At 31.0% G+C, this 57,671-nt stretch carries 58 protein-coding genes (2 of these 58 running past the window's edge); 39 read left to right on the top strand and 19 right to left on the bottom strand.

What is annotated here, in order from left to right; all coding sequences use genetic code 11:
- The 16 genes in view from ffh to AC5SLO_RS05850 are tightly spaced (at most 26 nt apart) and all read left to right on the top strand, a layout consistent with a single transcriptional unit that may run on beyond the window.
- A protein-coding gene (ffh, locus tag AC5SLO_RS05925; RefSeq protein ID WP_494573048.1) for a signal recognition particle protein crosses the window boundary here: on the top strand, positions 1-951 show its 3' portion. 408 nt of this gene lie to the left of the window's left edge; 951 of the gene's 1,359 nt are visible here — the last part of the coding sequence; its start codon lies beyond the left edge, outside the window; it ends in the stop codon at positions 949-951.
- A gap of 13 nt (positions 952-964) precedes the next feature.
- Positions 965-1,501 carry a 30S ribosomal protein S16 gene (gene rpsP / locus AC5SLO_RS05920; protein ID WP_494573047.1) on the top strand — a complete coding sequence of 179 codons (537 nt, stop codon included), beginning with the start codon at positions 965-967 and terminating at the stop codon, positions 1,499-1,501.
- An 8-nt stretch (positions 1,502-1,509) separates the two neighbouring features.
- Positions 1,510-2,196 (top strand): tRNA (guanosine(37)-N1)-methyltransferase TrmD, encoded by a 687-nt coding sequence (trmD, locus tag AC5SLO_RS05915; RefSeq protein WP_494573046.1) that lies wholly within the window; start codon positions 1,510-1,512, stop codon positions 2,194-2,196.
- Between the two features lie 16 nt (positions 2,197-2,212).
- On the top strand, positions 2,213-2,716 hold the full coding sequence (gene rplS / locus AC5SLO_RS05910; protein WP_494573045.1) for a 50S ribosomal protein L19: 504 nt from the start codon (positions 2,213-2,215) through the stop codon (positions 2,714-2,716).
- Between the two features lie 10 nt (positions 2,717-2,726).
- A complete protein-coding gene (leuC, locus tag AC5SLO_RS05905) occupies positions 2,727-4,130 on the top strand; it encodes a 3-isopropylmalate dehydratase large subunit (protein ID WP_494573044.1) in 1,404 nt (467 codons plus the stop codon).
- Between the two features lie 2 nt (positions 4,131-4,132).
- Positions 4,133-4,738: a 3-isopropylmalate dehydratase small subunit gene (leuD, locus tag AC5SLO_RS05900; RefSeq protein WP_490039840.1), complete on the top strand. Its 606-nt coding sequence runs from the start codon at positions 4,133-4,135 to the stop codon at positions 4,736-4,738.
- Positions 4,731-5,837 carry a 3-isopropylmalate dehydrogenase gene (gene leuB, locus AC5SLO_RS05895; protein WP_490039839.1) on the top strand — a complete coding sequence of 369 codons (1,107 nt, stop codon included), beginning with the start codon at positions 4,731-4,733 and terminating at the stop codon, positions 5,835-5,837. Before leuD ends, leuB begins: the two co-directional genes overlap by 8 nt.
- Before the next feature lie 26 nt (positions 5,838-5,863).
- Positions 5,864-7,627, top strand: a complete 1,764-nt coding sequence (locus tag AC5SLO_RS05890) for an acyl-CoA dehydrogenase family protein (RefSeq protein WP_494573043.1) — start codon at positions 5,864-5,866, stop codon at positions 7,625-7,627.
- A 1-nt stretch (position 7,628) separates the two neighbouring features.
- Entirely contained in the window at positions 7,629-9,245 is a 1,617-nt protein-coding gene (locus AC5SLO_RS05885) for an acyl-CoA synthetase (RefSeq protein WP_494573042.1), read from the top strand.
- A gap of 8 nt (positions 9,246-9,253) precedes the next feature.
- Entirely contained in the window at positions 9,254-10,030 is a 777-nt protein-coding gene (locus AC5SLO_RS05880) for an alpha/beta fold hydrolase (RefSeq protein ID WP_494573041.1), read from the top strand.
- The gene (locus AC5SLO_RS05875; RefSeq protein ID WP_494573040.1) at positions 10,027-11,136 is read left to right on the top strand and encodes a dimethylsulfoniopropionate demethylase; all 1,110 of its coding nucleotides are present in this window, start codon (positions 10,027-10,029) and stop codon (positions 11,134-11,136) included. The genes AC5SLO_RS05880 and AC5SLO_RS05875 overlap by 4 nt, the downstream gene beginning before the upstream one ends.
- Before the next feature lie 19 nt (positions 11,137-11,155).
- Positions 11,156-12,163: an aspartate-semialdehyde dehydrogenase gene (locus AC5SLO_RS05870; protein ID WP_494573039.1), complete on the top strand. Its 1,008-nt coding sequence runs from the start codon at positions 11,156-11,158 to the stop codon at positions 12,161-12,163.
- Positions 12,153-12,527: a succinate dehydrogenase, cytochrome b556 subunit gene (sdhC, locus tag AC5SLO_RS05865; RefSeq protein ID WP_494573038.1), complete on the top strand. Its 375-nt coding sequence runs from the start codon at positions 12,153-12,155 to the stop codon at positions 12,525-12,527. The genes AC5SLO_RS05870 and sdhC overlap by 11 nt, the downstream gene beginning before the upstream one ends.
- 5 nt (positions 12,528-12,532) lie before the next feature.
- Complete coding sequence (gene sdhD / locus AC5SLO_RS05860; RefSeq protein WP_494573037.1) at positions 12,533-12,862, top strand: succinate dehydrogenase, hydrophobic membrane anchor protein; 330 nt, start codon at positions 12,533-12,535, stop codon at positions 12,860-12,862.
- Positions 12,859-14,634 (top strand): succinate dehydrogenase flavoprotein subunit, encoded by a 1,776-nt coding sequence (gene sdhA, locus AC5SLO_RS05855; protein ID WP_494573036.1) that lies wholly within the window; start codon positions 12,859-12,861, stop codon positions 14,632-14,634. The genes sdhD and sdhA overlap by 4 nt, the downstream gene beginning before the upstream one ends.
- Positions 14,634-15,413: a succinate dehydrogenase iron-sulfur subunit gene (locus AC5SLO_RS05850; RefSeq protein WP_494573035.1), complete on the top strand. Its 780-nt coding sequence runs from the start codon at positions 14,634-14,636 to the stop codon at positions 15,411-15,413. Before sdhA ends, AC5SLO_RS05850 begins: the two co-directional genes overlap by 1 nt.
- Here the strand turns inward: AC5SLO_RS05850 and AC5SLO_RS05845 are convergent.
- A complete protein-coding gene (locus tag AC5SLO_RS05845) occupies positions 15,403-16,164 on the bottom strand; it encodes an IclR family transcriptional regulator (protein ID WP_494573034.1) in 762 nt (253 codons plus the stop codon). The genes AC5SLO_RS05850 and AC5SLO_RS05845 overlap by 11 nt on opposite strands.
- Positions 16,165-16,190: 26 nt before the next feature.
- Positions 16,191-17,684, bottom strand: coding sequence for a CoA-acylating methylmalonate-semialdehyde dehydrogenase (locus AC5SLO_RS05840; RefSeq protein WP_494573033.1), 1,494 nt, complete (start codon positions 17,682-17,684; stop codon positions 16,191-16,193).
- A 171-nt stretch (positions 17,685-17,855) separates the two neighbouring features.
- On the opposite strand from AC5SLO_RS05840, the gene AC5SLO_RS05835 reads away from it, so the two are divergent.
- From AC5SLO_RS05835 to atpC, 17 genes are all read left to right on the top strand, one after another.
- Entirely contained in the window at positions 17,856-19,037 is a 1,182-nt protein-coding gene (locus AC5SLO_RS05835; protein ID WP_494573032.1) for an iron-containing alcohol dehydrogenase, read from the top strand.
- A 1-nt stretch (position 19,038) separates the two neighbouring features.
- Positions 19,039-20,175, top strand: a complete 1,137-nt coding sequence (locus AC5SLO_RS05830; RefSeq protein WP_494573031.1) for a TRAP transporter substrate-binding protein — start codon at positions 19,039-19,041, stop codon at positions 20,173-20,175.
- 83 nt (positions 20,176-20,258) lie between these two features.
- Positions 20,259-20,828, top strand: coding sequence for a TRAP transporter small permease subunit (locus AC5SLO_RS05825; protein WP_494573030.1), 570 nt, complete (start codon positions 20,259-20,261; stop codon positions 20,826-20,828).
- On the top strand, positions 20,829-22,190 hold the full coding sequence (locus AC5SLO_RS05820) for a TRAP transporter large permease (RefSeq protein ID WP_494573029.1): 1,362 nt from the start codon (positions 20,829-20,831) through the stop codon (positions 22,188-22,190).
- Between the two features lie 18 nt (positions 22,191-22,208).
- Complete coding sequence (locus tag AC5SLO_RS05815) at positions 22,209-22,643, top strand: hypothetical protein (protein WP_494573028.1); 435 nt, start codon at positions 22,209-22,211, stop codon at positions 22,641-22,643.
- 58 nt (positions 22,644-22,701) lie between these two features.
- Positions 22,702-23,667: a malate dehydrogenase gene (gene mdh / locus AC5SLO_RS05810; RefSeq protein ID WP_494573027.1), complete on the top strand. Its 966-nt coding sequence runs from the start codon at positions 22,702-22,704 to the stop codon at positions 23,665-23,667.
- Positions 23,667-24,827: an ADP-forming succinate--CoA ligase subunit beta gene (gene sucC, locus AC5SLO_RS05805; protein WP_494573026.1), complete on the top strand. Its 1,161-nt coding sequence runs from the start codon at positions 23,667-23,669 to the stop codon at positions 24,825-24,827. The genes mdh and sucC overlap by 1 nt, the downstream gene beginning before the upstream one ends.
- Before the next feature lies 1 nt (position 24,828).
- Positions 24,829-25,704, top strand: coding sequence for a succinate--CoA ligase subunit alpha (sucD, locus tag AC5SLO_RS05800; protein WP_494573025.1), 876 nt, complete (start codon positions 24,829-24,831; stop codon positions 25,702-25,704).
- Positions 25,705-25,738: 34 nt separating this feature from the next.
- Positions 25,739-28,645 carry a 2-oxoglutarate dehydrogenase E1 component gene (locus tag AC5SLO_RS05795; protein WP_494573024.1) on the top strand — a complete coding sequence of 969 codons (2,907 nt, stop codon included), beginning with the start codon at positions 25,739-25,741 and terminating at the stop codon, positions 28,643-28,645.
- 2 nt (positions 28,646-28,647) lie between these two features.
- The gene (gene odhB / locus AC5SLO_RS05790; RefSeq protein WP_494573023.1) at positions 28,648-29,925 is read left to right on the top strand and encodes a 2-oxoglutarate dehydrogenase complex dihydrolipoyllysine-residue succinyltransferase; all 1,278 of its coding nucleotides are present in this window, start codon (positions 28,648-28,650) and stop codon (positions 29,923-29,925) included.
- Complete coding sequence (lpdA, locus tag AC5SLO_RS05785) at positions 29,926-31,326, top strand: dihydrolipoyl dehydrogenase (protein ID WP_494573022.1); 1,401 nt, start codon at positions 29,926-29,928, stop codon at positions 31,324-31,326. It begins immediately after the preceding gene.
- A gap of 22 nt (positions 31,327-31,348) precedes the next feature.
- Entirely contained in the window at positions 31,349-33,304 is a 1,956-nt protein-coding gene (priA, locus tag AC5SLO_RS05780; protein ID WP_494573021.1) for a replication restart helicase PriA, read from the top strand.
- A 110-nt stretch (positions 33,305-33,414) separates the two neighbouring features.
- Positions 33,415-33,972: an ATP synthase F1 subunit delta gene (atpH, locus tag AC5SLO_RS05775; RefSeq protein ID WP_494573020.1), complete on the top strand. Its 558-nt coding sequence runs from the start codon at positions 33,415-33,417 to the stop codon at positions 33,970-33,972.
- The gene (gene atpA, locus AC5SLO_RS05770) at positions 33,973-35,508 is read left to right on the top strand and encodes a F0F1 ATP synthase subunit alpha (RefSeq protein ID WP_494573019.1); all 1,536 of its coding nucleotides are present in this window, start codon (positions 33,973-33,975) and stop codon (positions 35,506-35,508) included.
- A gap of 3 nt (positions 35,509-35,511) precedes the next feature.
- The gene (locus AC5SLO_RS05765; protein WP_494573018.1) at positions 35,512-36,387 is read left to right on the top strand and encodes a F0F1 ATP synthase subunit gamma; all 876 of its coding nucleotides are present in this window, start codon (positions 35,512-35,514) and stop codon (positions 36,385-36,387) included.
- A 2-nt stretch (positions 36,388-36,389) separates the two neighbouring features.
- A complete protein-coding gene (gene atpD, locus AC5SLO_RS05760; RefSeq protein ID WP_271516186.1) occupies positions 36,390-37,808 on the top strand; it encodes a F0F1 ATP synthase subunit beta in 1,419 nt (472 codons plus the stop codon).
- Positions 37,808-38,200: an ATP synthase F1 subunit epsilon gene (gene atpC, locus AC5SLO_RS05755; RefSeq protein ID WP_271516187.1), complete on the top strand. Its 393-nt coding sequence runs from the start codon at positions 37,808-37,810 to the stop codon at positions 38,198-38,200. Before atpD ends, atpC begins: the two co-directional genes overlap by 1 nt.
- On the opposite strand, the gene AC5SLO_RS05750 is transcribed toward atpC, so the two are convergent.
- The 12 genes from AC5SLO_RS05750 to metX form a co-directional block, all read right to left on the bottom strand.
- Positions 38,190-38,669, bottom strand: a complete 480-nt coding sequence (locus AC5SLO_RS05750; RefSeq protein WP_494573017.1) for an RNA pyrophosphohydrolase — start codon at positions 38,667-38,669, stop codon at positions 38,190-38,192. The genes atpC and AC5SLO_RS05750 overlap by 11 nt on opposite strands.
- A complete protein-coding gene (locus tag AC5SLO_RS05745; protein ID WP_494573016.1) occupies positions 38,670-39,809 on the bottom strand; it encodes a S41 family peptidase in 1,140 nt (379 codons plus the stop codon).
- Positions 39,806-40,156: a ribosome silencing factor gene (gene rsfS / locus AC5SLO_RS05740; protein WP_494573015.1), complete on the bottom strand. Its 351-nt coding sequence runs from the start codon at positions 40,154-40,156 to the stop codon at positions 39,806-39,808. Before rsfS ends, AC5SLO_RS05745 begins: the two co-directional genes overlap by 4 nt.
- Before the next feature lie 17 nt (positions 40,157-40,173).
- Positions 40,174-40,707 carry a nicotinate (nicotinamide) nucleotide adenylyltransferase gene (nadD, locus tag AC5SLO_RS05735; protein WP_494573014.1) on the bottom strand — a complete coding sequence of 178 codons (534 nt, stop codon included), beginning with the start codon at positions 40,705-40,707 and terminating at the stop codon, positions 40,174-40,176.
- Positions 40,688-41,926: a glutamate-5-semialdehyde dehydrogenase gene (locus AC5SLO_RS05730; protein WP_494573013.1), complete on the bottom strand. Its 1,239-nt coding sequence runs from the start codon at positions 41,924-41,926 to the stop codon at positions 40,688-40,690. The genes nadD and AC5SLO_RS05730 overlap by 20 nt, the downstream gene beginning before the upstream one ends.
- Before the next feature lie 13 nt (positions 41,927-41,939).
- Complete coding sequence (gene proB, locus AC5SLO_RS05725) at positions 41,940-43,046, bottom strand: glutamate 5-kinase (protein ID WP_494573012.1); 1,107 nt, start codon at positions 43,044-43,046, stop codon at positions 41,940-41,942.
- Entirely contained in the window at positions 43,036-44,019 is a 984-nt protein-coding gene (gene cgtA / locus AC5SLO_RS05720; RefSeq protein WP_494573011.1) for an Obg family GTPase CgtA, read from the bottom strand. The genes proB and cgtA overlap by 11 nt, the downstream gene beginning before the upstream one ends.
- Before the next feature lie 29 nt (positions 44,020-44,048).
- Positions 44,049-44,303: a 50S ribosomal protein L27 gene (rpmA, locus tag AC5SLO_RS05715; protein WP_006997689.1), complete on the bottom strand. Its 255-nt coding sequence runs from the start codon at positions 44,301-44,303 to the stop codon at positions 44,049-44,051.
- 12 nt (positions 44,304-44,315) lie between these two features.
- Positions 44,316-44,720, bottom strand: coding sequence for a 50S ribosomal protein L21 (gene rplU / locus AC5SLO_RS05710; RefSeq protein ID WP_494573010.1), 405 nt, complete (start codon positions 44,718-44,720; stop codon positions 44,316-44,318).
- Between the two features lie 64 nt (positions 44,721-44,784).
- Positions 44,785-45,504 carry a hydroxyacylglutathione hydrolase gene (gene gloB / locus AC5SLO_RS05705; protein WP_494573009.1) on the bottom strand — a complete coding sequence of 240 codons (720 nt, stop codon included), beginning with the start codon at positions 45,502-45,504 and terminating at the stop codon, positions 44,785-44,787.
- Complete coding sequence (metW, locus tag AC5SLO_RS05700; RefSeq protein WP_271516200.1) at positions 45,505-46,101, bottom strand: methionine biosynthesis protein MetW; 597 nt, start codon at positions 46,099-46,101, stop codon at positions 45,505-45,507.
- A 2-nt stretch (positions 46,102-46,103) separates the two neighbouring features.
- Positions 46,104-47,222 carry a homoserine O-acetyltransferase MetX gene (gene metX / locus AC5SLO_RS05695; RefSeq protein ID WP_494573008.1) on the bottom strand — a complete coding sequence of 373 codons (1,119 nt, stop codon included), beginning with the start codon at positions 47,220-47,222 and terminating at the stop codon, positions 46,104-46,106.
- A 190-nt stretch (positions 47,223-47,412) separates the two neighbouring features.
- Between metX and hisC the strand changes: the two genes are divergently transcribed.
- Positions 47,413-48,495: a histidinol-phosphate transaminase gene (gene hisC, locus AC5SLO_RS05690; RefSeq protein WP_494573007.1), complete on the top strand. Its 1,083-nt coding sequence runs from the start codon at positions 47,413-47,415 to the stop codon at positions 48,493-48,495.
- Between the two features lie 2 nt (positions 48,496-48,497).
- Positions 48,498-49,394, top strand: coding sequence for a prephenate dehydrogenase (locus AC5SLO_RS05685; RefSeq protein ID WP_494573006.1), 897 nt, complete (start codon positions 48,498-48,500; stop codon positions 49,392-49,394).
- On the opposite strand, the gene AC5SLO_RS05680 is transcribed toward AC5SLO_RS05685, so the two are convergent.
- Genes AC5SLO_RS05680 through AC5SLO_RS05670 form a run of 3 tightly spaced genes read right to left on the bottom strand, consistent with a single transcriptional unit; the run spans position 49,391 to position 52,966 of the window.
- A complete protein-coding gene (locus AC5SLO_RS05680; protein ID WP_494573005.1) occupies positions 49,391-50,152 on the bottom strand; it encodes a C40 family peptidase in 762 nt (253 codons plus the stop codon). The two genes, AC5SLO_RS05685 and AC5SLO_RS05680, sit on opposite strands and share 4 nt — an antisense overlap.
- The gene (locus AC5SLO_RS05675) at positions 50,142-51,518 is read right to left on the bottom strand and encodes an AmpG family muropeptide MFS transporter (RefSeq protein WP_494573004.1); all 1,377 of its coding nucleotides are present in this window, start codon (positions 51,516-51,518) and stop codon (positions 50,142-50,144) included. The genes AC5SLO_RS05680 and AC5SLO_RS05675 overlap by 11 nt, the downstream gene beginning before the upstream one ends.
- Before the next feature lie 2 nt (positions 51,519-51,520).
- Positions 51,521-52,966: a TrkH family potassium uptake protein gene (locus tag AC5SLO_RS05670; protein ID WP_494573003.1), complete on the bottom strand. Its 1,446-nt coding sequence runs from the start codon at positions 52,964-52,966 to the stop codon at positions 51,521-51,523.
- A 90-nt stretch (positions 52,967-53,056) separates the two neighbouring features.
- On the opposite strand from AC5SLO_RS05670, the gene AC5SLO_RS05665 reads away from it, so the two are divergent.
- Genes AC5SLO_RS05665 through AC5SLO_RS05650 form a run of 4 tightly spaced genes read left to right on the top strand, consistent with a single transcriptional unit; the run spans position 53,057 to position 56,602 of the window.
- On the top strand, positions 53,057-54,619 hold the full coding sequence (locus AC5SLO_RS05665; protein WP_494573002.1) for a lysine--tRNA ligase: 1,563 nt from the start codon (positions 53,057-53,059) through the stop codon (positions 54,617-54,619).
- A complete protein-coding gene (locus tag AC5SLO_RS05660) occupies positions 54,619-55,671 on the top strand; it encodes a quinone-dependent dihydroorotate dehydrogenase (protein WP_494573001.1) in 1,053 nt (350 codons plus the stop codon). The genes AC5SLO_RS05665 and AC5SLO_RS05660 overlap by 1 nt, the downstream gene beginning before the upstream one ends.
- 53 nt (positions 55,672-55,724) lie before the next feature.
- A complete protein-coding gene (gene rpmB / locus AC5SLO_RS05655; RefSeq protein WP_494573000.1) occupies positions 55,725-56,048 on the top strand; it encodes a 50S ribosomal protein L28 in 324 nt (107 codons plus the stop codon).
- Complete coding sequence (locus AC5SLO_RS05650; protein ID WP_494572999.1) at positions 56,048-56,602, top strand: queuosine precursor transporter; 555 nt, start codon at positions 56,048-56,050, stop codon at positions 56,600-56,602. Before rpmB ends, AC5SLO_RS05650 begins: the two co-directional genes overlap by 1 nt.
- Here the strand turns inward: AC5SLO_RS05650 and speB are convergent.
- Together speB and AC5SLO_RS05640 are read right to left on the bottom strand one after the other, a co-directional pair.
- Positions 56,599-57,474 carry an agmatinase gene (speB, locus tag AC5SLO_RS05645; protein ID WP_494572998.1) on the bottom strand — a complete coding sequence of 292 codons (876 nt, stop codon included), beginning with the start codon at positions 57,472-57,474 and terminating at the stop codon, positions 56,599-56,601. The two genes, AC5SLO_RS05650 and speB, sit on opposite strands and share 4 nt — an antisense overlap.
- A gap of 2 nt (positions 57,475-57,476) precedes the next feature.
- On the bottom strand, positions 57,477-57,671 hold the 3' end of the coding sequence (locus AC5SLO_RS05640) for a 1,9-bis(guanidino)-5-aza-nonane synthase (RefSeq protein WP_494572997.1). Its footprint extends 849 nt past the window's final position; the window shows 195 of its 1,044 coding nt (coding positions 850-1,044); its start codon lies beyond the right edge, outside the window — the gene reads right to left on this strand; the stop codon is at positions 57,477-57,479.

Genomic DNA, 57,671 nt, shown 5'->3' with positions numbered 1-57,671 from the left:
CTTGATGTCTACAGACCAGCAGCACAAGAACAACTTAAATCCTTAGGCGAACAAAACAATATTTTAACTTTACCAATTATTGAAGGACAATTGCCAGCAGATATTTGTAGAAGAGCAGTAAGTGCTGCTAATTTAAATGGGGCAGAAATTATATTATTTGATACAGCAGGAAGGACTCAAATTGATCTTCAGATGATGAGTGAGATTAAACAAATAGAGAGTATAATTAATCCAACAGAAACTTTTTTGGTCGCAGATTCCTTAACAGGGCAAGTAGCAGCAGAGGTTGCTAAAGAGTTTAAAAATACCGTGAATTTAACCGGTATTGTTTTAACTAGAGCTGATGGTGATGCAAGAGGTGGAGCTGCACTTAGTATGAAGTATGTCTCTCAAGTTCCAATTAAATTTTTAGGGGTAGGTGAAAAAACAGAAAATTTAGAAGTTTTTCATCCAGATAGAATAGCAAATAGAATATTAGGTATGGGTGATATTGTTTCTCTAGTTGAGAAAGCAGCTGAAGATCTTGGTGAAGAGAACATAAAAAAAGCAGAAGAAAATTTAAAAAAAGGTCAATTTTCGATGGAGGACTATTTAACTCAGCTAAGACAAATGAAAAAAATGGGTGGAATAGAGGGGATAATGTCATTTATGCCAGGTGTTTCTAAGATGAAGGCACAAATGGATACTGCAGGAATTGATGAAAAAATTATTTCTCAAAATGAAGCAATAATTTTATCTATGACGAAAAAAGAAAGAGGAAATCCTAAAATCATTGATGGTTCTAGGAAAAAAAGAATTGCTAATGGCTCTGGAACAGATGCGGCCACTATCAATAAATTGCTTAAGCAATTTAAAATGATGTCTGAAATGATGAAAAAGATGTCAAAAGGAAACCTGAAGGGTATGTCCGATAAAGGAATACCTCCAGAGCTACTAAATCAACTTAAATAATAAAGGAGAAGAAATGTTAAAAATAAGACTATCAAGAGGTGGAACAAAAAAAAGACCAGTTTACAAAGTAGTTGTAGCTGATAGCCGACGTGCAAGAGATGGAAGATTTATTGAGAAGGTAGGATTTTTTAATCCTCTTTTACCAAAAGATAAAAAAGAAAGAGTTGGACTAGAAGCTGAAAGAATTAAATATTGGTTAGGTGAAGGTGCACAACCAACTACTAGAGTTGCGAGAATATTAGGTGAAAATAATTTAATCACAATGCCAGTAAATGGGAGCAATCCTCTTAAAGCGGTTCCAAAAAAAGAAAGAAAAAAAGAAGGTGATGAAGCTCCTAAAGCAGAAGCTCCAAAAGCAGAAGCTCCTAAAGCAGAAGCTCCTAAAGAAGAAGCTCCAAAAGCAGAAGCTCCTAAAGCAGAAGCTCCTAAAGAAGAAGCTCCAAAAGCAGAAGCTCCTAAAGCAGAAGCTCTTAAAGAAGAAGCTCCAAAAGCAGAAGCTCCAAAAGCAGAAGCTCCTAAAGCAGAAGCTCCAAAAGAAGAGGCAAAATAGTTTGACCTATGTGGCAAGCTCAAATTTTTACACTTTACCCAGATATTTTTCCCGGTCCTTTAAGCAAGGGGCTTTATGGGAAAGCTTTAGCAAATAAAATCTGGGATTTAAAAGTTGTAAACATAAGAGATGCAGCAGAAGATAAACACAAAACAGTAGATGACACTCCATTTGGAGGTGGTTCTGGAATGTTGCTAAAGGCTGATGTATTAGCAAAATCTATTGATCAAAATAAAAAGGAAGGAGAAAGAATTTTTTATTTATCTCCTAAAGGAAAAAAACTTGATCAAAAATTAGCTTTAGAATTATCAAGAGAAAAATCTGTAAGTTTAATTTGTGGGCACTTTGAGGGTGTTGATGAAAGAATATTGTCGACTAGAAATATTGAAGAACTTAGCATTGGTGATTTTATTTTGTCAGGAGGAGAAACAGCTTCATTTGTTGTTTTAGATAGTATTCTAAGATTATTACCTGGCGTTTTGGGAAATGAACAATCAAAAAGTGATGAGAGCTTTGAGAATGGACTTTTAGAGTATCCCCAGTACACAAAACCTCAAATTTGGGAGGAAAAAAGCGTTCCAGATGTGCTATTATCAGGAGATCATAACAAAATTAAAGACTGGCGTTTATCACAATCAGAGGCTATAACACGCGTCCGAAGACCAGATTTATGGGAAAAGTATAAGAAAAACTAATTAAAAATATAGCATTATGAAAACGATTGAAGAAATAAACCAATTTAACGTTAAAAAGATATTAGCAGAAAAAAAGATACCAGAATTTTTTCCTGGCGATGTTATTAAAGTTGGTGTGAGAATTACTGAAGGAAAAAAAGATAGAATTCAGTATTTTGAAGGTGTTTGTATTGCTAGAAAAAATAGAGATCTTAATTCTTCATTTACAGTTAGAAAAATTTCATTTGGTGAAGGTGTTGAAAGAACGTTTCCTTTATATGGATCCGTTATTGACTCAATTACTGTAATAAGACATGGAAAAGTTAGAAGAGCTAAATTATATTACTTAAGAGATAGAACAGGTAAATCAGCTAGAATCGCAGAAAAAATTAGAAAAAAAATAGGTATAGAAGTTGATGTTAAGCCTGAAACAGTAACAGAAGAAACTTTAGCACCAGTAGAAGCTGTAGAAGCTGAGACTGAAAAACAACCAGAAGCTCAAGTTGAAACAAAAATAGAAAAAACTGAAGAAAAAAAATAATTTTTTTTCAATGCCTTTAACTCTTTACGATAAAATTTGGAATGATCATTTAGTTGATCAGCAGGAAGATGGAACAGCACTACTTTTCGTTGATAGGCATTTAGTCCATGAAGTTACAAGCCCCCAAGCATTTGAAGGATTAAGAAATGCAAATAGAAAAGTAAGACAACCAAGTCTTACGCTAGCTGTTGCAGATCATAATGTTCCAACTACTGATAGATCTAAGGGTATTGCTGATGCAGAGTCAAAAATTCAAGTAGATACTTTGGAAAACAATTGTAAAGAGTTTGGAATTCAATATTTAGGAATGAATGATAAACGACAAGGTATAGTTCATATTATTGGACCAGAGCAAGGATTTACACAACCAGGAACAGTAATTGTTTGTGGAGATAGTCATACAGCAACCCATGGGGCATTTGGAGCCCTAGCTTTTGGTATAGGCACATCTGAAGTTGAACATGTTTTGGCAACTCAAACCTTAGTGCAGAAAAAAGCAAAAAATTTCAGAATAAATGTAAATGGAAAGCTTCCAATTGGTGTGACTTCAAAAGATGTAATTTTACAAATTATAGGTGTTATTGGTACAGCAGGTGGAACAGGATCTGTTATAGAATATTCAGGCAGCCTAATTTCATCCTTAAGTGTTGAGCAAAGAATGACAGTTTGCAATATGACAATTGAAGGTGGAGCAAGAGCTGGATTAATAGCCCCAGACGAAAAAATTTTTGAATATTTAAAAGGTAAGCCAATGTCCCCAAAAAATACAGATTGGGATAAAGCTATGAAATATTGGATGAGTTTAAAAACAGATGATGGCGCTAAATTTGATAAAGAAATAAACTTGGTTGCAGAAGATATTCTTCCCATGATTACTTGGGGAACATCTCCGCAAGATGTCATCACCATTGATGGCAAAGTTCCAAATCCACAAAATGAAAAAGATGAGGATAAAAAAAATTCTATAGAAAGATCTTTGAAATATATGGGTTTAAAGGCCGATACATTAGCTACAGATATAAAAATTGATAAAGTTTTTATTGGAAGTTGTACAAATGGTAGAATAGAGGATTTAAGAGAGGCTGCAAAAATATTAAAGGATAAAAAAAAAGCAGCACATGTTCATGCAATGGTTGTTCCAGGATCTGGGTTAGTTAAAGAACAAGCAGAACAAGAAGGGCTTGATAAAATCTTTATAGAGTCAGGATTTGAATGGAGAGAGCCAGGTTGCTCTATGTGTTTAGCTATGAATGCTGATAAATTAAAACCAGAGGAAAGATGCGCATCAACATCAAATAGAAACTTTGAAGGTCGACAAGGAAGAGGTGGGCGTACGCATTTAGTAAGCCCTGGAATGGCAGCTGCTGCAGCCATTTCTGGAAATCTTGATGATGTTAGAAAATATCAAAATTAGAAATGAAAAAATTTAATACACTTAAAAGCATTCCAGCTTATTTACCAATAGTTAATATTGATACAGATATGATTATTCCTAAACAGTTCTTAAAAACAATTAAGAGAACTGGACTTGGTAAAAATTTATTCTTCGAAATGAGGTACGATGATAACGGTAATAGTTTAAAAGATTTTGTTTTAAATCAAGAGCCTTACATTCAATCAAAAATATTAATTGCAGGTAAAAATTTTGGCTGTGGGTCATCAAGAGAACATGCGCCCTGGGCATTATTAGATTTTGGAATAACATGTGTGATAAGCTCAAGCTATGCAGATATTTTTTATAATAATTGTTTTAAAAATGGAATTTTGCCAATTACTTTGGAAGAAAATAAAATTAAAGAATTATCTGAATATTCAAAAAGAAAAGAGGAAATAGCAATTGATTTAATGGAAGAGAAAATAATTTTTGGAAATAATGAAATAAAGTTTGATATTGATCCTTTTAAAAAAAAATGCCTATTAGAGGGATTAGATGATATTGCTCTTTCATTAGCAAAAAAAGATAAAATCATGACATTTGAGGAAAATTTAAAAAATACTAAGCCATGGATATTTAATGATTAAAGTAAAAAAAAGAAAAATTTTACTTTTACCTGGGGATGGCATTGGTCCTGAAGTAATTCAGGAAGTGAAAAAAATTATTCAATGGTTAAATTCAAATAAATCTTTGGACTTTGAGATTGATCAAGATTTAGCTGGAGGATGTTCTTACGATAAACATGGAACTCCAATTACAGATGAAGTTTTTTATAAAGCTTTAGAAAGTGAAGTTGTAATGTTAGGAGCTGTTGGTGGTCCAAAGTGGGATAATTTAGATTTTTCTAAAAAACCTGAAAGAGCATTATTGAAATTAAGAAAAGAATTAAAATTATTTGCAAATTTGAGACCAGCAATTTGTTTTGAGCAATTAGTTGATGCATCAACTTTAAAGCCAGAAATTGTATCCGGATTAGATATAATGATTGTAAGAGAATTAACAGGTGGAATTTATTTTGGAGAACCAAGAGGAATTAAACCTATAGAAAATGGAGAAAGAAAAGGCATAAATACTCACACTTATACTACCAGCGAGATAGTTAGAGTGGCTAAAGTTGCCTTCGATTTAGCAAGAAAAAGATCCAACAAAGTTACTTCGTGTGAAAAATCTAACGTGATGGAAGCTGGGCAATTGTGGAAAGAAGAAGTTCAAGAATTACATGACAAAGAATATAAGGATGTAGAACTAAGTCATATGCTTGCAGACAACTGCGCTATGCAGTTATTAAGAAATCCAAAACAATTTGATGTGATTGTTACGGATAATTTGTTTGGAGACATGTTATCTGATCAAGCCTCAATGTTAACTGGTTCGTTAGGTTTACTGCCATCAGCATCATTAGGAGCTAAAAATAAAGAAGGAGAAATGAGAGCAATGTACGAACCCATTCATGGATCGGCACCTGATATAGCCGGCAAAGGAATTGCTAATCCAATCGCTAGTATTTTAAGTTTTGCAATGGCTTTAAAATATTCTTTGGATTTAGATAAAGAGGCGGAGGCTTTAGAGAAAGCGGTTCAAGATGTACTAAATGATGGCTTAAGAACTAAAGATATTCTATCAGAAGGCACAAAAGAGGTTTCAACTTCTCAAATGGGTGATGCGATAATTTCAAAATTGCAATAATCTATTAATTATTCTAAACTATTTTTATGCCAACCTATTCTGCTCCAGTAGAAGATATGATGTTTCTTTTTGAGAAATTGAGAGACAACAAAAATTACAATGAATTAGAAAAATATAAAGAAGTCAGCTCTGAACTAGTTAAGGATATATTAGAGGAGGCAGCAAAAATAAATCAAAATTTAATTTTACCACTTGCAAAAATAGGAGATGAAAATCCTGCAGTTTTAGAAAATGGAGTAGTAAGAACACCCCCAGGATATAAAGAAGCTTACCAAAAATATATTGAAGATGGTTGGACTTCTTTATCTTGTGATCCAAAATATGGTGGCCAAGGAATGCCAAAAACTGTAAGTGCATTTTTTGATGAAATGCTCTCTTCTGCAAGCCTATCATTTAAATTATATAGTGAATTAAGTATTGGAGCATACAACTGTATTAATCATCATGCTTCAGATGAAATAAAAAATACGTATTTACCCAAGATAGTGGAAGGTAAATGGAGTGGCACAATGTGCTTAACAGAACCTGTATGTGGAACTGATTTAGGACTTTTAAAAACAAAAGCAGAAAAACAAAGTGACGGAACTTATAAAATTACTGGTCAGAAAATATTTATTACTTCGGGAGACCAAGATTTGACAGAAAATATTATTCATTTAGTAATTGCTAGAGCAACAGATTCTCCTGCTGGGACTAAGGGTATTAGCTTATTTTTAGTTCCTAAATTTAAAGTAAATGAGGATGGGACTGTTGGCCAACGAAATGGAATATCAACAGGATCCATTGAAAGCAAGATGGGTATTAAAGGTTCTGCTACATGTGTGTTAAATTTTGATCAAGCTACAGGTTTTATGATTGGTAAAAAAGACAAAGGTCTAAATGCAATGTTTACAATGATGAATCTTGAAAGAATAGTTGTTGGTATTCAAGGATTAGGAATTTCTGAAATTGCTTATCAAAATTCTCTTGCTTACGCAAAAGAAAGAAAACAAGGTAAAACTAATAATACTAAATCTACTAATGGTGCAGATTTTATAATTGAGCATGCTGATATAAGAAGATCATTATTAAATATGAAATCAATAATAGAGGGTGAGAGAGCCTTATGTTTTTGGTTATCGCAACAAACTGAAGTTAGCCTGAATCATCCAGATGAAAAAATTCGCCAAGAGGCCTCTGATTTTGTTTCGCTAATGACTCCAGTGGTAAAGTCATTATTTACAGATCTAGGCATGGAAATTACAAATGAGGCAATGCAAATTCATGGAGGTTATGGTTATACTAAAGACCAAGGGATAGAACAATTATTTAGAGACAACAGAATAACACCAATATATGAGGGAACAAATTCTGTGCAAGCTGCAGACTTAGTTTTTAGAAAATTATCCAATAAAAATGGAAGTATAATTAATAAATTTTTAGATCTAATAAAATCTGAAACAGATATAGATAACGAAAAAATTAAGCGATTTACTAAGGATTTTGCTCACTATTTAAGCATCTTAACTAAGTTTAGTGAATGGATAAATGAAAAAACAAAATCAGATAAAGACGATGTGAGTGCGGCAGCAAATGATTATTTAAAGACACTTGGGTTTGTGTCTGTTGCTTATGCTTGGATAAAGGTTTTAGATATAAGTTTTAAAAATTACGATGAGAACAAAAACTTTTATGATGATAAAATAAATACGGCAAAATTTTACTTTGATAAAGTTTTACCAAGAGCAGAGCAACATTATAAATCAGCCATATCTGGAAGCTCAAATATAATGAATTTTAAATTTAATTAAAATGAGTCATTACGATACTAATTTAGACAAAAATGCAGCAAACTATGTTCCATTAACACCGATATCTTTTTTGGAAAGAGCAAAAGATATTTACCCAAATTATGAAGCAATTGTTTATGAAGATCGAAAATATACTTGGGCTGAAGTTTATAAAAGAACCACTAAATTTGCTAGTGCACTCGAAAAAATTGGTGTTAGTAAAGGTGATACTGTTTCGTTTTTAGCTTTTAACACACCAGAAATTTTTGAGGCTCATTATTCAGTTCCTATGATGGGTGCTGTGTTAAACACAATAAATATTAGGCTGGATGCTAATACTATCTCTTATATTTTAAAACATAGTGATGCAAAAGTATTAGTAGTAGATAGACAACTTCACATAGAAGTAAAAAAAGCATTAAGTAAATTGGATAAAAAAATAACTATTATCGACATACACGATAAGTTTGCAGATCAGTCAAAGTTAGAAAAAATTGGTGAACTAGAATATGAAAGCTTCTTAGAAACAGGTGATGATGGTTTTATTTGGAAAAGACCAGAAGATGAGTGGCAAGCTATATCATTAAGCTACACCTCTGGAACAACAGGAAATCCTAAAGGAGTTGTCTATCATCATAGAGGATCATATTTAATGGCAACAGGAAGTGCAGTTGCATGGAATATGCCTAACAGATTAAATTTTTTAACAATTGTTCCAATGTTTCATTGTAATGGCTGGTGCTATCCTTGGACAGTTCCAATGTTAAATGGAAGGACTATTTGTTTAAGAAATATAGATGTTAAAAAGATTTTTGAGTTAATTGATAAATACAATGTTACTCATTTTGGAGGTGCGCCAATCGTATTAAATATGATTACGGGTGCTCCAGAAAGTGATCGAAAAAAATTAAAACACAAAGTTCATGTGCTTACCGCAGGAGCTCCACCACCAAGTATAATTTTCAAAAAAATGAAAGAACTTGGTTTTGAAGTAATGCATGTTTATGGTTTAACAGAAACTTATGGTCATGTTACCCAATGCGCTTGGAATAATGATTGGAATGAATTTGATGAAGACAAACAAAATGAAATTAAAGCAAGACAAGGTGTAAGGTATCCTAATCTTGAAGGTGCAACTATTATGGACCCTGAAACTATGCAAGAAGTTCCAAGAGATGGAAAAACAATTGGTGAGATTATGCTTAGAGGTAACGTGGTCATGAAAGGTTATTTTAAGGACAAAGCAGCAACAGATAAAGCTATGGCTGGTGGCTGGTTTCATTCTGGAGATTTAGCGGTAATGCACCCAGACGGTTATGTTAAAATACAAGACAGATCTAAAGATATAATTATTTCTGGAGGAGAAAATATATCTTCAATTGAGATCGAAAATACGCTTTCTAAACATCCTTCAGTATCAATTGCTGCTGTTGTTGCTAAGCCTGATGAAAAATGGGGAGAGGTACCATGTGCATTTATTGAAATGGTAAAAGACAAGCCTACAACTGAAAAAGAATTAATAAGCTTCTGCAAAGAAACTTTGGCTAGTTTTAAGGTTCCAAAACAAGTTATTTTCTGTGAATTACCAAAAACTTCTACGGGAAAAATTCAAAAATTTGAACTAAGAAAAAAATTTTAGGTAATTGATTGATAATAACCATAGAAAATAAAAGTGTTCATGCTTCAGATGCAGGACAAGGCATAGATAATTCTAAAGATACAATAGTATTTCTACATGGAAGTGGCCTTTCACACATTGTTTGGTCTCTAACCGAACAATTTTTTTCAAATAAAAATTTTAATGTTTTATCAATTGATTTACCAGGGCATGGAAATTCTGACGGTCCATCTATTGATACTATTGAAAAAATTGCTGAGTGGCTGGAAAAAGTATTTATAGAATTAAAATTGGATAATATAATTCTTGTAGGTCATTCTCAAGGTTGTCTAGAAGCTTTAGAATATTCATTTAAATACAAAGATAGATTAAAAAAGATAGTTTTTGTTGGGGGCTCTTATCGAATGCCTGTTCATAAAGATCTCATTGATCTAGCAACAAACGGAGACTCTGATGCTTTAAAATTAATGATGAAGTGGGGATATGAAGGTTCAAAAAAATTTATTGGTGGAAATCCAGTTGAAAGAATAATCCAATCACCCAGAGACATCAGAGAAATTTTAGCAGTTGATCTTGTTGCGTGTAATAATTATCAAAATGGGTCTGATGCTGCTAAAGCTATAAATTGTCCAGCTATGTTTATATTGGGAGAACTAGACAAGATGGCTAATTTAGAAAGTGGAAAAAAATTTGCAAATTTAGTCAAAAATTCAACTACCCATATAATTAAAGGATCTGGACACATGATTATGATTGAAAAAGCTTTTGAAATGCGAGAAAAGATTTTGGAATTTTTAAATAAATGAAAAATTATTCAATAGCAAAATCTAGAAGATTAAGAAGTACCCCTTATACCTCAAGAATAGAAAAACAAGGTGTAACAGCTTATACAGTCTATAATCACATGTTGTTACCGGCGGCCTTTGGTTCAATTGAAGATGGATATCACCATTTAAAAAAATATGTTCAAGTATGGGATGTTGCTGCCGAAAGACAGGTTGAAATATCTGGAAAAGACTCAGCAAAATTAGTTCAGCTAATGACATGTAGAGATTTATCAAAATCAAAAATAGGCAGATGTTATTACTGCCCGATAGTAGATGATTTAGGAAACTTAGTTAATGATCCTGTAATTTTAAAAATAGCAGACGATAAATGGTGGATATCAATTGCAGATTCTGACGTATTATTTTATGCAAAAGGTTTAGCGTCCGGATATAAATTTGAAGTTAATATTATAGAGCCAACTGTAGATATAATTGCAATACAAGGGCCAAAATCTTTTGCGCTAATGGAAGAAATTTTTGGAAACAAAATTACTGAACTAAAGTTTTTTGGTTTTGATTATTTTGACTATGAAGGTGAACAACATTTAATAGCAAGATCTGGCTGGTCAAAACAAGGGGGATTTGAAGCTTACATTCAAAATCCTGAGATAGGAAAAAAGCTATATGATAAATTATTTGAAGCTGGAAATCAGTATAATGTAAAGCCTGGTTGTCCAAATTTAATAGAAAGAATTGAAAGCGCACTACTGTCCTATGGGAACGATTTTGACAATAATGACAATCCTTTTGAATGTGGTTTTGACCAATATGTTTCTTTGGATAGTGAGGTTGAATTTCTAGGTAAAGAAAATTTAAAAAAAATAAAATCTGAAGGAGCTCTAAAAAAGTTAAAAGGGGTAAAGATTGATTTACAAGAAATAAGTCTCACATCTTCAAAAAATATTTATGATGTTAACAATGTTATTATTGGTGAATTAAGGTCAGCAACTTATTCTCCTCTATTTAAGCAAGTAATTGGAATAGCCATGATTAAAAAACCTTTTTGGAAAAACACTCAGGCTTTTAAAATTGATATAAATGGTAAAACTTTTGATGGAAAAGTTTGCGATTTACCCTTCATCTAGTATAAAATCTTGTAGTATCATGAATATAGCAATTGTAGGTGCCACAGGCAATGTAGGAAGAAAAATTCTCGAAGTATTAGAGAGGAAAAAATTAAAAATAAATGAATTATTTTTGGTAGCCTCATCTAAAAGTGCTGGTCAAAAAATAGTTTTTAATGGTAAGGATCATGAAGTTTTTAATCTTGAAACTTTTGATTTTTCAAAAACTAAAATTACTTTTTTTGCTGCTGGAGGAAAAATTTCTGAGAAGTATGCACCATTAGCAGCAAAACATTCAGTTGTTATTGATAACTCTAGTTTTTATAGAATGGATCAAGATGTGCCCTTAATTGTTCCTCAGGTGAACGCAGATGCTATTAAAAATATGAAAAAAAATATTATAGCCAATCCGAATTGTTCTACTGCACAATTAGTCATTGTATTAAAACCTTTACATGATTTATTTAAGATTCAAAGAATAGTTGTTTCAACTTATCAGTCTGTTTCAGGAGGTGGCAAAGGTCCAATGGATGAATTAATTGAACAAACTAAACTATCGTTAAACAATAAAAAAATTACATCTAAAAATTTTACTAAACAAATAGCCTTTAATGCAATCCCTCATATCGATCTTTTTTCAGATGATGGATACACTAAAGAAGAGTTAAAAATGACAAATGAAACAAAAAAAATACTTGATGAGCAAATTGAACTAACAGCAACTTGTGTGAGGATTCCAGTTATGGTTTCTCATTCAGAGTCAGTAAATATTCAATTTGAAAAACCATTTTCTTTAGGAAAAGTTCAAGATGCCTTAAGTAAAGCTAAGGGATGTAAAGTACATGATTTAAGAGAAGATGGGGGGTACATTACTCCTTTAGAAGCTGAAGGTAGTGATGAAACTTACATATCTAGAATAAGAGAAGATAAAACAAATAAAAACTCGTTAAACTTATGGATTGTTTCTGATAATTTACTTAGAGGAGCTGCATTAAATGCAGTTGAAATTGCTGAAACTTTAATTAAAAAAAATATTGATGGAAAATAACAATCCTTTATCCCCTCATATACAAGTTTATAGATGGCATATTTCATCTTTGGTTTCGATTTCTCATAGAATTACAGGAATAATAAATATAGTTGCAATCACAGCCGTGTGTGTTTGGGTTGCCTCTTTATTATTAGGTGAGACTAGTTATGAATTTACAAAAGTTTTTTTACAATCTGTGTTTGGAAAATTTATAATTTTAGGATTAACATGGTCATTTAGTTTTCAAATCCTCAGCGAAATAAGACATTTAATAATGGATATGGGATACGGTTTTGAATTAAAAACTACTAAAATTACAGGTTTAGTTGTGATTATTGGCTCATTTTTATTAACAATTTTAATTTATCTTTTAGGAAAATAATTTTTATGAATAATGTAACTAAAAAATGGGTACTTTTAAAAGTAAGCTCAGCTATTTTAGTTCCTTTAATGTGCTGGTTTATAATAAATTTTGTAGGTATTTTTGATAAAGATTATACCGATGTGCTAGGTTTTTTTTCTACAAAATCATCAAAAATATTATTTTCATTATTTTTGATACTTGCATTTTTTTTCTCTAATTTAAGTATTAGTGAGGTATTTGAAGATTATATTAATGATGAAAAAAACAAAAATGCCGCAAACAAAGCATTACAAATTTTTGCTATAGTAGTTCCACTAATTACGATTATTATAGTATTTAATTTAAATATATGAGTGCTTACAAAATTATAGATCACGAATATGATGTTATTGTACTTGGAGCTGGTGGCTCAGGTTTAAGAGCTGCAGTTGGTTTGAGTGAAGCAGGATTAAAAACCGCTTGTATATCAAAAGTATTTCCAACAAGAAGTCACACATCTGCTGCACAGGGTGGAATCTCTGCTGCCCTTGGAAACATGGGAGAAGATGATTGGAGATGGCACATGTATGATACTGTTAAAGGTGCAGATTGGTTGGGTGATCAGGATAGTATTGAGTATCTTTGTAAGGAAGCACCAAAAGCAGTAATAGAATTAGAAAAGTACGGAGTTCCATTTAGTAGAACAGATGATGGAAAAATTTATCAAAGACCATTTGGTGGAATGACTAAAGATTATGGTAATGGTATTGTTCAAAGAACATGTGCGGCTGCCGATAGAACAGGGCACGCAATACTTCATACCCTTTATGGACAAGCATTAAAGCACAACACTGAATTTTTTATTGAATACTTTGCGTTGGATTTAATAATGAAAGATGGTGAATGCAAAGGTCTTATAGCTTGGAATTTAAATGATGGAACTATCCATAGATTTAGAGCCCATATAACAATAATAGCAACTGGTGGTTATGGTAAGGTATATTATTCTGCAACATCAGCTCATACATGTACAGGCGATGGTAATGCAATGGTACTTAGAGCAGGTCTTCCTTTACAAGATATGGAATTTGTTCAATTTCATCCAACAGGAATTTATGGTCATGGAACTTTAATTTCAGAGGGTGTTAGAGGTGAAGGTGGATATTTGGTTAACTCGAAGGGCGAGCGGTTTATGGAGAGATACGCGCCAAATGCAAAGGATTTAGCATCTAGAGATGTAGTGAGTAGATCAATGTCTATTGAGATAAATGAAGGAAGAGGTGTTGGTAAAGAAAAAGACCATGTCCATTTACACTTAAGTCATTTAGATAAAAATATTATAGAAAGTAGACTTCCAGGAATTACAGAGGCAGCAAGATTATTTGCTAACGTTGATGTAACAAAAGAACCAATACCTGTTGTGCCTACTGTGCATTATAATATGGGAGGTATTCCTACTAATTATAAAGCAGAAGTTTTAACTGTTAATGGTTCTGAAAAAACGGTTCCAGGTCTTATGGCAATCGGAGAGGCCGCATGTGTTTCTGTTCATGGAGCAAATAGATTGGGTTCAAATTCATTGATTGATTTAGTTGTGTTTGGAAGGGCTGCAGCAATGAGAGCTGCAGAATTAGTAAAGCCTGGCACACCTCATGAAGAAGTAAGTGAAACTGAGACTGAAAAATGTTTAGCGAGATTTGATAAGCTTAGAAATGCTAATGGAGAAACTAGTACCGCAGAACTTAGACTTTCAATGCAAAAGATCATGCAATCAAAATGTGCAGTTTTTAGAACAGATAAGACTTTAAAAGAAGGAGTTGATGAAATAAGAAAAGTTTATGATGGGATGGAGTCAATCTCAGTCAAAGATAAATCTTTAGTTTTTAATACAGATTTAGTTGAAACATTGGAATTTGATAATTTGATTAGACAAGCAATTACCACAGTTGATTCCGCTTATAATAGAAAAGAGAGTAGAGGTGCTCATGCTAGAGAAGATTTTCCTAAGAGAGATGATGAAAAATTTATGCAACATACTATTGCTTGGTGTAACGGAAAAGATACTAAAATTGACTATAGACCAGTTCATAAAACAACATTAACAAACGAGGTCCAATATTTTCCACCACAAGAGAGAGTTTATTAATGGTTCAAATTAATTTACCTGAAAATTCTAAAGTTCAAAAAGGTAAATATTACAAAGATACGACTGGATCGAAAAATATCAGAAAAGTTAATATTTATAGATGGGATCCTTCAACTGGAGAAAATCCAAGAGTAGACACATATGAAGTTGATATGGACAACTGTCCTTCAAAAGTTCTAGATTTATTAAATAAAATTAAAAGTGAAATAGACCCATCACTAGCGTATCGAAGATCTTGCGCTCATGGTGTTTGCGGTTCTTGTGCTATGAATATGGATGGTAAGAATGGTCTTGCATGTACAACGCCTCATTCTGAAATTGAAGGTGATATAAATATTTATCCTCTTCCACATTTAAAAGTTAAAAGAGATTTAATTGGGGATTTAAATGGACTTTATAAACAGTACCAGTCAATAGAGCCTTGGTTAAAAACTAATACTAAAGTTGAAACAACAGAAATTATTCAATCTAAAAAAGATAGAGAAAAATTAGATGGAGCGTACGAGTGCATCATGTGTGCATGCTGCTCAACGTCCTGTCCAAGTTATTGGTGGAATGGTGACAAATATTTAGGGCCTGCTGTATTACTACAAGCGTACAGATGGATAGTTGACAGTAGGGACGATGAGAGAAAAGAAAGACTTAAAAAAGTAGCTGATGAACTTAAGCTTTATAGGTGTCATACTATTATGAATTGTACTAATGCCTGCCCAAAAGGATTAAATCCAGCAAAAGCTATAGCAGAACTAAAAAAAATGTTAGTTACAGCTAATCTTTAAACAAAGCACTCTTTAAATTATTTGCCGCAGAAAGCATTGAAGGTAAGATTTTTTTTAAACCATCGATGTTTTTTCTACTCTTTGCTGTGTGAGTAGAAAGACAAAAACACAGTTCATTTTTATAATTTGTAATTGGCAAAGAAACACCTACCATTCCATTAAACCATTCTTCATCATCAAATGCATAACCTTGCTTATTAATTTTATTTAACTCTTTTTTAAACTGAGAAATATCAGTAATTGTATTTTTTGCTGATTTTGGTGTTTTAATATTATTAAAGATTTTTAATGCGTCTTCTTTTTTTATTGAAGAAAGATAAAGTTTTCCAGATGCAGAAGCATGCAATGGCAAATGATCACCAGCTTCCAGATTTAACTGCATTGGCCAATGAAATTCAATTCTGTCAAAATATACTAGTTTTGTTCCAATAGGTACTGACAAACTAACTGTTTCTTTAATTTCAGTTGTAAGTTTTCTCAAATAAGATCTCCTAAGAGTAAAGTTTGGTTCGTAAGGCAAACTATGTAAGATTATATTTCTAATCTTTGGTCCCGGAATATATTTCTTATTACTGCTAGCAATTAAAAATTTCTCATCACACAAAGTTTCTATGTGTCGGTAAACAGTTGGCAATGGAATCTCTAACTTGTGAGATATTTTTTTTGCAGTAAAATTGTCTGGATCTAATAGAACTTCTTCAAGGATGTTTAAAATTCTTTTGGGTGAAGTTCTACTATTTGTATCACTCATAACTTTTAAGTTTTTTAACTAAAAAATTAAGAAAGAACTGGAATTGTAAACTCTGGACCACTATTATCTTCCGACCATGTTACTGTTGCAGTTTTCAATTTAGTATAGAATCTTACCCCTTCAGGACCATGCATAGAATGATCCCCAAATAATGATCTCTTCCAACCACCAAAGCTATGGTAAGCAACAGGTACAGGAATGGGAACATTTACTCCTATCATTCCAATTTTTGCATTTTCAGTGAAATGTTTTGCTATCATACCACTTTTTGTAAATACAGCAGCTCCATTTCCTAATTCATGATCATTAACTAATTTTAAAGCTTCTTCATAAGTATCTGTTGTCATCATACTGAGTACCGGACCAAAAATTTCTTCTTTATAAATTTTCATATCTGGTTTTACACCTTCAAAAATGGTAGGACCTACAAAATATCCATTCTCATACCCTTGTAGTTTCATATTTCTTCCATCTGCAAGAAGCTTAGCTCCTTCTTTTTCACCCGTATCTATGTATCCCAAAACTTTTTCATAGTGAGCTTTGTTATTAAGTGGGCCAAAATCACTTTTTTCGTCTGTGTATGGTCCAACATTTAGTTTTAGTGTTTCTTCTAATAATTTAGTTTTTAAATTTTCAGCAGTCTTTTTTCCTACACAAACAGCAACAGAAATAGCCATACATCTCTCACCAGCAGACCCAAAAGCAGAGCCTATAATAGCGTCTGTTGTTTTATTAACATCTGCGTCAGGCATCACAACCATATGGTTTTTAGCTCCACCAAGAGCTTGAACTCTTTTATTGTTTTTTGTTCCTGTATGATAAACATATTCCGCAATTGGAGTCGAACCTACGAAACTAATCGCTTGAACATCTTTACTCTCTAGTAGAGTATCAACAGATTCTTTATCACCATTTACAACATTTAAAACACCCGGTGGCATACCAGCTTCAATAGCTAATTCTCCAAGTCTAATTGGACAACTCGGATCTTTTTCTGATGGTTTAAGTACAAAAGTATTTCCACATGCAATAGCAACTGGGTACATCCACATAGGTACCATTGCTGGAAAATTAAACGGAGTAATTCCAGCACAAACACCCAAGGGCTGTCTCATTGAATAAGAGTCAACATTAGTTCCCACACTTGCAGAGTGATCCCCTTTTAAAGAATCGGTGATACCAGTTGCATACTCAACAACTTCAATTCCTCTTTGAATAGAACCTTTTGCATCTGGAATAGTTTTTCCATGTTGTTCGGAAACCATTACAGCCATATCTTCCATATTTTTTATTAATAAATCTTTATATTTTGCTAAAATTCTTGCTCTGTTTATAGGTGTGGTTTTAGACCATTTTAAAAAAGCTTTCTTAGAGCTCTCTATAGCCATTTCAACAGTAGCCTTACTTGCTAATTCAACTTCTGCTATTTGTTCTCCAATAGCGGGGTTAAAAATTGGACCGGTTCTAGAATCTTTTACAGTAAAAACTTTTCCATCAATGAAATGACTAACTTTTTTCATGCTTCTCCTTTTATATATAATTTAAAGTTATACTAGCTCAATTTTCTTTGCAATATATTATTCCTTAAATGAGAAAAATATTATCAATTAAAAGCTTTCAGTTGTTGACTCCTAAAATTACTTAAGTTTAGATTAAGCATTAACAAATTAGATGAAAAGAGAGAGGACCGTTTGATTAAAAGAGAAAATGTTCGTATTTGTGTTCCTAGATACTTGCAAATTGGCAAGGGTAGCTTGAATGAACTCCCCGATATAATAAAAATTTTAGGATCTATAAAATCATTACTAATTGTAACTGATAAACAAATGGTATCATTTGGTTATGTAAAAAAACTACAAGATGTTTTAACTAAAGCAGGATTAAATTCTGATGTTTTTGATGACACCGTTCCTGATCCAACAGACTCAGTAGTTTTAAATGGAATTAAATTTTTAGAAAAATGTAAAAATGATGCCGTAATTGGTTTTGGTGGAGGAAGTCCAATAGATACTGCAAAAGCAATAGCCGCAATGGCTAAATTTAGTAAAAATATTCAAGATTATAAGCCACCATCAATGTTTGATAAAAAGGGTCTTCCAATAATTGCAATCCCTACTACAGCTGGTACAGGCTCGGAAGTAACACATCACGCAGTAGTTATAGACTCAAATAATAATGAAAAAATTTCTTGTAGAGGAGAAGGATTTGTCCCTATAGTTGCAATTGTTGATTATGATTTAACTTTATCGAAACCCAGAAGATTAACTATTGATAGCGCAATTGACACTTTAACTCATGGAATAGAAGCATACGTAAGCAAAAAAGCCACACTCTTTTCTGATCGAATGGCTTTAGACACAATAAGACTTGTTACCCAAAATATTTATGCAGTTGATAAAAATCCAAAAGATTTAAAAGCAAGAGAAGGCTTAATGTTAGCTGCTACATTAGGAGGTTTAGCATTTTCCAATGCTTCAATATGTTTGGTGCATGGAATGAGTAGGCCGCTAGGTAGTAATTTCAAAGTTCCTCATGGACTTAGTAATGCAATGTTACTACCAACTATAACTAAATTTTCGATAGATCATGCAAAAAGTAGATATGCAGATTGTAGTCGTGCAGGAGATTTTGCACTACCTGGTGACAATGATGATGTGGCCTGTGATAAATTGATTAAAGGTCTGTACAAAATTAATAATGATTTTGAAGTTCCATCAATGCAAAATTTTGGAATTAATCAAAAAAATTTTGAGGAAGAGTTAAAAAATATGGCAACTGATGCAGAAAATTCAGGGGCGCCAAACCTCAATCCGAGAGTGCCTTCTGTAAATGAGATGGTAGATCTTTACAGACAAGCATGGAGAGCATTTTAAAATGAGTTGGAAATGCACTTCTTTTAGACGAACAACTCAAAACAAAAGAGAGGGAAAAAATATGATAGATAAATCAAAATCACTAATGAAATCGTTCGTTAGTATTTTGGCTGTATTTGCTTTAATGATAACTTTTTCATTTCAGCAGGTAAATGCAGCTGAAAAAATCAGATGGAAAGTACAATCTACTTTCAATACTGGTTGGCCAGCGCTGGGTGACCCAGTTGCTCGTTTAGCAGACACTTTAGATAAAGCTACAGATGGAAGAATAAAATTAAAGGTTTATGAGCCTGGAAAAATTCTTCCTCCATTAGAGATCTCACCATCAATTAGTAAAGGTGATTTGCCTGCAGCTTATAACTATATGGCTTATGACCAAGGTAGAATTCCAGCGGCCGTTTTATTTGCGGCAGTACCGTTCGGAATGGAACCATGGGAGTATGCTGCATGGTGGTTTGAAGGAGAAGGTTCAAAGTTAGCAAATGAAATTTACAACAAGCAAAATATTAAAGTTTTGTTATGTAGTACAATTGGACCTGAAACTGCTGGTTGGTATAGAAATCCAATCACAAGTTTAGATGATCTTAAAGGTTTAAAAATTCGTTTCTCAGGATTAGGAGGAATGGTTTTAAATGAAATAGGAGCATCTGCAACTTTAATGGCCGGTGGTGAAATTTTTGCTGCTTTAGAAAAAGGAACTCTAGATGCAACAGAATATTCGATGCCAGCAATTGATGAAGTTCTTGGTTTTCACAAAATTACTAAGTTCAACTTGTTTCCAGGTTGGCACCAAGTATCAACATCTACTCACTTCATGGTCAACTTAGACCTATGGAAAAAAATGGGTGCAGCTGACCAAGCTTTATTCGAAATGGCTTGTACAGCAGCAGCTATGAGAGCAATTACAACTGGTGAATTTTTACAAGGAAAACAAATTGCAAGTTTCCCTTCTAAAGGTGTAACAGCTGCTAGATTGCCTGATAGTGTATTGAGAGAACTTCAAAAAGTTAGTGCAAAAGTTATGGCAGAACAGTCTGCTAAAGATGCTGACTTTAAAAAAGTTTGGAATTCTCAACAAGCATTCATGAAAGAATATGATGTTTGGCAAAAATGGGGTTATTTACCTAGAAACTTTTAGTATTTAATACTTTTAAAGTTTATAATAAAGTTAAAAAGCAGTCGGTTTTGCCGGCTGCTTTTGTTTTTAAAAGAAATTTTTTTATGGCGAATGATTTTACAAAATTAGAAAATAGTTTAGATAAAAAACTACAGCTCAAACACTTGCCAATCACAAAAAAAATAGATGGGTTTGTGACTAGTGTTGGTGAAGTATTTAATTGGATATGGGTTGTTTTAGTTGCTGTAATTATTCTTAATGTCATTCTTAGATATGTATTTAAGAGTGGTATGATTGAATTGGAAGAATTACAATGGCATCTATATGCTGTAGGGTGGTTAGTTGGCTTGTCATCTACTTACGTAGTAGATCAACACGTTAGGGTAGATGTTTTGACTGACAGTATGGCTTACAAAAAAAGACTGTGGTTTGAGTTTTTTGGAATTCTTTTATTGTTTTTACCATTCATTATTTTAGTACTTATTTATTCAGTTCCATTTTTTGAGCTTTCATGGGAAACAAGTGAAAGATCTACTTCTGCAAATGGACTTCCTGCACGATGGCTTGTAAAAGGTTTTCTAGTATTTAGTTTCTTTTTATTACTATTAGCTGGCTTATCAAGAATAATTAGGGTTCTAACAACTATTCAATTAGGGTTTGAAAAAATAAAATAGATGGAATTAATTTCAGAATACTACATGTCAATATTGCTCTTTTTGAGCTTCATAACTTTAATTTTTATTGGTTTCCCTGTTGCGTGGACAATGGGAGGTTTAGCGGTATTATTTACTCTCATTACAATGTTGTCTGATAGTTATTTAGACACTTTCTTTGGAGTTGATTGGAAATTTTCTTCGATGGTAGTTTATAGGTTGTATGGAGTTATGGCAAACTGGGTTCTTGTTGCTCTTCCAATGTTTATTTTTATGGGAATAATGATGGATAAATCTGGAATTGCAGAAGATTTAATGACAGATCTTTCAAAATTGTTTGGTCGTATGAGAGGAGGTTTGGCAATAGCAGTTGTCTTTATTGGAGTGCTATTAGCAGCCTCAACAGGCATCATAGGGGCATCGGTTGTTTTATTAACAATTCTAGGCGTTCCTTTAATGTTAAAAAATAATTATAGTCCAGATCTTGCATGTGGAGTTGTTTGTGCAACTGGCACACTTGGAATTTTAATACCTCCTAGTATTATGCTTGTAATTATGGGTGACCAAGTGAGAATTTCGGTAGGTGACCTATTTATGGGGGCAGTATTTCCTGGCCTGATGCTTGGTTTATTATATACAATTTTTATTATTACATATGCTTATTTAAAGCCAAAAGTTGCACCAGCTCCTAAAAGTGCAGAGCCTGTTTCTTTAGATATAATTTTAAGAGTATTTAAATCAATTATACCACCAGCTTTATTAATAATAGCAGTCTTAGGAAGTATTTTTATGGGTATAGCAACTCCAACAGAGGCATCAGGAGTAGGTGCACTAGGGGCATCTATTTTAGCTCTTATAAGAGGAAGGCTTTCTTTCAAGGATTTAAAAAGTGTAATTAGAAAAACTACACATACAACAGCGTATATATTTGCACTGTTTGTAGGAGCAACAATGTTTGCTTTAGTTTTAAGAGGATTAGGTGGAGACGAATTAATTGAAGGTGCGCTCAAAGGATTATCTTTTGGACCCAATGGAGTTGTTATAGTTGTTCTGTGTATTGCTTTTATATTAGGTTTCTTTTTAGATTGGATAGAAATTACATTAATTTTATTGCCTTTTTTAGCACCAGTGATGGTTGATCTTGGCGTTGATATGGTATGGTTTATAGTTATGTTTGCAGTTGTTCTACAAACTTCTTTTATAACTCCACCAGTTGGTTTCGCCTTATTTTATATGAAAGGTGTAGCCCCTCAAGGAATAACGATACAAAATATTTATAGAGGAATAATTCCTTTTGTAATTTTACAAGCAATAGCAGTTGCAATTGTTTTTAATTTTCCAAAAATTGTTACATGGCTACCAAAAGTAGCTTATGGTCCATAAAAACTTATAATACATTTAATGAAAAAAACTATTTTTTTATTTATATCTTTATTCATTATAAGTTTTGCTAAAGCAGATACCAATACTTCTTTAAAAGATTATTTAAAAAAGAAAGATATTGAAGATGGCAAAACACAAATCTATTTATTAAATAGATGTAGTGCAGTTTATGCTTATGCATCAGGTATAATTTTAAAAACAGATGCTGTAAGTTCTAAAAATTTTATTGAGATTTCAAATAATCTTTTATTTAAGTCTGTAGAATTAATGGTAATTGAAGAAGAAAAAAAATTAGAAGAAGCTCAAAAAAAAGCTGAAGAAAATAGAAAGCAGCTATTCAATAATTACATAACTGATGGTAAAAAAAATTGGGAGGAGAACAAGTCACATTTTAAAGGATCATACATTTCTGGAGATATGGTAATCTGCTCAAAACTTATTGAAGATAAGTAGATAAAATCTAAAATTCAGTTGAATTATCGTCAATTATCAATAAAAGATAAGCTCATTCATGAAAAAAAAAATTTCTTTAATAGGAGCAGGACAGATTGGTGGTACTTTAGCACACTTAATTGGAACTAAAGAAGTAGCCAATGAAGTTGTCCTTTTTGATGTTGCCAGCGGTATAGCTAAAGGAAAAGCTTTAGATATTGCCCAATCATCATCTGTTGATGGTTTTAATGTAAAATTTTCAGGTACAGATAATTATGAAGATATTAAAGACTCAGATGTAATTATAATAACTGCAGGAGTTCCAAGAAAACCAGGAATGAGTAGAGATGATTTATTAGGGATTAATTTAAAGATTATTAAACAAGTAGCAGAAGGAATAAAAAAAAATGCACCTAATGCTTTTGTTATATGTATCACAAATCCACTTGATGTAATGGTAATGGCATTTCAAAAATTTTCTAATATGCCAGCTAATAAAGTAATTGGAATGGCAGGAATTCTAGACAGCTCAAGATTTAAATTATTTCTATCAGAAGAGCTTAATGTTCCTGTAAAAGAAATAGACGCAATGGTAATGGGAGGTCATGGAGACACAATGGTACCATTACCAAGATTTACAAAAGTTTCAGGAAAACCTTTATTAGACTTGGTTAAAGAAGGTAAAATAACTCAAGAAAGATTAGAAGAAATAAATCAAAGAACAAGGGATGGTGGTGCAGAGATTGTAAAATATTTAGAAAAGGGATCAGCATTTTACGCACCCGCAGCATCAGGAGTTCAGATGGCAGAAGCATACTTAAAAGATGAAAAGAAGTTATTACCGTGTGCCATTCAATTAAATGGAGAGTATGGGGTAAGCAATGTTTATGCTGGTGTACCTGTAATCATTGGAAAAAATGGTGTAGAAAAAATAGAACAGATCGATCTAGATGAAAAAGAAAAAAAGGAATTTATGCACTCTATTGATGCTGTTAAAGCACTTTGGGAAGCCGCATCTAAAATAGATCCAGATCTTTCTAAATAATGAATATTCACGAACACCAGGCGAAGCAAATTCTAAAAAAATATGGTGCGGCAGTTCCTGAAGGAGTTTTTGCGTTTACAGTTGAAGACTTAATTGAAAAAGTAAAATCTTTAAAAACAGAAAAATTTGTTTTAAAAGCACAAATTCATGCTGGTGGACGAGGCAAAGCTGGAGGTGTAAAAATTTTAAACACAATTGATGAATTAAGTGCTGCTGCAAAAGAATTGCTTGGAAAAACACTCATAACACATCAAACTGGCCCAGCAGGAAGAGAAGTAAAAAGATTATATGTAGAAGAGTCCTCTAATATTGATAAAGAATTCTATTTATCTTGTTTAGTAGATAGAGCAAGTTCAAAAATAGTATTCATATCCAGTGATCAAGGTGGAATGGACATTGAAGAAGTTGCAGAAAAAACTCCAGAAAAAATTATAACAACTAAAATAGATATTACTGATGAAATTTCTGATACTGACTGTGAAAAAATAATTGCAATTTATGCTTTAGCGGAGGATGCAAAAAAACAAGCAATAGCACTGATAAAATCAGTATATAAAATGTTTTTAGGTACAGACGCCAACATGGTTGAAGTTAACCCACTAATATTAACTAAAGAAAAAAAAATAATTTGTTTAGATGCAAAAGTTAATTTTGACTCTAATGCTTTATTTAGACATCCTGAAATAATCGAGCTTAGAGATTTAAATGAAGAAGATCCTGCAGAAATAGATGCGAGTAAACACGATCTTGCTTACATAAAGTTAGATGGAAGTATTGGCTGCATGGTCAATGGAGCAGGTCTTGCAATGGCAACAATGGATATAATCAAATTATATGGTGAAGAGCCAGCAAACTTTTTAGATGTTGGTGGAGGAGCTTCAAAAGAAAAAGTTTCAGCTGCCCTTAAGATTATTCTTTCAGATAAAAATGTTAAAGGAATATTAATAAATATATTTGGGGGAATTATGAGATGTGATGTCCTTGCACAAGGTGTTGTGGATGCTGCTAAAGAAATTAACATAAGCGTTCCATTGGTAGTTAGACTCGCTGGTACTAACTTTAAAGAAGGAAAAGAAATTTTAGATAATTCGGGGCTCAAATTGATTTCAGCAGAAAACCTAGATGATGCAGCACAAAAAATTGTAAAGGCAATAAAATAATATGTCAGTTTTAATAAATAAAAATACAAAAGTTATATGCCAAGGTTTTACAGGTGCTCATGGAACTTTTCATTCAGAGCAAGCCATAAAATATGGAACAAATCTTGTTGGTGGAGTTACTCCAAAAAAAGGAGGACAAAAACATCTTAATCGTCCAGTATTTAATACAGTAGCTGATGCCAAACAAGAAGTTGGAGCAGATGCCACAATGATTTATGTGCCAGCAAAATTTGCTGCAGCAGCAATAATAGAAGCTATTGATGCATCTATTGAGCTTATAGTTTGTATTACTGAAGGTATACCAATTCAAGATATGCTTCGAGTTAAACAAAAGCTAAATAGTTCAAAAAGTCGATTGATAGGACCTAACTGTCCAGGAATAATTACTCCTGATGAATGTAAAATTGGGATTATGCCTGGAAATATTCACAAAAAAGGCTCGGTGGGAATTGTTTCAAGATCTGGAACTTTAACTTATGAAGCAGTTGCACAAACAACTGAAAATGGATTAGGACAATCTACTTGTATAGGAATTGGTGGAGATCCAATAAATGGAACAAACTTTATTGATTGTTTGGATTTATTTTTAAATGATGATGAGACAGAATCTATTCTTATGATAGGAGAAATTGGTGGCTCTGCAGAAGAAGAAGCAGCTGAATTTATTAAAAACCACAAAATAAAAAAACCTATGGTTGGGTTTGTTGCTGGAATAACAGCACCCCCAGGAAGAACTATGGGGCACGCTGGAGCTATTATCTCTGGTGGTAAGGGCGGAGCAGAGGATAAGATTAAAAAAATGGAAGAATGTGGGATTACAATTGCAAAATCACCATCTGAACTAGGAAAAACATTATTTAAAAAATTATCTAATTGAAAATTATTTATCTGATATTATATCAATAAAATAGATGTCATCATCAAAAAATCTCGAATTCAAAAAAACCTCATTTCTTAGTAAATCAAATAGTGCATTTATAGAACAAATGTATTTAAAATTTATCAATAAAGATAAAGATCTCCCAGAAAGTTGGCAGCATTACTTTGAAGATATAGGCGAAGACTTAAGTATGATTGCGAAGGAAATTAATGGACCATCTTGGGGCTTAAAAAATAAAATTGATATAGATGAACTTCAAAAAAAAATTGAACAAGAAGAAGAGAATCCATCAAGCAATACTCAGCAAGCTAATGTGGGTCAAATAAATTTATCTAAATCAAATGAAGATTCAATTAAAGCGGTCTCTATGATTAGATCATATAGACAAAGAGGACACCTCATAGCTAAATTAGATCCATTGCAATTATTGCAGTCAGATTATCTAGATGAACTGCATCCAGAGTCTTTTGATTTTAAAAAAAGTGACTATGAAAAAAATATTTATTTAGGTGGTGTTATAAATAAAGATCAATCTAATATAAAAGAAATATTAGTATTTTTGAAGAAAACTTACTGTGGGCCAATTGGATATGAATATATGCACATATCAAATCCAACTGAAAGAAAATGGTTTAGAGATCGGATTGAAAAGTCAGAAGACAACTTAAATTTTACAAAAAATGGTAAAGAAGCAATTTTAAATAAATTAATACAAGCGGAAGGTTTTGAAAAATTTTTACATAAAAAATATGTAGGAACAAAAAGATTTGGACTAGATGGTGCAGAAAGTTTAATTCCTGCTTTGGAACAAATAATTAAGATTAGTGGCCAGTCTGCAGTCAAAGAGGTTAAGATTGGAATGTCACATAGAGGTAGACTAAATGTATTAGCGAATGTTTTGCAAAAATCATATAAAAGAATATTTAATGAATTTGCTGGAGAAATTAATGCATCATCAGAAGAAGGAGCTGGAGATGTTAAGTATCACTTAGGTGCATCTTCAAATAGAGAGTTTGATGGAAACTCTGTGCATGTTAGTTTAACAGATAACCCATCTCACTTAGAGGCAGTTAATCCAGTAGTGCTTGGGCAAACAAGGGCAAAACAATTTTTTCATAAAGATAAAGAGAGAAATAAAGTAATACCCATATTGATACATGGTGATGCTGCATTTGCAGGCCAAGGTGTGGTAGCCGAATGTTTTGCAATGTCTGGATTACCAGGTCATAACACTGGTGGAACAATTCATATTATTGTTAATAACCAAATAGGTTTCACAACAAGTCCAAGATTTGCACGATCTTCACCTTATCCATCTGATGTAGCAAAAATGGTTGATGCTCCAATTATTCATGCTAATGGAGATGACCCAGAAGCTGTCGTTTATGCGGCAAGAATAGCTACAGAGTTTAGATTAAAATTTAATAGAGACGTGGTTATAGATTTGATTTGCTATAGAAGATTTGGTCATAATGAAGGAGATGAGCCTTCATTTACTCAGCCATTGATGTATGAAAAAATTAGATCACATCCCTCTGTAGTAAATGTTTATGGGAATAAATTGATATCTGAGAATACAATTACTAATGATATTTTAGAAAACTCAATAAAAGAATTTAAAAATTTACTTGATGATCAATTTAAAAATGCAAAAAATTACAAACCTCAAATAGAATGGTTTGAAGGCACATGGTCAGCATATAAACCTGAAAAAGGAAAAGATAAAAGAGGAGTAACAGGTGCAGATACTAAAAAACTTTTAGAGATTTCAGAAAAAATAAATTCTTATTCTGAAAAATTAAATTTACATAAAACAATAACCAAAATACTAGATTCAAGAAAAAAAGCAGTCGAAAATGGATCAAACATAGACTGGTCAACTGCAGAAGCGTTGGCATTTGGATCTTTATTAGAAGAAGGATATCCAGTTAGGCTAGTTGGCCAAGATTCTGGTAGAGGAACTTTTAGCCAGAGACATTCTGTTTTAAGAAATCAAAAAGATAATAGTCGTTATGTCCCTTTAAATAATATTTCAAAAAATCAAAAGCAATTTGAAGTAGTCGACAGCTTTTTATCAGAATTAGCAGTTCTTGGTTTTGAGTATGGTTACAGTCTTGTTGAACCTAACACACTTACAATATGGGAAGCTCAGTTTGGAGATTTTGCTAATGGAGCACAAGTAGTAATAGATCAATTTATTGCATCAGGAGAAAGAAAATGGACAAGAGCATCAGGTTTAGTAATGCTTTTACCACATGGATATGAAGGTCAAGGCCCAGAACATTCATCAGCTCGTTTAGAAAGATTTTTACAACTATGTTCTAATGACAATATGCAAGTAATGAATTGCACTACTCCTGCAAATTATTTTCATGCACTAAGAAGACAAATGCATAGAGATTTTAGAAAACCATTAATTATGATGACACCAAAATCTTTATTAAGAAACAAGTATTGTGTTTCAAACTTAGAAGATTTTAATAAAGAAAATTCATTTCATAGAATATTATGGGACCATGCTGTGGACCCAAAAACTAATGGTTTTATAAAATTAAGAAAAGCTTCAGAGATTAAAAAAGTAATAATGTGCTCAGGTAAAGTTTACTTTGATTTATTAGATGCTAGAGAAAAACTTAAAATAGATGATGTAATATTGTTCAGAATTGAACAACTATATCCATTTCCTGCAAAAACTCTTGTAAAGGAACTTAAACCTTACGCTAAAAATGCTAAGTTTTATTGGTGCCAGGAAGAACCAAAAAATATGGGCGGATGGTTCTCAGTAAGAGACTATATACAATGGACATTAGAAACTATTAACGCTAATAATAGTAAAATTTCTTATATAGGAAGAAGTCCAGATGCATCTCCAGCAACAGGATATGCAAAAAGACACATTTCACAACAACAAGAGATTATTAACAAGGTTTTTGAATAAAAATGAGTGAAAAAATTTTAGTACCAGTTTTGGGTGAGAGCATAACAGAGGCAACAGTTGCTAAATGGCTTAAAAATGAAGGTGACACAGTTGAAGCCGATGAAGCAATTGTAGAGTTAGAAACTGACAAAGTTAATTTAGAAGTTCCATCTCCAATAGATGGAGTTTTATCTGAAATAAATTCAAAAGATGGTGAAACCGTAGAAGTGGGAGCTCTTCTTGGTACGATAAGTCAAAATGGAACTCAACCATCTGAAAAAAAAATAATTACAAAAATTGAACCTAAAAAAACTGAAAATAATGTAGTTAATTTAGAAATTAAAAAAGAAATTCCTAAAGTTTTTGAAGAACCTGAAGAGGAAGAACCTTTAATATTAACCAATGAAGTTAAAGAAGAAAAAACCGATTCTTCAAATAAAAATAATGAAGTACTTTCACCAGCTGTAAGAAAAATGGCAGTTGAAAATAAAATCGATTTAAAAAAAGTTAGTGGCTCTGGTAAAGAAGGTAGAATTCTTAAAGGTGATCTAATTAGCATGATGGGAGAAAACCCTCAGCCATCAGAAAGAAAAATTAAATATGGTCAAGAAGAGAGAATTAAAATGTCTAGGCTTAGACAGACAATTGCAAAAAGATTAAAACAAGCACAAGAAAATGCAGCATTATTAACAACATTTAATGAAGTTGATATGACCGGTATAATGGAAATGAGAAAAGAGAACCAGGAAGATTTCCAAAGCAGGTATGGAATTAAATTAGGGTTTATGTCATTTTTTGTAAAAGCATGTGTTGCTGCACTAAAAATGTATCCATCAGTTAACGCTGAAATTGATGGAGATGAAATTATTTATAAAAATTATTATAATATGAGCTTTGCAGTAGGAACTGAAAAGGGATTAGTGGTACCAGTATTAAGAGACGCTGATCAATTATCATTCGCAGATATTGAAAAAAATATTAAAACTATTTCTGAAAAAGCAAGAGATGGAAAAATAACCATAGAGGACCTTCAGGGTGGAACCTTTACAATTAGTAATGGTGGAGTTTATGGTTCAATGTTATCTACTCCAATATTAAACTTACCTCAATCTGGTGTGTTAGGTATGCATAATATAGTTGAAAGACCAATGGTAGTTGATGGTGAGATTAAAATTAGACCCATCATGTATCTTGCCTTGTCTTATGATCACAGAATTATAGATGGAAAAGAGTCAGTATCGTTCTTAAAAATGGTTAAAGAAAATTTAGAGGATCCAAGAAGGTTGTTTTTAAATATTTAAATGTCAGATAAATTTCAAGCAGTTGTAATAGGTGGTGGTCCGGGAGGTTATGTGTGTGCAATAAGATTAGCGCAATTGGGAATTAAAACTGCATGTATAGAATCAAGAGGCTCATTAGGTGGAACTTGTTTAAATGTTGGGTGTATACCTTCTAAAAATTTACTAAATATTTCTGAAAATTATCATAAGGCGCAAAATTTCTCTAAACTTGGCATTGAGGTGAGTGGGGTAAAACTTAATCTTCAAAAAATGATGCAAAATAAGGATAAAGCGGTGACAATTTTGACTAAGGGCGTAGAGTTTTTATTTAAAAAAAATAAAGTCACTTATTTTAAAGGCACTGGAAGCTTTAAATCAGCAAATAAAATCTCGATATTAGATGATCAAAAAAAAGAAACCATAATTGAAACAGACAAAACAGTAATTAGTACAGGGTCGGTGCCAGTTGCATTACCAGGTATTAAATTTGATGAAAAAATAATTGTATCTTCAACAGGAGCATTAACCTTAGAAACTGTGCCAAAAAAAATGGTTGTAGTTGGTGGTGGTTATATAGGATTAGAGATGGGGTCTGTTTGGTCTAGATTAGGCGCAGAAGTACATGTGGTTGAATTTTTAGAACATATTACTCCTGGTATGGATAGAGAAATATCTACAGAGTTTATGAAAATATTAAAGAAACAAGGAATTAATTTTCATATGCAGACGAAAGTAGAAGGAATTAAAAAAAATGCTAATGGTGCTAAAGTTTCAACATCTGATAAAGATGGAAAAAAAGCAGATTTTGATTGTGATGTGGTTCTTATATCTGTTGGTAGAAAACCTAATACAACTAACTTAAATTTAGAAGCAATTGGTGTTGAATTAGATGAAAAGAAAAGAATTAAAACTGACAAAGCATTTCAAACAAATATTAAGAACGTATATGCTATTGGAGATGTAATTGATGGGCCGATGCTTGCTCACAAAGCTGAAGACGAAGGTATTGCAGTTGCAGAAAATATTGCAGGACAATCAGGACATGTTAATTATGATATTATTCCCGGAGTTGTTTATACAGCACCAGAAGTTGCTTCAGTTGGGAAAACAGAAGAACAATTAAAAGAAGCAAATATTAAATATAAAATTGGTAAATTTTCATTTATGGCAAATTCAAGAGCCAAAGCAATTGATGAAGCAGAAGGTTTTGTTAAAATACTAGCTGACGAAAAAACAGATAGAGTTTTAGGAGCACATATTATTGGACCTCATGCAGGTGAATTAATTGGGGAAATTGGAGTTGCAATGGAGTTTGGTGCTAGCGCTGAAGATATTGCAAGAACATGTCATGCACACCCAACATTTTCAGAAGCAGTAAAAGAAGCAGCTTTATCAGTAGATAAAAGAGCAATACACTCTTAAAATATTTTCATATTATAAAGATATGAAAGTACCGATTCTTATACCAAATATTTTTAATCATCCTTTTACCTACAATTCTGATTTAACTTTAAAAGTTGGAGACTATGTTCTGGTACCCTTTGGAAAGTCAGAGGTGACTGGAGTTGTGTGGGATGACTTTGAAAAAAAAACAAATAAAAATTTTGCAATTAAAAAAGTTTTAAGGAAATTAGATGTTCCACCCTTAAAGAAAAATATAATTAAATTTTTAAACTGGTTTTCAGAATATAATATGACACCTAAAGGTATGGCATTAAAATTATTATTATTAAGTAGTGGCGCTATAGAAAAGTTACCAATTGAGGCTTATGAAACATTTAAAATAGATATCAAAGAAAATAAAATAAAACTTTCCAAAGAACAAAAAAATTCATTAAAAAAAATGAATGTATTAAATCAAAAATTTAGAGTTCATGTTTTACAAGGCACTACAGGCTCAGGTAAAACAATGGTCTATTTTGAGGCTTTAAAAGAGATAATTAATAAGGGTTTTCAAGGGTTAATTCTATTACCAGAAATAGGATTAACAGGACAATTTCAAAATAAATTTATAGAATTTTTTGGTTTCAAGCCGGCTGTATGGCACTCAGGCATTACAAAAAAAAATAAAGAAATTATTTGGAGTGGAATAGCAAATGACAAAATTAAAGTTGTAATTGGTGCTCGGTCTTCATTATTTTTACCTTTTAAAAAACTAGGATTAATTATTGTTGATGAAGAGCATGATCAATCTTACAAACAAGATGAGGGAGTAACTTACAATGCTAGAGACATGGCAATTTCAAGAGCATCTTTTGAAAATATTCCAATTAATTTAATAACCGCAGTTCCCTCTATTGAAACTTATGACAATATTAAAAAAGGCAAATATAGTTTATCAAAACTTGATCAAAGGTATTTAAATGCATCTTTGCCAAAATATGAAATAATTAATCTAAATAATTCCAAACTTGAATCTCAATCCTGGATATCTAAAGAAACAATTGAAAAAGTAAATTTACATCTTGAAAAAAAAGACCAAGTTTTATTTTTTTTAAATAGAAGAGGATTTTCCCCACATGTTTTATGTAAAAAATGCTTTACTAGCTATTCATGTCCAAATTGCTCAATAAATTTGGTATATCATAAAAACAAACAAAATTTGTTATGTCATTACTGTGGCTATAAAGCTTTACTAAATAGAGATTGCTGTAAAGAGGGTAAATGTGATTTTATTTTTAGTGGTCCTGGTGTTGAAAGAATATCAGAAGAGGTTAAAAAAATTTTTCCCACTCAAAAAACAACTATATTTTCCAGTGATACAATGAATAAAAAAAGTTCTTTGGATGTTATAGAAAAAATTATAAATAATGAAATCCAAATTTTAATTGGGACTCAATTAATTTCTAAAGGATTTCATTTTCCAAGTTTAAATTGTATAGTAGTAGTTGACATTGATTTATCATCACAAGGTCATGACCTAAGAGGTGCTGAAAAAAACTTACAGTTATATCATCAACTTTCAGGAAGAGCAGGTAGAACAGGAAAACCAGCAACTGTTTATTTTCAAACTTACAATCTAAATACCAAAATGATTACTGATATTACCAATAAAGATCCTGATATATTTTTAGACAAAGAACTTGAAATTAGAAGAGAAAATAATCTTCCACCGTTTCAAAGATTTATTGCCTTAATAATTACTGGTAACAATGAAAGAGAACTTGAAAAAGAAGCTTATAAGTTTAAAAGTTTTATAGAAAATGCTGTTGATGGTAGAGTGCTTGGACCTGTAAACGCTCCTATATTTAGATTAAAAAGAAGATTTAGAGTAAGGCTTTTGATTAGGGGTAGAAAATCTTTAAAAGTTCAAAATTCACTTTCAAAAGTCATTGAAAAATTCAAATTTCCTGCTGGAATGAAACTAACGGTTGATGTTGACCCAATAAACTTCAATTAATGCAGAAAAAACAAGACTTTTAGACAATGTGTGACTTGAAGAGGTAGGAGTCATATGTTAATTAAAACAAAATTTTAATAAATCTTCTAATATTTATAAGGAACAATAAATTGAGCAAAAATAAAGTTTTTTCTGAAACATCGGCTGATAGATATTCTCTTGCACTTTATGAATTAGCAATAGAAGCTAATAATTTAAGTGAGATCGAGGTTCATTCTACTTCAATTATTAATTTAATTGCTTCAAGTGAAGATTTTAAATCTTTAATAAAGGATCCAACAAATAGCAAAGAAGATCAATTGAATGCTCTAAGTAAAATTTCAGAACAATATAAAATAAATGAATTATTAACAAAATTTTTAAACTTTCTAATATCTAAAAGGAGATTCTTTTATGTGGATAAAATTCTAAAAAGCTTTGTTGAAACATGTTCAGTCAAAAGAGGTGAATTAAAAGCAGAATTAACTTCTGCAAAAAATCTTACTGAAAAGGAAATTAACAACATAAAAGAAGAATTAACTAAAAACTTTAGTTCAAAAATAAAATTAAACTACAAATATGATGCAAGTTTAATTGGGGGTTTGATTGTGCAAGTCGGAAGCACAATGGTGGACACTTCCATTAAAAATAAATTACAACAAATCGAAAATAGGATGATAGAGGCATAAATGGATATAAACCCATCAGAAGTAACAAAGATATTAAAAGAGCAAATTAAAAAATTTGGAGATAAAGCGGAAGTGACTGAAGTTGGTCAAGTTTTGTCAGTAGGAGATGGTATTGCTAGAGTGTACGGATTAGACAATGTTCAAGCTGGAGAAATGGTAGAATTTTCCGATGGATCAAAAGGCATGGCTCTAAACTTAGAAAGCGAAAATGTTGGAGTTGTAATTTTTGGAGATGATAGAAAAATTAAAGAAGGTGACGTTGTTAAAAGAACAGGTAGTATTGTTGATACACCTGTTGGAAAAGAATTATTAGGAAGAGTTGTTGATGGATTAGGAAATCCAATCGATGGCAAAGGTGCTTTAGATAAAGCAACTAAAAGAAGTAGAGTTGAAGTAAAAGCTCCTGGAATTATTCCAAGACAATCTGTTAGTGAACCTATGCAAACAGGCTTAAAATCAATTGACAGTTTAGTTCCAGTTGGAAGAGGACAGCGTGAATTAATTATTGGGGATAGACAAACTGGAAAAACTGCAGTTGCTATCGATGCGATCATTAACCAAAAAAAAATAAATGAATCTGGTGATGAGAAGCAAAAACTTTACTGTATCTATGTCGCTATAGGTCAAAAAAGATCTACAGTTAGACAAATTCAAAAAACTTTAGAAGAAGCTGGTGCAATGGAATATACAACAATTGTTGCTGCTACTGCTTCAGATGCAGCACCACTTCAGTTTTTAGCACCATATACAGGCTGTACTATGGGTGAATACTATAGAGATAATGGTATGCATGCATTAATCATTTATGACGATTTATCTAAACAGGCTGTAGCTTATAGACAAATGTCACTTTTATTAAGAAGACCTCCAGGAAGAGAAGCTTATCCAGGAGATGTATTTTATTTACATAGCAGATTACTTGAGAGAGCAGCCAAGCTTAGCGATGAGCATGGCGGAGGTTCATTAACCGCTCTTCCAATAATTGAAACGCAAGGTGGAGACGTATCTGCTTTTATTCCAACTAACGTTATATCAATTACAGATGGTCAAATATTTCTTGAAACAGAATTATTTAACCAAGGAATTAGACCAGCGATCAACGTAGGTCTATCAGTTTCTAGAGTTGGATCTGCAGCACAAACAAAAGCAATGAAAAAAGTTTCTGGTTCAATGAAGTTAGAGCTTGCTCAATATAGAGAAATGGCTGCCTTTGCACAATTTGGATCTGATTTAGATGCATCAACACAAAAACTTTTAAATAGAGGTTCAAAACTAACTGAACTTTTAAAACAAAAACAATATTCTCCTATGACAGTTGCCGAGCAAGTAATTTCAGTTTTCTGTGGAGTAAAAGGTTATTTGGATGATGTTGAACTTAAAGATATTGCTGAGTTTGAGTCTAAGATTATTGAAAAATGTAAATCTGAAAAACCAGAAATTTTAAAGTCTGTTTTAAGTTCAGGTAAACTTGAAGAAGATACTGAAAAATTATTAGTTGAAACTATCATTGAACTTAAGAAGAACTTTAATTCTTAAAATATGGCAACACTAGACGACTTAAAAAAAAGAATAGCGAGTGTAAAGTCTACACAAAAAATTACCAAAGCCATGAAAATGGTTGCGGCAGCTAAACTTAGAAGAGCACAAGAAAATGCTGAAAAAGGAAGACCTTATTCTGAAAAAATGAATAACATTATTCTTAATTTATCTAGTGGCATTTCTGATAAAGAAAATGCCCCTAAGCTTCTTTCTGGAACAGGTGAAGATAAAGTGCATTTATGTATTGTATTAACATCTGATCGTGGTCTATGTGGTGGTTTTAATACAAATATTATTAAAAAAGCCAAAGCATATTTTCAAAAAATATCTGATGAGGGAAAAACTTTAAAGATTATAACAGTTGGCTCTAAAGGGTATGATCAATTAAAAAGAGTTTATAAAAATGATATTGTAGAAAGAATATCTTTTAAAGATTCAAAAACTATTAATTATCTAGATGCTGAAAAAGTGGGTAAAATGATAATTGAAAACTTTGAAAAAAAAGAATTTGATGTGTGTACAATTTTTTATAATAAATTTAAAAATGTAATTACTCAAATACCTCAAGAACAACAAATAATTCCTTTAAAAACATCTGAAGCAGAAGAAAATTCTTCTGAGGATAATTATGAATTTGAACCAGATGAAGATGAAATTTTAAGCAATTTATTGCCTAAAAACATATCTACTCAGATTTTTAAAGCGATGTTAGAAAATTCAGCTAGCGAACAGGGCTCAAGAATGAGTGCAATGGATAATGCAACCCGTAACGCAGGTGAAATGGTTGACAAGCTAACTATTGAGTATAATAGAAGTCGTCAAGCAGCTATTACAAAAGAACTAATTGAAATTATATCAGGAGCGGAAAGTTTATAATTATGAGCAAAGGAAAAATCACACAGATCATTGGAGCAGTAGTAGACGTAAAATTTAATGGAGAATTGCCAGAAATTTTATCAGCATTAGAATGTAAAAATGGAGACAACAGATTAGTTTTAGAAGTTGCTCAGCACCTTGGTGAATCAAGCGTAAGAACTATTGCAATGGATGCTACTGAAGGATTAAAAAGAGGAGACGAAGTAACCGCAACAGGTGCTCCTATCCAAGTTCCAGTTGGTCCAGAGACCTTAGGTAGAATTATAAATGTAATAGGTGAACCTATTGATGAAAAAGGTGAAGTAAAAACAAAAGAGAAATGGCCAATCCATAGAGCTGCACCTGAATTTAGTGATCAGTCAACAGAGACAGAAATTCTAGTTACAGGAATTAAAGTAGTTGATCTATTAGCACCATATGCCAAAGGAGGAAAAATTGGTTTATTCGGAGGTGCGGGTGTTGGTAAAACAGTACTTATTATGGAATTAATTAACAACGTAGCAAAAGCCCATGGTGGTTTTTCTGTGTTTGCTGGTGTTGGTGAAAGAACTAGAGAAGGAAATGATCTTTATCACGAAATGATAGACTCAGGCGTTATTAAGCCAGAAGGCCCAGGATCAAAAGCTGCACTAGTGTATGGTCAAATGAATGAACCCCCAGGAGCTAGAGCAAGAGTTGCCTTAACAGGTTTAACTGTAGCTGAATATTTTAGAGACCAAGAAGGACAAGACGTATTATTCTTCGTTGATAATATCTTTAGATTCACTCAAGCAGGTTCAGAAGTTTCTGCACTATTAGGAAGAATTCCTTCAGCAGTTGGATATCAGCCTACACTTGCAACAGATATGGGTAACCTTCAAGAAAGAATTACAACTACTAACAAGGGTTCTATTACATCTGTACAAGCAATTTATGTACCAGCAGATGACTTGACTGACCCCGCACCTGCAACATCTTTTGCTCACTTAGATGCAACAACTGTATTATCGAGGCAGATAGCTGAAATTGGAATTTATCCGGCAGTTGATCCACTAGATTCTACTTCTAGAATTTTAGATCCTAGAATAGTTGGTGATGAGCATTACAGAGTTGCCAGAGAAGTGCAAAAAGTTCTTCAAACTTATAAGTCACTACAAGATATTATTGCGATTTTAGGAATGGATGAATTATCTGAAGAAGATAAATTAACAGTAGCTAGAGCACGTAAAATACAAAGATTTTTATCACAACCTTTCTTTGTTGCTGAAGTCTTTACTGGTTCTCCAGGCAAATTAGTAGATTTAGAATCTACAATTAAAGGTTTTGCTGCAATATGTAATGGTGAGTATGATCATTTACCAGAAGCAGCATTTTATATGGTGGGTACAATTGAAGAAGCTGTAGAAAAAGCAGAAAAAATGGCGAAAGATGCTGCTGCATAATGAGTGAAGAGTTCAAAATAGAAATTGTAAACCCAGAAAAATCTTTTCTTACAAAAGAAGATGTAACAGAAGTTGTTGTACCTGCTTTTGAGGGAGAAATGGGGATTTTAAAGGACCATATCTCAATTATTTCATTTTTAAAGCCAGGGATTATTAAAATCTTTTCTAAATCAGGAGAGGATAATTACTATGTTGAGGATGGAATTGTTGAATTTAAGAATAATAATTTATCAGTTCTAACAAGTTCAATTTTTAATATCAAAGATATTGATAAAAATAAAATTAGTGAACTACTTACTCAAGCAGAAGAAAATTCAAAAAATAGTGACATTACGGATCAAAATAAATACTTAGTTGATCAAAAAATTGAAGTTTTAAAAACTATAAATTAATAATTTTTCTTACTTGGTCTTGGATATTTCTGTAAACATGCATTTTAAAATCTACAACTAAGTCAGTTATTTTTTCAAGCTCAATCCATTTCCACTCAGAAAATTCAGGTTGTGCAGTTTTAATATTTATTTGATTATCTTGACCTAAAAATCTCATTACGAACCATTTTTGTTGTTGGCCTCTATATTTTCCTTTCCAGATAATTCCAAGTAAGTTTTTTGGTAATTCATAAGAGATTAATCCATCACACTCTTTAATTAGTTCAACATTTTTTATACTAGTTTCTTCTTCTAATTCTCTATAAGCAGCATCCAAATAATTTTCACCCTTGTTAACTCCACCCTGAGGCATTTGCCAAAAATTTTTTTGATTATCTATTCTTTTTGCAACAAAAACTTTATTTTCTTTGTTTAATACAACAATGCCAACTCCACTTCGTAAAGGGAGGTCTAAATTAGCGCTTGTCATTTATCCGTTAAGTAGTTTTATAGCAAAATTTAACTGGTTATCAGTTTCTGAATTGATCTTAAAATCATCAGAACCTTCTACAACTTCAATGTCAGGAGTTACGCCAACTTCTGAAATAGATTTTCCAGATGGAAGATAATATTTTGCAATTGTTAATCTTATGGCGCCTTTATTCTTAAGAGGTATTATTGATTGCACCGATCCTTTCCCGTAACTATTTTCACCTACAATAATTGCTCTTTTATGATCTTTTAATGCACCAGCTACTATTTCAGCCGCAGAAGCCGATCCATAATTAATGAGAACTAATACAGTTTTTCCATCAGTTAAATCACCTTTTTTTGCAAACCATTTTCGATTTTCAGATGGCTGTCTACTTTTCGTTGATACAATTTCACCATTTTCTAAAAAAAAATCAGATATTTTAATTGCCTGAGAAAGTAATCCACCTGGGTTATTTCTTAGATCTAAAATATATCCCTTAAGCTTTTTATTATTATTTAGTTTTTCAATCTTTTCTTTCACTTGTGAGCTACTATTTTCATTGAAAGAAGTTAATCTTATATAACCTATGTTATTTTCTAAAAGTTCAAATTTTACAGATTGAACTTCAATTATTTCTCTTGTGATATTAAAAATTAATGCTTTTTTTTCTCCTCTTCTTCTAACTGTTATTTCTATACTTGAACCAACGGGTCCACGCATTAACTCAACAGCTTCTGTTAAAGACTTTCCTTGAACTTGAGTATCGTTAATTTTAACAATATAGTCACCAGCTTTTAAGCCAGCTTTTGAAGCGGGAGTATTATCTATTGGCGATATTACTTTAACAACACCTGCCTCCATACCTACTTCAATACCTAAACCACCAAATTCTCCGCTTGTTTCAGTTTGCATACTTTCAAAGCTTTCAGGCGTCATATATGCGGAATAAGGGTCTAAAGATTGTAATAAACCATTTATGGCAGCATCCATACTTTGTGACTGATCAATTTCATCAACGTATTCATCATTTATTTTTTCAAGAACTTCACCAAATAAATCAATTTTTTTATAAATCTCAGAGTTATCAGAAAAACTTTTTTGAAAAATAAATAAGAAAACTAAAACAAAAAAAGGAATCTTTTTGATTAGGCTCATATCATCACTTTTTCTTTGGGAATTACTTCAGACCAAATTTTTTCAAGTTCATAAAATTTTCTTTTATCAGGATGGAATATATGGACAATCAAATCAATACCATCGACCAATTTCCAATCTCCGCTTTCTTTTCCTTCAATTTTAGAATTTTTAACTCCATTAGATCTTAATTTTTCCAGTACCATTTCTGATAAAGCTTGAATGTGCCTAGATGAAGTACCACTTGCTATGATTAAGTAGTCTGCCATTGAACTTTTATTTTTAAGATCAATTGAAACAATATCTAAGGCTTTATTGGAATCTAGTGTTTCTAAAATTAAGTTTTTTAAATCTGAGTTTTTTTCCATTAATATATTTAACCTTATCAAACTTTTCTTAATTGAGAAGATGAAATATTAACCTTCTTAAATTTAATAAATGATAATCTTTTTTTATTCACACCATTATAAGTGACTGACTTTAAAGATTTAGCCTTGTATCCTTGTCGATCAAACACTAGGAGATTGCATTTTTTCACAATAGATTTCCACTTGTGCCATTTATGAAAGTTAATAAGGTTGTCAGCACCCATAATAAAATATAGCTCATATTTTTTATTTTTTTTCAGATAGTTGATAAGGTCAATAGTTCTATTAGAGGATATCTTTTCTTCATAAAATCTTATTTTTATGAAATCATTTTTTGCAATTAGTTTTTTTGCAAATTGGATTCTATTTTTTAAATTTGATTTACTAATATCTTTGAATGGATTTTGTTTAGTAATCGCCCAGATGACATTTTTAAGATTAAGTAATTTTTTTGCCTGTTTTGAAATTTCTAAGTGCCCTTTGTGAGCAGGATCAAATGTACCTCCTAATATTCCAATTTTTATTTTTTTGTTATTTTCTAATTTTACCATTACTAACTATTTCGTATTTATATGAAACAAGCTGTCCAAGCCCAACGGGACCTCTTGGAGGTAAGGTGTTTGTGGAAATACCAACCTCACCACCAAAACCAAACTCACCACCGTCAGCGAATTGTGTAGAAGTGTTATGCATAGCTATAGAACTTTTAATATTTTTTAAAAATTGATTGGCTGTTTTTTTATTTTTTGTAACAATAGAGTCAGTGTGCATAGTTCCATATTTATTAATATGTTTTATTGCTTCTTTATAATTTTTAACAGTTTTTACTGAAACAATTGCTGATAAATACTCTGTAGACCAATCCTTATCTTTTGCAGGATATATTTTTCCTTTGTAATTTTTTCTTATAAGGTGATCTCCAAAAATTTTGCAGTTGTTTTCTTCTAATTTTTTTAAAATTGGATTACAAAATTTTTTAATTATTTTTTGGTGCATCAAAATTGTTTCCGTAGCACCACAAATACTAGTATTCCTTAACTTTGCATTATAAACAATGTCTATTGCCATTTTAAGATCAGCATCTTTATCTATGTAAGTATGACAAAGACCCTCTAAATGTCCAATGATAGGTACGGTTGAGGACGCTTGTACTCTTTTAACCAAACTTTTTCCTCCACGTGGAATAATCACATCTATATAATCTTTCATTTTTGAAAGCATGTAATCAACTATTTTCCTATCTTTGGAGTTTATAAATTGGATAAAATTTTGATCTACTTTATTTTCTTTTAGTGATTTTCGAAATAAGTTTGCTAAAATTTTGTTAGTATTTATAGCTTCTGAGCCACCTTTTAATATTACTGCATTCCCAGATTTAAAACATAAACTTGCAACATCAGATGTAACATTAGGTCTGCTTTCATAAATTATACCCAATACACCTATGGGTACAGACACCCTACTTATTGTTAAACCGTTTGGTCTACGCCATTTTTCTAATATATAATCAACTGGATCTTTAATTTTTACAATTTTTTCAATAGATTTTTTTATACCAACTAATTTTTTATGATCAATTGTAAGCCTATCTATTAAATTATTCTTTAAGCCTTTTTTTTTAGCAAATTTGATATCTTTTTGGTTAGCACTGATTATAGAGTTTTTTTCTTTATCAAGTAATAAAGCATATCTCTTTAAAATTTTATTTTTAGTTCGTGTATCAATTTTATTGAGGATGGCCTTTCTAGCATTTTGGCCAATTGAATTCATAATCTTGTTCATTCTATATTTCCACTATATCATCTTTATGTATAACTTCTGATTTTGCAACATATCCTAATATTTTTTCTATTTCTCTTGAGTGATAACCTTTAATTCGTTCTATTTCATCAGACGAGAATGAACTAAGTCCTCTAGCACATTCATTGTTATTTTTGTCTAAAACTTTTATATGATCACCTTTTTTAAAATTACCAGTTACTTTCTTTACGCCAGCGGCTAATAAACTTTTACCATTTGTGAGTGCTTGTCTTGCACCATCATCAATAATAAGAGCTCCTTTTGGGGAGACAGAACTAATGATCCATTTTTTTCTAGCATCTAATTTTGAAACTTTAGGTAGAAACCACGTACAATTATTTTCCTCAATTATTTTTTTTATAGGTCTATTTAATAAACCATTTGCGATTACCATTTTACAACCTGACAATTGACAAATTTTAGCAGCATCAATTTTTGTTTTCATTCCACCCGTACCAAGATCACCAATACTTTTAGTGGCTATTCTTTCAATATTCTTATCAATATTTTTTATTTCTTTAATAAGTTCGGCATTTTTAAAAATTTTTGGATTTTGAGTGTAAAGACCATTAACATCTGAAAGCAATATAAGTGTGTCTGCTCTAGATATTTGAGCAACCCTTGATGCCAACCTATCATTGTCACCATATTTTATTTCAGTTGTTGCCGTTGTATCATTTTCATTTACAATTGGTATGAAGCCTAACTCAAATAAATTATCAAAAGTTCTTTTTGCGTTTAAAGCCCTTCTTCTTTGTTCAGTATCCTCTAGTGTTAAAAGAATCTGAGAAATATTAATTTTTAACTTTGAGAAAGTTCCTGAAAATAAATTCATCAACTCTATTTGACCAATTGATGCAACAGCCTGGCTTTTATCAATTTTAAGATTTTTTTTATTTATGTTGAGTTTTTTGCAACCCATGGCAATTGCACCAGAGCTTACAATAATTACTTTTCTATTTTTTTTTATTAGTTCTTTAATATCTTTGGCAAATTCAGATAACCATTTATTTCTTATTTTTTTATTATCATCTATCAGTAACGATGAGCCTATCTTAACTACAATAATTTTTGAATTTTCAAGATACATATGAAAGTAATTTAGCTTTTATTTGAGATATTGATTCTTTATCGAGTGTTGAAAGTATAACAACTTCTGAGTTTTTATTTTTAGAAAATTCTTTTAAAATTTGACTTACTTCTTCTTTTTCTAGTAAGTCAGTTTTATTTAATACAATTAATTCCTTTTTTTTTAGTAAATCTTTACTATAGCTACCAAGTTCAGTTCGAACTTGTTTGTAGGTATTTTCAAGATCCTGGTTAGTAATATCTAATAAGTGCATTAAAGTTTTACACCTTTCTATATGTTTTAAAAATTGAATACCTAATCCCACTCCTTCATGTGCGCCCTCAATTAAACCTGGAATATCAGCTAATGTAATTTCTTTATCATCATAACTCGCAACTCCTAAATTTGGGTTTAATGTCGTAAATTTATAGTTAGCTATTTTTGGCATTGCATTTGTGATGGCAGCTAATAAACTTGATTTACCTGCATTAGGCAATCCCACTATCCCAACATCTGCAATAGTTTTTAATTGTAACCAAATTATATATTCTTCTCCTATTGTACCCTTAGTGAATTTTTTTGGTGCTCTATTAGTAGAACTTTTAAACCTTGTATTTCCAAGTCCACCTTTGCCACCATTAGCAACAACAAATTCTTCACCTTCTTTTTTAAAGTCAAAAATTAAAGTTTTATTATCTTCCTCAAAAACTTGTGTTCCTATTGGTACTTTTAAAAATAAATCATTACCGCCACGACCAGTACGGTTTTGTCCTGATCCATTTTCTCCACGTTCAGCTTTATGATGTTGTTGGAATCTGTAATCAATAAGTGTGTTTAAATTTCTTTCAGATCTTAAAATTATGGAGCCACCTTTGCCACCATCACCACCATCAGGTCCGCCGTATTCAATAAATTTTTCACGTCGAAAACTTGGAGAGCCATGTCCTCCATTGCCTGCTTTTACATAAATTTTAACTTGATCAAGAAACTTCATAATACAACTCTCAGTTTTTAGTTGTACTACTAATTGGGTTTTACTGAAACGAATGTTCTGTCTGATTTACCTTTTTTAAAAACAACTTTACCTTCAACAACAGAAAAAATAGAATGATCTTTACCCATACCTACATTTTCGCCAGGAAAAATTTTTGTTCCTCTTTGTCTTACTATTATGTTTCCAGGAATTACTACTTCACCACCGTATTTTTTAACGCCCAGTCTTCTACCAGCACTGTCTCGTCCGTTTCTTGATGATCCACCTGCTTTTTTTGTTGCCATAATTTACCTAATTTATTTACTTGCTACTTCTGCTTCTACTTTTTCAACTTTTTTAGTTGGTTTTATCATTTTTCCTATTTCAGATAAAACTTTACCATCTTTTGAAAAAATTTTGCTAATTCTAATTAATGAAAACTGTTGTCTATGTCCATTTTTTCTTCTTGAATTTTGTCTTCTTCTTTTCTTAAAGATTAAAACAGTTCTATTTTTACCATTTTCAACAAGGTCAGCCTCAACTTTTGCTCCTTCTACTACAGGAGAACCAACTTCAATAGTTTTATCATCACCGTAAGCTAAGATTTCTTTAAATTCAATTTTAGTCTCGGGCTTTGAGTCCTCTAATCTTTCGATTTTAAGTATCTCACCAGCTTTAACTTTGTACTGCTTTCCACCTGTTTGTATTATAGCGTATGACATTGTTTTATCTTTTTTTATAATGAGCAATATAGTCTCGCGCAAATCATAGTCAAGCGTGAATAAGTTAGAAATTGTCCTTTAAATCTCTCAATTTTGAGAACGTTTCAACTTTATTAGATCTAAGAAAAATATTACAATCTAGCTCTTCTCTAATTGTAGATGGAATAGTGGGTAAATTATTTTCTAATTTTTTATCTATAATTTTTATTTTATTTTTAAGATTTTCATTATTTTTGTCATGAGTTATACAAAATTTAGCATTTTGTTTAGTATACTCATGTCCACAGTAAATTTTAGTTTTTAATGGAAGTGCTTTAATTTTCATTAAAGAATTAAACATTTGTTCATAACTTCCTTCAAAAATTTTTCCACACCCTAAAGAAAAAAGAGTGTCTCCAGTAAAAGCAGCCTCCTCATTGAAAAAATAAAAACATATGTGTCCAAGAGTATGACCTGGTATATGAATTATTTTGGCCTCAAAACTTTCCTGTTTCCATATTTCTTGATCATCAACAAGAGTATCTATTTCTGGAATTCTATCTTTATCCCCCCTGTATCCAATAACACGAGCATTATATTTTTTTTTTAACTCTTGATTGCCACCCACATGATCATAATGATGGTGAGTATTGAGTATATATTTTAAATTAATATTTTTTTTCTCTAAGTATTTAATTATAGGTTTTGCTTCACTGGGATCAATAGCACAAGCTATGTTATATTTTTCATCAATAACAAGATAAGAATAATTATCATGTAAACAGGGTATTATTTGAATTTTCATTTATCTTTCAATTAAAAAAATACCCAATTCTGCTGATAAGTTTTTTATATTTAGATTTAATTTATTTATAGTTGATATTTTTTCATTTTTTAAAGCTATTGATTGATCTAGTTTTATATTTCGATTTTCACAAAAATTATAAAAATCTTTCAATGTGCACATATGTAAATTAGGAGTATTATACCATTCGTCAGGTAGGTTTTTTGTAATTGGCATTGTTCCTTTAAGCAATAAGTGAAGTCTGACTTTCCAAAAACCAAAATTAGGTATAGTAACTACAGCTTTTTTCCCAACACGTAATAATTCTTTTATAACAATTTCAGGAGTGAGAAATGCCTGTAATGTTTGACTTAAAATAACAAAATCAAAAGAACCATCTGGAAATTGCAAGAGATCTTTCTCTGCGTCCCCCTCTATAACTGTTAATCCTTTTGATAAACATTTTTGAACATTATTTTTTGAAATTTCTATTCCTCTAATATCTATTTTCCTACTGTTTTTCAGATATTCCATTAGTGTACCATCGCCACATCCCACATCCAGAACTCTAGTATTCTTATTAATTAGATTTGATATTATTTTAAACTCTTGTTTCATATTTAGCTCTTAGAATAAGCTGTTTTAATATAATCACCTAAGGTATTTAAAAATTTAGGGACTTTTAATAAAAATGAATCGTGACCTTTATCAGACTCAATCTCAACAAATCCAACGTCAGCACCTATAGCATTCAATGCAATAACAATTTCTTTATTTTCAGAAGTGGGATAAAGCCAATCGGAAGTGAAGGATATAACAAGAAATTTTGTTTTAGTATTTTCAAATGCTCTAGATAAATTTCCATTATGCTCTTTGATAAGATCAAAATAGTCCATTGCTCTTGTTATATATAGATAGCTATTTGCATCAAATCTATCAACGAATACAGATCCTTGGTATCTTAAATAACTTTCAATTTGAAAATCAGCATCAAAACCAAATTTTAAATCATCTCTTTCTTGAAGCTTTCTTCCAAATTTTTCCTGAAGCCCATTTTTTGATAGATAGGTAATATGTGCAGCCATTCGAGCTACTGACAATCCTTTATCAGGACTTTTATCTTTATTAGAATAGTCTCCATTGTCCCAGTTAGAGTCTGCCATAATTGATTGTCTGCCAAGTTCATTGAAAGCTATGTTTTGTGCTGAATGACTTGCAGTGCAAGCAATTGGTATTGCTACTTTTGCTTTTTCAGGAAAATTACTAACGAACTGTAGTGTCTGCATCCCCCCCATAGATCCACCAATAACAGCAAATAATTTTTCAATATTAAAGAAATTTAACAAGTTAAATTGTGCATTAACCATGTCGTTAATAGTTATAACAGGAAAGCTAGTTCCATATTTTTTATTTGTTTCGAAATTAATTTCATTAGGACCAATTGAGCCCATGCAGCCACCAATAACATTTGCACAAATTACAAAAAATTGATTCGTATCAATAGCTTTACTAGGGCCAACAGCATACGACCACCAACCTTCTTTTTTTGTAATTGGATTAATTCCCGTTACAAATTGATCACCTGTCAATGCGTGAAACACAAGTATGGCATTATCCTTTTTTTCATTTAAGGAACCATAGGTTTCATAGGCCAAAGAATAATTATTTATAGTTTGACCACAGTCCAATTTTAATGGTTTATCAATTATAAGTTTTTTTATACTTAAATCTTTAATCATAAATATTTAGCTAAATTTGAATTGGGAGACAAAAAAACTTATTTAGCGGTTTTTTTAAGCGCTCGCAATTCAGTTAAATCAGCGCATATTTTTTGTACTAGATAGTATTTCTTATGTCAATTTTTTTTAAAAATGACTTATTCTATATGAAAAGTTAGTATTTTATTTATAAAGTGAATAAAATTATAAAATGACAATTCCAAAATTTAAAATATTTAAAATAGAAGCTTATAAGCCTGGTAGGTCAAATATAAGTAAAATTTCAAACCCAATAAAACTATCAGCAAATGAGTCTGCACTCGGGGTAAGTCCAAGAGTATCAAAAATATTGAAAGATAAAAGCTTGTTAATTTCGAAGTACCCAGATGGTAAAGCTACAAATTTAAGAAAGGAGATTGCAAAAAAATATAAGTGCAATTTAGATCAAATAATATGTGGTGCAGGCTCAGATGAAATCATTCAAATGATTTGTCAATTATATCTGAAACCGTTGGATGAGGTGATTGTTCCACAGTATAGTTTTTTAATGTACAGAATTTATGCTCAAATCGTAGGAGCAAAAGTAGTTTTTTCTAAAGAAAAAAATTTTAGAGTTTCGGTTGATGAAATAATTAAAAAAGTAACTAAAAAAACTAAATTAGTATTTATTGCAAACCCAAATAACCCAACTGGAACCTATTTAAGTAAAAGAGAATTAATAGAATTAAGAAAAAAATTAAATAAGAATATTTTGCTAGTTTTAGATGATGCTTATTTCGAATATATGAAAAATAAAGATTATAAACCAAGCTTAGACCTATTTAAGAATATCAACAATGTTGTTGTTATAAGAACATTTTCAAAAATTTACGGATTAGCTTCATTGAGAGTAGGTTGGGGGCATGCAAATAAAAAAATAATTCGTGCAATGAATTTAATAAGACCTCCATTTAATGTTAATCAAATCGCACAGAATGCTGCAATAGAAGCTTTAAAAGATAATAGTTTTATTAATCGATCTGTTAAACACAACATCTTCTATGCAAATAAGATTAAGAAATTTTTAGAAAATTGGAAGATTTTTTCCAATGAAGTTACAGCTAACTTTTTATTGCTAAGTTTTGATAAATGTAAATATTCAGCAAACTTTGTTTTTAATAAACTACAATCAAAAGGAATTATATTACGATCGACTGAGGATGGCTATAATATAAAAAATAAATTAAGATTAACTATTGGTTCAAAAGTAAAAAATGAAAAATTTATAAAAGCAATTACAGATATATTTAATTGATTATGAAAAATATTTTAATTATAGGTTGTGGTTTAATTGGCTCATCTGTATTAAGAGCTATTTCACATTATAAAGTTGCTAAGAACATCTTTGTGTATGAAAAATCAAAATCTAATTTATCAAAAATTAAGAAACTAAAATTACCCTGCACTACAACAACTGATTTCAAAAAAATAGTACCAAATATAGATTTGATAATAGTTTGCACACCGCTTAGTGAATATAAAAGAATCATTTTAAAATTGAATAAATATTTACTACCCAAAACAATTATTACAGATATTGGTTCAAGTAAGGAAAAATCTCATAATGTAATCAAAGAAAATTTAAAGAGAGGAATTTCATGGACCTCTAGTCATCCAATAGCAGGTTCAGAAGTTAGTGGTCCAGAACATGGTAAAAAAGATTTATTTTTAAACAAATGGTGTATTCTTATAAAAGAAATTAATACCAATCAAAAACATCTCTCAATACTAAGAAAGTTCTGGACAAAAATTGGATCCAAGGTTTCCGTAATGAATTCAAAAAAACATGATATTGTCTTTTCAATGACCAGTCATTTACCCCACTTAATTGCTTATAATTTAGTAAAGACTGCAACAGACTTTGAAAAAAAACAAAAGTATGAATTAATCAAGTTTAGTGCAGGTGGTCTAAGGGATTTTTCAAGAATTGCCGCCTCAAATGAAATTATGTGGAGAGATATTTTTTTCAATAATCAAAAAAATATATCTAAAGTTATTGATTTATTCATTAAAAATTTAAAGGCTTTTAAGAAAGATATTCAATCCAAAAATAATCAATCTATAATTAAAAAGTTAGTTGATACAAAAAAGGTTAGAAAAAAAATAATTAGATTAAAACAAGATATCAATAAACCTGATTTTGGAAGAAGTTAGATTTTTATAGAGGATAATTTTTTAACCTCAAGACCTGCTGTTCTTTTAATTCGTTCAATTGTTTTATTAATTGGCATGATTATTACTTTTTTTTCAGGACCATAAGCGTGAATTAATTCTTTGTTACTAATGCATACAGCGATATGACCTTTCCAAAAAATAATATTACCCTTACTAAACTTTTGATTTTTAGAGTTTTTTGGTGAATACTTTATTTGATCCTTGGTGTCTCGTGGGTAAAATTTTCTATTATATAAAAAGAATAACTGTACTAAGGCTGAGCAATCTAAACCTTTATAACTTTTTCCTCCCCAAATATATTTAGTGTTTAAAAAAATTTTAAATATTTTAACAAAGCTTTTTTCTATATGAGATATAATTTTTGTATCAGCTAATTTTATCCATTTATTTTTATTATATTCTCCGAAAGATTTTTCTTTTTTTGATATATTAATTTGAGAGGAGAAAGTTAAATAATTTTTAGTTGGACTAAATTTATTTTTTTTATTCTTTTTATAAATTTTTGCTTTAAGTTTAAATATTTTATGAGTTGGTTCAAACTTTTTTATAAATTGAGGATTCCTGATATAACCTTTATAATTATCACATGCTGTTTTTATTTTAAGCCACCCTTTATTTTTTGAGAGAATTATAAATTTTTCTCCAAAAATTATTTGTGAACTTATAGATGATTTTTTTGAAGGCCTTTCATATATGTTAAGTAAAGAATTAGTTAGAAAATGATTATTATTTTTCATTTAATTTAAGTTTACTCTTAATTAACCATAGACAAATTAAAGATGGTATAACCATAAGAGCAGTTAATATAAAAAAGATACCCCAGTCTCCATTTAACCAATCTACTAACGCACCAGAAGAAGAGGCTAGTGTAGTTCTACCAGCAGTACCAATTGAGGCAAGCAATGCATACTGGGTTGCCGTATAGGTTCTGTCCACTAATAAAGAAATAAAAGCAACAAAGGCAACTGTTGCAAATGCTGCAGCTATATCATCAAAAATTACCGCAAAAGCAAAGAGTAACTCTGATTTTTCACTCCAAGCAAGCAATGTAAACAATAGGTTCGTTGATGCCATTAAAATTCCAGCTAAAAACATTGCTTTAAGAACTCCAGACCGAATTACAAAAAGACCACCCAACAATGTAAAGACTACAGTAGTAATCCAACCAAGAGTTTTTGAGTAAATTGCAATGTCTCCTTTTGAAAAACCAATTTCTTTATAAAAAACAATCGACATTCGCCCCAAAAATGCTTCACCAATCTTAAATAAAAAGACAAAGCTTAAAATACCAACTGCTATAGAAAATCCATTATTCTTAAAAAAACTTATTATAGGACCAGCCATTGTGCTTCCTATCCAAGAAATAAAGTTACTAATGATATTTTTTGAACCAATTTTATTTTGTATTAATAAATCAATTTCCTTTTGTTTAGATTTTCGTTCTGTTGAAATTGATTCATGTACAAACATTAAACCGATGTTCATTAGAATAATCAATATACCTAGAATTAAAAATGTCATTTGCCAATAATTAGAAATACCAATGTTTTCAAAGAATTGAGCTGTAAATAGTGCAACCACGCCACCTAACTTATAACCACTCCACCAACCAACAACAGAGACTGCTGCGCCCGCAGCCATTGATTTATCCTCATTTTTTCCTATCTGCTCTATTCTCAGAGCATCTACAGTTATGTCTTGAGTGGCAGATGCAGTGGCAATAATTAAACCAATAGTAATTAATAAAGTTAGATTTTCTGTTGGGTTTAAAACACTCCATGTGCATAAACAAGCTAGGATTATAATTTGCATTATGACTATCCAAGCTCTTCTATGACCTATTCTTTTTGTAAGGATAGGTATTTGAAATCTATCAATTAAGGGAGCCCACAAATAGTTAAAAGCATATACTGCAAATATTAAACCAGCCCATCCAATTGTTGATCTACTTAGTCCATCTTCTTTAAGCCACAGACTTAAACTACTCCCAATTAATACCCACGGAAATCCAGAGATTGCACCTAATAATAATATTCTGAGCATTCTTTTATCGAAATAGATAGAGAATGTTTCTGAGAGTGATTGTTTTTTGATTTCAATCATAATTAATTTCTCCAAAAGGAAGGTAGAAATAATACCAGTATAGCAAAAAGTTCTAATCTACCTAATATCATTCCAAGTGTTAAAATCCATTTAGAAATTTCAGGTAGGCTTGAAAAATTACCATTTGGTCCAATTATTGAGCCTAATCCAGGACCAACATTTGATATTGATGTTGCAGCTCCTGAAATTGAGGTAATAAAATCTAAACCACTTAAAGATAGAAAAGCTGTAATTAAAAAAAATATAACCAAATAAAGAAATATAAAAGAAATAATGGATGCCATAAATTTATCATCAACATTATTTTTGTCATATTTTATTATAAAAACACCCTTAGGATAAATAATCTTTTTTAGTTGATTAACTATGAACAAATATAAAATTTGGATTCTAAAAATTTTTACTCCACATGCTGTAGAACCAGCGCATCCACCAATAAACATCAATGTTAAAAAGAAAATTAATGGAAAATTACCCCATCCATCAAACTCTCCAGTCACATAACCTGTACCACTTAAAATCGAGATTACATTAAAAAAGATTACCCTTAAACTTGTTGGAGAAAAATTGTTACTTTGAAAAAGTAAATAAATAAAAAGTATAATAATCGAAAAAATGATTATCTTTAAAAATGATCTAATTTGTACATCAGAAATAAAAATTTTTTTATCACCATTTAAAAATTTTATATAGGCAATAAAAGGTAAGCTACCCAAAATTATAAAAATCATTGATGATATTTCGATTGATAAACTATTAAAATGTCCAATAGATTCATTATAGTTTGAAAAACCACCAGTTGCTATTGTTGTCATTGAATGAGTTAAGCTATCAAAAAAATTCATTCCAAAAATAGAGTAAGTAAAAGCACAAAGAAAAGTTAAACTTAAATAAACATAAATTAACCTTAGGGAAATTTCTTTTGATTTTGGTAAAATTTTTTCTGATGAGTCATTGCTAGAAATCTTAAATAATTGCATTCCTCCAACGTTCATTATTGGCATTAGTGTTATTGCCATTACAATTATACCAATTCCACCAAGCCATTGAAGCATGGCTCTCCACAATAGTATTGATTTAGGAGCTTCATCCAAATTAGATATAATTGTTGATCCGGTGGTTGTGATACCAGACATACTTTCAAAAAATGAGTCTGTTATTGAAAGCTCTAAAGAGGAAAAGATAAAAGGCAAAGAACCAAATATTGCAATACTCAACCAAGAAAGAGCGGTTAATAAAAAAGCTTGTTGTAGATTTAGTTTTTTATCATGATTAAGGTTAGATAAAAAAAATAAAACCCCAAATATGATTGAAATTATAGACCCCCCAATAAATGAGGAGTCAATTTCTGAATAAATAAATTGAGCAAGAATTGGTATCATCATGGAAATTCCAAGAATAATTTGCAAAACACCCAAGGTGAAAAAAACTGTTTTATAATTAGACATTTTGAAAGAACATTATTTTATGGTAAATAAATTTCAACTCTATAAGAATTAATAAAAACACCAAATATAAGATATTTGTTATTAAACAAAGTGATTGAAAAAGATAATTTAGATAAAACCAACGCATGGCCTTTTGTTGAGGCTAAAAAGATGTTGCGTGAAAGAAAATCATTTATAGATAAAAAAGGTAAAATAATTTTACAAACAGGCTATGGTCCAAGTGGACTTCCTCATATTGGTACATTTGGTGAGGTTGCCAGAACATCGATGATGGTTAATGCTTTGAAACAACTTACTGATATTCCAACTGAAATTATAACGTTCTCTGATGATATGGATGGTCTTAGAAAAGTTCCAGAGAATGTTCCTAATCAAGAACTTTTAAACAATAATCTTCATAAACCATTAACACAAGTCCCAGATCCATTTGAAAAATTTGCAAGCTTTGGTGAACACAACAATGAAATGTTACAAGATTTTTTGAATAAGTTTAATTTTGAGTATAATTTTAAAAGCTCCTCTGTGCTTTATAAAAGTGGCTTTTTTAATCCAACTCTTCAAATAATTTTAGAAAACTACCAGGGTATTATGGATATAATTCTTCCAACATTAGGGAAGGAAAGACAAAGAACTTACAGTCCATTTTTACCAATTTGTCCAAATACAGGCAAAGTTTTAGAAATTCCAGTTTTAGAAATTTTAAAAGATAAATCAAAAATTATTTTTGATAATAATGGTGAAAAACTTGAAACTAGTATTTTAGATGGAAATTGTAAATTACAATGGAAAGTTGATTGGGCAATGAGGTGGTATGCTTTAGATATAGACTTTGAAATGTACGGAAAAGATTTGATTGAAAGTGCGATATTGTCATCGAGAATAGTAAAGTTAATTGGAAAAACGAACCCATCTGGTTTTGCCTATGAACTTTTTTTGGATGAAAAAGGTGAAAAAATATCGAAATCAAAAGGTAATGGAATTACAATTGATCAATGGTTGGAGTATGCATCTCCCGAGAGTCTTTCCTTATACATGTATCAAAATCCTAAAAGAGCCAAAAAACTATATAAAGAAATAGTACCCAAAACAGTAGATGAGTATTTGGATCTCATAGAAAAAGCAAAAAAACAAAATGAACTTCAGTTATTGATGAATCCAGTATGGCATGTACATAATGGAAAAATTCCTAAGGAAGATACGATAATGAGCTTTTCAATGCTTTTAAATCTAGTAGAGACTAGCAATGCAGACTCTAAAGAATTACTTTGGAAATTTGTAAAAAAATATAAGAAGGATATTTCTGAAAAAGATCATCCTATTTTTGATAACTTGATTGGTTATGCTATTAAATATTTTAACGATGTAATCAAAATTCAAAAAAAATATAAAAAAGCAAACGATAGTGAAAAAAAAGCTTTAGAGGCACTTATTAAGACTTTAGATGAGTGTAATGATAAAATGTTACCTGAAGATATTCAGACATTAATTTATTCAACAGGAAAAGATAATGGATATTCAGAAAACTTACGCGATTGGTTTAAACTAATTTATGAAGTTGTTTTTGGAGACGAAAATGGTCCAAGGATGGGTTTTTTTATAAGCTTTTTTGGAGTGAACGAAACTAAAGAATTAATAAAAGAAAAAATAAAATAATGTTTTCAAAATTTAGATCACTAATCTTTAAGTTTGATCCTGAAACAGCTCATAATTTAGCAATTAAGTCTTTAAAATTAAATTTACTACCAAATTTATCTAATCAAGAAAAAGATGACTCATTATTTAAGACTAAATTATTTGGAAAAGAAATTAATAATCCTATAGGAATAGCAGCTGGTTTTGATAAAAATGCTGAAGTTTATAATTCTCTTTTTAAACTTGGCTTTGGCTTTGTAGAAGTAGGAACCGTTACACCACTAGAACAATATGGAAATCCAAAACCAAGAGTTTTTAGACTAGTAGATGATCAGGCTCTAATAAATAGATTGGGATTTAATAACTTAGGCTCAGAAAATATTAGCAAAAGAATTAAGTCAAATCCAAATAAAGGTTTACTGGGTGTTAATATTGGTCCAAACAAAGATAGTGAAGATCGACTAAATGATTATTTAATTGGACTTAGGGTTTTTCATAATATTGCTGATTACATCACTATCAATATATCTTCACCTAATACAGAAAACTTAAGAAATTTTCATGATAAGTCTAAATTTGACGAACTAATGGACTCGATAGAAAAAGAAAAAATTAGACTAAAATCCAAAATACCAATTATAGTAAAAATTTCTCCAGATATTTTAGAAGAACAAATTGAAATAATTTGTAAAACTTTAATACAATATAAAGTTAGTGCAATAATTGTTTCTAATACAAGTGCTAAAAATAGAGATAAATTAAAAGATATTCTAAAACATCAAAAAGGCGGCCTATCAGGAAAACCTCTGGAAGAAGAAGCGAATAAATTAATAACTAAATTCTATAAAATATTAAATGGAAAAATTGAGATTATAGGAGTTGGAGGTGTAGACTCAGGAGACAGTGCTTATAAAAAATTTCAGTCAGGAGCAAGTTATGTACAACTATATACTGGAATGGTTTTTCAGGGGCCAAACATAGTAGGAAAGATTAAAAAAGAGCTTAAAGAAATATTAATTGCTGATGGTGTTAAGAATTTTAAAGAAATAGTGGGAAAGAAGCTGGCTAATTAAGCCTAATAAACTTGACGAGTTCTTTAACACATCCTATATAGTCACCTAATATTATGTCTAAAAAATGTGAATTAACTGGTAAAATTCCAATGAAAGGTCACAATGTTAGTCACGCTAACAATAAGACCAAAAGAAGATTTTTACCAAATTTAAAAAAAGCTAAATTTACAAGTGAACTTTTAAAGAGAAGTTTAACTTTAACAGTAAGTAATGCTGGAGTTAGATCCGTCGATAAAAAAGGTACATTTGATCAATTTTTAAAAAGTTCAAAAAATAAAAATATTTCACCTAGACTAAAAAAACTAAAAAAAAGTATTTTAATTAAATCTCCATTTATTAAAAAAGCACGAAAAGCATCTCCCAGTAAATCAGCTTAATGAGCAAATACTTTTTACTACTTTCATTAATAATGGGAGTTGTAGTACTAGCATCCAATTATCTTGTTCAATTTCCAATAAATTATTATGGACTAGGTGAAATACTTACTTATGGAGCCTTTAGTTATCCAATTGCTTTTTTAATTACTGATTTAGCCAATAGATCTTACGGTAAGCTTATTGCTAGAAAAATTGTTTATATAGGTTTTGTTATTGGAATAATTTTTACCTTATTCTTTTCAACAAACTTTGAAGATTTAATTTCAATTAGAATAGCCATTGGCTCTGGAGTAGCATTTTTAGTCGCACAGTTAATTGATGTCCAAATCTTTGATCAATTAAGAAAAAAAAAATGGTTTGTTGCTCCACTTACCTCATCATTGATTGGCTCAACTATTGATACTTTTTTATTTTTTTCAATATCCTTTTATGCAACCGGAATTCCTTGGATTACTTTATCATTAGGAGACTTATCTGTAAAAATACTTGTGGCACTTATAATGCTAATTCCATTCAGGCTATTATTAGGAACTGTTAAAGAGTCTAAAGCTTAATACAAAAATTTATAAGATAAAATTTTATAAGCTAATTTAGCTACTAGAAAATTGTAGGAATTAAACCCTTTAATAGGTGACAATTCATTTATATCTGCACCCACAATATTTGAGTTTTTAGCTGCTATTCTTATAATATTTAAAGTTTCATCCCATAGTAAGCCGCCTGGTTCTGGTGTGCCAGTTGCAGGCATTATACTAGAATCTAATCCGTCAACATCAAATGTTAAATATACAGTTTTATTTTTTATTAATTTTTTGAATTTTTTTAAGTCCCACTTAGCCTTATCTTTTGCCCAAAAGATATCTATTCTAGATGAATTTTTTTTTAAAAAAGGTATTTCGCTCTCTGAGATATTTCTAATTCCAAACGAAATTAGTGACACATTTTTATAGTCCAAACATCTTCTGATAGCTGATGCATGAGAAAATTTTTCACCATTATAGCTTTCTCTCAAATCAGCATGTGCATCAAAATGTAATAAGCAAATATCTTTATGTTTTTTCACAAATGGAGCAATACAGCCAGGTGTAATAGAATGTTCACCCCCAAATGTTATTGGAAAAAGTTTTTTATCTAATATTTCTTGATTTATATTAGACATCTTTTTTAGGGCTTTCTTTATATCTTTATCAATCTTAAATGGCTTTAGTGTTTTAATTCCAATTTTTTTGTAAGGTTCACAATGTAATTCTTCATCATATAACTCGACCTGATGAGATGCTTTAATAATTTCTTTTGGTCCATTTCTAGTACCCCCACCATAACTTACAGTTTTTTCTAAACCAAATGGAATAACGACAACCTTTTCTTTAAAATTGGTATTGTTATCAATCCCAAGAAATCCATTTTTATTAGATAGATATTTCAATTTTATTTAAATATTTTTGAGAAATTTTTTCTCGTTCTGTTTTTCCAATCACCCTTATGATAAGCATCGCTTACAATTAAAGGTAAAACACTAGTAGCTTCCGCAAAGACCATTTGTTCTTTTGTAATATCTACTTTACCCCAAGAGCTTGCTTCTTTTAATGTTGAGCTGCTACAAGCTCCATCTCTAGAGTCTGC

This window comes from Candidatus Pelagibacter sp. PS_44 (assembly GCF_059417735.1).
The sequence above is the reverse complement of the archived record's forward strand: the minus strand, read 5'-3'. Positions and strand labels throughout refer to the sequence as shown.

Coding starts and splice junctions, on each gene's coding strand:
- trmD (WP_494573046.1), top strand. CDS start 1,510: ATGTGGCAAGCTCAAATTTTTACACTTTACCCAGATATTTTTCCCGGT.
- rplU (WP_494573010.1), bottom strand. CDS start 44,720: ATGTCATACGCTATAATACAAACAGGTGGAAAGCAGTACAAAGTTAAA.
- hisC (WP_494573007.1), top strand. CDS start 47,413: ATGACAATTCCAAAATTTAAAATATTTAAAATAGAAGCTTATAAGCCT.
- AC5SLO_RS05670 (WP_494573003.1), bottom strand. CDS start 52,966: ATGTCTAATTATAAAACAGTTTTTTTCACCTTGGGTGTTTTGCAAATT.
- rpmA (WP_006997689.1), bottom strand. CDS start 44,303: ATGGCAACAAAAAAAGCAGGTGGATCATCAAGAAACGGACGAGACAGT.
- AC5SLO_RS05750 (WP_494573017.1), bottom strand. CDS start 38,669: ATGACAAGCGCTAATTTAGACCTCCCTTTACGAAGTGGAGTTGGCATT.
- rpmB (WP_494573000.1), top strand. CDS start 55,725: ATGTCTAAAAAATGTGAATTAACTGGTAAAATTCCAATGAAAGGTCAC.
- AC5SLO_RS05685 (WP_494573006.1), top strand. CDS start 48,498: ATGAAAAATATTTTAATTATAGGTTGTGGTTTAATTGGCTCATCTGTA.
- cgtA (WP_494573011.1), bottom strand. CDS start 44,019: ATGAAGTTTCTTGATCAAGTTAAAATTTATGTAAAAGCAGGCAATGGA.
- AC5SLO_RS05830 (WP_494573031.1), top strand. CDS start 19,039: ATGAGTTGGAAATGCACTTCTTTTAGACGAACAACTCAAAACAAAAGA.
- sdhA (WP_494573036.1), top strand. CDS start 12,859: ATGAGTGCTTACAAAATTATAGATCACGAATATGATGTTATTGTACTT.
- AC5SLO_RS05815 (WP_494573028.1), top strand. CDS start 22,209: ATGAAAAAAACTATTTTTTTATTTATATCTTTATTCATTATAAGTTTT.
- metX (WP_494573008.1), bottom strand. CDS start 47,222: ATGATTAAAGATTTAAGTATAAAAAAACTTATAATTGATAAACCATTA.
- atpD (WP_271516186.1), top strand. CDS start 36,390: ATGAGCAAAGGAAAAATCACACAGATCATTGGAGCAGTAGTAGACGTA.
- rpsP (WP_494573047.1), top strand. CDS start 965: ATGTTAAAAATAAGACTATCAAGAGGTGGAACAAAAAAAAGACCAGTT.
- AC5SLO_RS05820 (WP_494573029.1), top strand. CDS start 20,829: ATGGAATTAATTTCAGAATACTACATGTCAATATTGCTCTTTTTGAGC.
- AC5SLO_RS05885 (WP_494573042.1), top strand. CDS start 7,629: ATGAGTCATTACGATACTAATTTAGACAAAAATGCAGCAAACTATGTT.
- AC5SLO_RS05730 (WP_494573013.1), bottom strand. CDS start 41,926: ATGAATTCAATTGGCCAAAATGCTAGAAAGGCCATCCTCAATAAAATT.
- AC5SLO_RS05845 (WP_494573034.1), bottom strand. CDS start 16,164: ATGAGTGATACAAATAGTAGAACTTCACCCAAAAGAATTTTAAACATC.
- leuB (WP_490039839.1), top strand. CDS start 4,731: ATGATTAAAGTAAAAAAAAGAAAAATTTTACTTTTACCTGGGGATGGC.
- sucD (WP_494573025.1), top strand. CDS start 24,829: ATGTCAGTTTTAATAAATAAAAATACAAAAGTTATATGCCAAGGTTTT.
- AC5SLO_RS05825 (WP_494573030.1), top strand. CDS start 20,259: ATGGCGAATGATTTTACAAAATTAGAAAATAGTTTAGATAAAAAACTA.
- AC5SLO_RS05870 (WP_494573039.1), top strand. CDS start 11,156: ATGAATATAGCAATTGTAGGTGCCACAGGCAATGTAGGAAGAAAAATT.
- metW (WP_271516200.1), bottom strand. CDS start 46,101: ATGAAACAAGAGTTTAAAATAATATCAAATCTAATTAATAAGAATACT.
- sdhC (WP_494573038.1), top strand. CDS start 12,153: ATGGAAAATAACAATCCTTTATCCCCTCATATACAAGTTTATAGATGG.
- atpC (WP_271516187.1), top strand. CDS start 37,808: ATGAGTGAAGAGTTCAAAATAGAAATTGTAAACCCAGAAAAATCTTTT.
- AC5SLO_RS05840 (WP_494573033.1), bottom strand. CDS start 17,684: ATGAAAAAAGTTAGTCATTTCATTGATGGAAAAGTTTTTACTGTAAAA.
- proB (WP_494573012.1), bottom strand. CDS start 43,046: ATGTATCTTGAAAATTCAAAAATTATTGTAGTTAAGATAGGCTCATCG.
- AC5SLO_RS05745 (WP_494573016.1), bottom strand. CDS start 39,809: ATGAGCCTAATCAAAAAGATTCCTTTTTTTGTTTTAGTTTTCTTATTT.
- rsfS (WP_494573015.1), bottom strand. CDS start 40,156: ATGGAAAAAAACTCAGATTTAAAAAACTTAATTTTAGAAACACTAGAT.
- AC5SLO_RS05890 (WP_494573043.1), top strand. CDS start 5,864: ATGCCAACCTATTCTGCTCCAGTAGAAGATATGATGTTTCTTTTTGAG.
- AC5SLO_RS05765 (WP_494573018.1), top strand. CDS start 35,512: ATGGCAACACTAGACGACTTAAAAAAAAGAATAGCGAGTGTAAAGTCT.
- odhB (WP_494573023.1), top strand. CDS start 28,648: ATGAGTGAAAAAATTTTAGTACCAGTTTTGGGTGAGAGCATAACAGAG.
- AC5SLO_RS05675 (WP_494573004.1), bottom strand. CDS start 51,518: ATGATTGAAATCAAAAAACAATCACTCTCAGAAACATTCTCTATCTAT.
- AC5SLO_RS05875 (WP_494573040.1), top strand. CDS start 10,027: ATGAAAAATTATTCAATAGCAAAATCTAGAAGATTAAGAAGTACCCCT.
- rplS (WP_494573045.1), top strand. CDS start 2,213: ATGAAAACGATTGAAGAAATAAACCAATTTAACGTTAAAAAGATATTA.
- mdh (WP_494573027.1), top strand. CDS start 22,702: ATGAAAAAAAAAATTTCTTTAATAGGAGCAGGACAGATTGGTGGTACT.
- priA (WP_494573021.1), top strand. CDS start 31,349: ATGAAAGTACCGATTCTTATACCAAATATTTTTAATCATCCTTTTACC.
- AC5SLO_RS05850 (WP_494573035.1), top strand. CDS start 14,634: ATGGTTCAAATTAATTTACCTGAAAATTCTAAAGTTCAAAAAGGTAAA.
- gloB (WP_494573009.1), bottom strand. CDS start 45,504: ATGAAAATTCAAATAATACCCTGTTTACATGATAATTATTCTTATCTT.
- AC5SLO_RS05795 (WP_494573024.1), top strand. CDS start 25,739: ATGTCATCATCAAAAAATCTCGAATTCAAAAAAACCTCATTTCTTAGT.
- AC5SLO_RS05650 (WP_494572999.1), top strand. CDS start 56,048: ATGAGCAAATACTTTTTACTACTTTCATTAATAATGGGAGTTGTAGTA.
- AC5SLO_RS05680 (WP_494573005.1), bottom strand. CDS start 50,152: ATGAAAAATAATAATCATTTTCTAACTAATTCTTTACTTAACATATAT.
- leuC (WP_494573044.1), top strand. CDS start 2,727: ATGCCTTTAACTCTTTACGATAAAATTTGGAATGATCATTTAGTTGAT.
- AC5SLO_RS05660 (WP_494573001.1), top strand. CDS start 54,619: ATGTTTTCAAAATTTAGATCACTAATCTTTAAGTTTGATCCTGAAACA.
- nadD (WP_494573014.1), bottom strand. CDS start 40,707: ATGGTAAAATTAGAAAATAACAAAAAAATAAAAATTGGAATATTAGGA.
- lpdA (WP_494573022.1), top strand. CDS start 29,926: ATGTCAGATAAATTTCAAGCAGTTGTAATAGGTGGTGGTCCGGGAGGT.
- leuD (WP_490039840.1), top strand. CDS start 4,133: ATGAAAAAATTTAATACACTTAAAAGCATTCCAGCTTATTTACCAATA.
- sucC (WP_494573026.1), top strand. CDS start 23,667: ATGAATATTCACGAACACCAGGCGAAGCAAATTCTAAAAAAATATGGT.
- atpA (WP_494573019.1), top strand. CDS start 33,973: ATGGATATAAACCCATCAGAAGTAACAAAGATATTAAAAGAGCAAATT.
- sdhD (WP_494573037.1), top strand. CDS start 12,533: ATGAATAATGTAACTAAAAAATGGGTACTTTTAAAAGTAAGCTCAGCT.